Genomic DNA, 57671 nt, shown 5'->3' with positions numbered 1-57671 from the left:
CACGTTGTCAACGTACTGGATCTTGTTGCTGATCGCGATGACACCGATACTACAGTCGATTTTCCCCGCCTCCTCAGCACGCGAGAGCTTCATCAACACGCTGTCGTCGTTCATCAAGTCGATCTCATCGAGGATGATGATCACTGAATCGAATTGAGCGTCGAGCGTCTTCCAGAGGAGTTTGTAGTATTTCGACGTACTGAGACCGGTATGGGGCACGGAGATTCCAGTCGAAGGTTCATCGTTAAGCTTCGCGGCAAGTGAGGAGATCGCCTGAGTCTCCGTGTTGTCTTCAGCACAGTCGATATACGCAGTTCCAATCTCGACGCCATCCTGAGCGGCGTTTTGTGCTCGTTGACAGACGTGTTTTGAAACCAGAGATTTACCGGTTCCCGTTTTTCCGTAGATCATCACGTTCTCCGGGGAGTACCCGTGGACAGCACCGTTAAGACGTTTTGCGAGTTTCGAGATTTCCTCGTCGCGACCGACGATCCGGTCAGCCTCCGGAACGTGGCCGATTTTCAGGAGATCCTTGTTCGCGAAGAGACGATGCCCGGACTCAAAGAGTGGATCGTCGACAGAACTGGGGGAAGAGTCGGGTGTCATTGAATATCAAACGGTGTGAGCGGGAAGAGTATAAATCTGGTGGAGAACGCCACCCCACGTTTCCGACGTTTCTTGTACGATACCAGCGTGAAAAAGCCGTAATTCGGCGGAATTGGATTACTGACAAAATAGCCTCGTTTCCGACGTGAGAGAAGAAACCCGTAGACAGGAGCGTCGTATCGATATCGAACCCCGAACCCACACACCCCACGTTTCCGTCGTAATGACCGAAAAGGTATGGTGGGGACTCGAAGAAGAGGTTCACGGCGAGTTACCAGAGACGAGAGCGGTCAGCCCTCTAAGACTAGCCGTCTATAGAAGCGGCTGGGAAGGATTGTTTCATCTGAGAGGATGAAGACCTCATCCTCTCTTCGGATGAAGTATACTCAATGAGCGTTTTTCACCTATGGTACTTTAATCTATCTATCCTAAAAGTTAATTCATTTTTAGATCAGGTGTATTATTATTGGCTGCACACCACTATCGTAGCCTCTCCCTCCATTGTTGTAGAGAACGACGGAAACGCGGGGGTGTGATCCCTCCGAGATCAGCGTCCCTCCCTCCCTCACATCCAGTTACGACAGAAACGCGGGGTGGGTGTCCTCCCTCATCGAGTTTTATGCACGCTATCAATCGACGGCAGAGTCACCACACCCCTGGTCACGAGTGTATATCTCAACACTTCGAGAACGTGTTCTATTTCTATCGATGTGATCGAAATAACAGGCGTATCCCCATCATCTATGTGTAAACCGCTTCAGTATCCGATTCTCTTGATTTCTACCGTTCGAATTTTATCTCGCACACGGGGGAAGAAGACACGAATTCCTCCGTAAATTCACTTTGCACACGGGGTATGTGATCCCACGATATCCCGTACGTTGGTGGCTTACTCGTCGGAACTGACTGGGCCTTTATATTTGGATTTGACTTTGTCTCCCTCTCTCCACTGCCAGTAGTAGTAGCGGTTGTCGTTGATTTCCTTGATCGTGATTGTGGCCTTCGACGGGACATCGTCTGGGAGATTATCTGGTCGTTTTTCGATCTCGTCGTCATCCGACTCTTCTTCGAGACGGGCCTCGCGAGCTTTGTGCTCTGCTAGCTCTTCGGCGTAGCGTGCGACATGCTGGAGCTGGTCTGGGGAGTAACTGTTGAGTGTGTTGACGATATCTGTCTGGAGTTCCGCCGGTGGAGTTGGGGGTTCGTACGACATCGATTGCCCTTGTGTTAACCAACAGGGTCTGCTAGATCATAATTTTGTTGGTTAAGACGACGTGAACCGGCTTCTATTCCTCCCTGAATGTAACATTACTCGAAACTAATTTATATATGAGTTTCGTAATATGTTATACTGTGCTTCGCCGTATCGAACTCGATGTCCTCGCCACGGTCGACCGCGGCGACACGATCTCCGAACTCGCAACAAAACTCGACCACAGCGAGAGCTACTTATCTCGTGCTATCAACGACCTGACTGAGAAGGGCCTCGTCTACACCGAACGAGATGGCCGCCGAAAACGGGTCGTCCCATCTGACGCTCGCGCTGTTGAGATCTACCAGGATCTTGTCCGCCAACACTCCCACATTGGGTTCTCTGGCTGGTGACTGGAAAGTCTCTTGAGGTATTATACTATCTCGACCAGCCGCGAACCGTCGCCGAGATCGCAGACCTCAGCGACAACTACCGCAACACGGTCAACCGAGTGCTCAAGCGATTACGTGACCGGGGTCTCGTCGGGACGGCCGATGGTCACTATGAGTTCAACGCCGACTTCGACCTTCTCAACGAATTCGCATGTGAACTCGTACACCATTCACATCGCCGCAGGCTCGATTCCGTCGCCCCGAAGGGGACAATTCTTTGGGAGGACTACGACGAATTTCTTGCCCAAGCTGAGGTGGAGATCGACGAAGGAGGATTCCATGCAACCGGACTCGCTCGATTCGCAGCCTTCGACCTCCAATTCCTGCTAACTAGCCGCCGCTACTACGTCTACTCCGAGGAACTTGACGAAGTCTCGCCGGCGGAGCTCTGCTGTCATACGCTGCTGATCGACGACGGCAGTCGCCACAGATCGTACTGTCTCCTCTTGCTCAGCCACGTCGATGTTGACGAGGAGAATCTCCGAAGGCAGGCGGCGAAGTATGACCTCGAAGACGAAATCGACGCCTTGTTGAGCTATCTTAAGACGCACGGTGATATCGACGACGACCGTCTCCCGGAATGGGACGAGTTCCGGGATCTGGCGGCTGATTATGAGGTGTCACTCCCACCATGAGACCAACATTCGGACGCGAGTACATCGAGAACGAATTCAAGCGCATAGACGATGGAATATCTGAACCGCTCACAGTCTACCTGATCGGTGGTGGTGCGATGTCGCTGCGTGACCTCAAAGGGGCGACGAAAGATATCGACCTGGTCCTCGCGCATGGTGACGCATACGGGCAGCTGTGGGGTGTCCTGATGGATCTCGGGTATACGGAGATCCAGTCACTCGATCCTGATTACAGAGCGTTGGGGGCCACGAGCTGCGTTGAGAACGACGATGGGTGTCGCCTCGATATCTTCAACCAGCAGGTGGCAAACAAGCTCGTCCTCACCGAGGGCATGCAAGAGCGAAGCGAGCCGTTCCTCATGACCGAGCGATTGACTGTCCGGCTGGTCAGCAACGAGGATATCTTCCTGTTCAAACTGATCGCGGGCCGTGATGACGACATCGAGGACATGAATATGCTCGTGCAGGCCGGCCTCGATTACGACGCTGTTGGGGATGAACTCGACATCCAGATCGAACGCCTGCGTGACGACCAGTTCGTCACATTCGCGAATGAGGCCTTGATGGAATTAGAGGAGCGGTACGGGGTGACCACCCCCATTGAGGGACGCGTTCGAGAACTCACAAACAGGTACTACCGGGGGCTCGAAGTCATCCAGGTACTCGACGAGCCGATGGCAGTCTACGAACTGGCCGCAGAACTTGAACTAGATACCGACGAGGTTCACGACCGGATCGCGTATCTCTCGTCGTTCGACCGGGTCAAACGAGATGGGAACACAGTCCGTCTCGTAGAGTAGCTCAATCGCTACCCTACGAGAAAGGAAGACGGCCGTCTGGGAAGAACACCTGGAAGCGGGTACACGCATCTTGAGGTGGGACGATCTCTCACCAGTTTTCGCTGGAGCCTTAGCTATCGAACATCGGCTCATCGCTCCCGTAGCCGACGGTCGCCCCGCCGGTCGGCGTCCAGTCTGCTGGGAGCTGGTACGCCTCGTCTTCGAGCACCCGAAGAACGGCGTATTGGAGATACTCGTGGGCTTGGTTGTCTGTCATTCGATCGACCTAGCCGTGCTGCTCGGCAACGTGCTCGGCTTCCTCAAAATCCGTCGTGAGTCCTCTATTGAAAATGGAAGATTGTGTCGGAATTAGACCATAACTCACTGGCAAAACGAGGCTGAGAAGTCGACGGCGAACGCGTCTGCGTCGTAGACAGGCAGCACGACCACGTGGCAATCCTCTCGCAAACACTTACCTCAAACAGGCTTCAAAAACAGTCCAACACAGAGTTCGATGCTCCACGAACACATCCACGACGCCTTCGATGCCTTGGAAGACCGGGACGGTCAATCAAGACTCAGTACCTCACAAAGGCTGTAAGTTGAGTGGTCTGCTTGCCGAGGTGTGAACAACGAAAATCAGCAAGCAGACGGTGAAATCCATGAAGACCAACTCCTTAATTTCCTCGTTAACGCTCTCAATGGTTCGTTTGGCGTGAGTTTCGGTGAAAACGCTGACTTCGAACCCGAGGACATCCACGAGGTTCTCGTCGGCGCGACCGCCGACGGAACCTCGATCTCTACGCTCTGCGACCGGAGTAATGATAGCCCATCAGGGACGAACGTCCTTCATCACCTCAGGACAAAATTCGACCTTGAGACCGTTAGCACGGCTGGAAACACGCTTCTACAGGAACACACGCTTGAGTTGCTCCCCGAGCAGGTGGAGATCGTCATTGATCTCCACCTGCGGCCCTACTACGGTGATAGAGACGAGACTGACGGCCTCTATTACAACGAGGCAAAGGCTGGAACCACTGCATTCCATGCCTACGCCACACTGTACGCCCGAGTCCGAAACAAACGCTACACGTTGGCGGTGCGCCGTCTCACAGACGGCGACACCGCCGCCGAAGTCCTCGCAGAGTTCCTCGGACTGCTTGATGACTTCGACTTCGAAGTCAAAGCGCTCTACGTTGACAGTGAATTCTACGACGGCAAGTGCCTCACGCTGATGCAGGCGCACAACCACGCCTACGTCGTCCCGATCATCAAGTGGGGCAATGCAATCAAGAAAGAGCTCTCTGAGGGTTGGAGTCGTGAAATTGAGCACGACCTCACAACAGAATTCGACGGTCACGAATGGACCGTCGAATTCCCGGTGATGATCGACTGCACCTACCAAATGGGCCGATACGATGAACACGGGGTAGCGCGTCACGGCTACGCCGCTGACGCGCCGTTCATCGATACTCCACGGCAAGCACGAAAGCACTACAGCAAGCGGTTTGGCATCGAAGCGACCTACCGGTTGTCTGAGTCATCACTGATTTCGACGACAGCAACCGATCAGACTCGCCGGCTGTTATTCGTGGTGATCAGCCTCCTCTTACAGAATGTCTGGCGATATCTGCACTGGGAATATGTGGCGACGCCCCGCCGGGGCGGGCGTCGCCTCTGGTGGTGGCCGTTCGTAGAATTCATTCAGATGATCACCCGCGCAGCGTGGAACGCTCTGTCAGTGCGGCGGTCGATCCCAGCCAATCGGCCACCTGACGACCGATTTGAACGGTCGCTCTTGTGAAGCACATTGTTGGTGGAGAGCCGTCTTGCGATTCAGGGAGTGCTGAAAATCAGCTGTGGCTGAGTCGGATCAAGGTTGTCACCAGCTGAACGCGGGATTCTACTACCCCTACACGAGTTTCGCCAGTGCTACCAACAACGTGCTTCACATGAGCGTTGAACGGTAATCACCCTGCAAACAGGGGCTTCAGCCAGTGGCAACGCTGTCGTGTCGGCGGCTCTCCACCGCCGACTGCGACAGCTCGGTTCATCACTTGATCGGCCTGACCGTCAACTTCCAACTCCATCGACTGGTTTAGCGTGAATTGACCCGTAAGCAGCAGTTAGCTGGAGATGTTTTGTGAGGTACTGAATCTGTAGCCGATACTCGGTTGCTCAGCTATCCATCAACTAATGGATAGACTGAATCGGCCACTGCTGAATACAAGGCGTGTATCTTTGACGTTCTGAGTGTAAAATTCATATCATCCACCGAATACATCTCTGTGCGCGATATTATATGAAAGAAATCGGTGTCAGCAAGGCATTCACCTTGATAAAATCAATATCTGGTGCCACTCTTTTTGCTGCAAATTAGAGCCTTTGTTTTTTAAGCAAGAACATTAATATATAATAATGCACAAATCAGCGCGTATTCACGTCCTCTATATCGATGGTGAGCCGGAAGTCGCAAAGGAGGCAGCCGATATGCTCACACGTGAGAATGATCGGTTCACCGTCGAAACTATCCCGAGTATCAGTGAGAGTTTGGATCGGCTTGATACGGCCGACTTCGACTGCATCGTGAGTAAATATCAGATGCCCGGTCAGAATGGCATCGAATTTCTTGAAACAGTCCGTGAGGAGTATCCTGAGCTTCCATTCATTCTCTATACAGCCAACGGGACGGAAGCGATTGCAGCCGAGGCTATCTCACTGGACGTAACCGACTATCTGCAAAAGGAACTCGGGACTGACCAATACACGACACTGGCTAATCGTATCATAAATGCCGTTGAGTCATATCGATCCCAACAACTTCGTACTGAACGTAATCAAAATCTGCTTCGGTATGAGTGGATGGTTAATTCGATGCAAGAGCCCGCCTGCATCTATGATGAGGACGGCCGATTCGAACTCGTCAACGAGTATTTAGCGGAGTGGTACGGTACAACCCGCGAGGCACTGAGGGGTGAATCGAGTGATCTAATTGAATACGTTAGAGAGGAAGCTGTCGATGCAGATCCATTTCAGGAGCTCCTTGATGGTCAAAGAGACAAACTCACTGGTGAACTGTCCGCAGAGTTTCCCAGACGTGGGTATGCGGTCTTAGAGTATCAGTTGACTCCGTTGCTTGTCAAGGGGTCTGTTGAAGCTGTCGTCGGAGTAGCTCGGGATATCACTGAGCGGAAAACGCGCACACAAGAGATTCATCGGAACAAACATGCGATGGATAAAGCTCCAGTTGGTATCACTATTACCGATCCCCAACAAGCGGACAATCCTGTTATCTACGCGAACAATGGCTTTCGAACTCTCACTGGGTATACAGACGACGAGATACTTGGGCGTAATTGTCGGTTCCTCCAAGGTGAGAATACAGAATCCGAGCCGATCAACAAAATTCGAACAGCAATTGAGAAAGAAGAGCCTGTCACCGTCCATCTGCGAAACTACCGAAAAGACGGAACTGAATTCTGGAATCGCGTTTCTATTGCACCGGTTCGCGACGATACCGGTTCTGTCATCAATTACGTTGGGTTCCAACACGATATCACTGACCACAAACAGCGGGAATTAGAACTCGAACGGACCCGTGACCTGCTTGACCAGACAGAGCGTATCGCAGATGTCGGTGGCTGGGAAATCGATGCGGAGACGAATGATGTGTTCTGGACCGAGAATCTCTTTGAGTTATTGGGAGGCACATACGATGAGGAACCACCACTGGAAGAGGCACTAGATATCTATCACGAGGACGACCGACAGATTGTCGAGAACGCAGTCGAAACCGCACTTGACGCTGGAGACTCCTTCGACGTGGAAGTGCGGTTCCACCGACCAGATGGCGAACTCCGCTGGCTCCGAGTTCAAGGTACCCCAGTGACTGAGGGCGAGACTGTTGTAACGCTTCGTGGGACGGTGCAGGATATCACCGAGCAAAAGCAGATTGAACAGGAACTCGAAAAGGAGAAACGTCGCTTCCAGACGATTTTCGAACAGAGCAACGATGCGATCTTTCTCTTAGATCCGAGCAACGACGCAATCGAGAATGTCAATCCACAGGCTGAGGAACTACTCGGATACACACGCGATGAATTCGTCTCGTCGGTTGCGATTTCAGATGTTCATCCGGACAAGACAGACCAGTATCGTGACTTTCTGGACCATGTGCAAGCGAAGGGCAGCGGTCGGACAGATCGATTCGGGTGTGTGAGTAAAAGCGGCGACAACTAGAGTGTGAAATCTCAGCTTCATCACTCCACATTGATGGGGATCAATTACTGATTGCGAACGTGCGGGATGTGACCGAGCGCAAGGAGTATGAAGCCCGACTCGAAAATCAAAACGAGCGGTTAGAGGATTTTGCAAGCGTCGTTTCTCATGATCTTCGGAATCCGTTGAATGTGGCTCAGGGGCGGTTGGACTTAATTATGGAAGACCACGAGAGCGAGCATCTCGACGCCATCGAACGCTCCCATAATCGGATGGAAGCCCTCATCGAGGATTTGCTGACACTTGCTCGGGTTGGGGACGCAGTGAGTGATCTTGAGACTGTCGAGCTGTCAGAGCTGGCCTCTACGTGTTGGGCAAATGTCGAAACCGACACTGCTTCAATGACTATCGATACTACCCAGACGATTCTGGCTGATACGTCTCGTCTCAAGCAGGTATTTGAAAATCTCATGCGAAACGCAATCGAACACGGTGGTGAGGATGTGGCTGTCACCGTCGGGACACTAAACGATGGCTTCTATATTGAGGATGACGGCCCAGGAATCCCACCAAACGACCGTGATGAGGTGTTCAAATCCGGGTACTCAACGAACCCGGACGGAACTGGATTTGGACTGCATATTATAAAACAGATCATCGAGGTCATGACTGGACTATCGAGTTGACTGAAGGATCCGACGGCGGTGCCCGCTTCGAAATCACGGACTGTGAGCTTCCGACTGAATAGCACCTCTGCATCGGTCACCAATTCAAATTTATCTAAGAATACCATCACAATTCGAGTGATGAATAGACAGCGCGAATCGGTCACACGCGGGCCAGTACGAACACTCACTTAGGGCCCGAGGGAGTAACTCCATGCAATGAAACGGCGGTCCGTTATCATCGCTGCTGGGGGAATTGTTCCCCTCTCTGGATGTTCATCCTCTCCGTCCGAGAGTGCCAACATCCAAATTGCCAATCAAACTGGGCAGGAAGTCTGGAAAGAGATATCTATTCAGAGCGAAAGTGGACTGTTCTCCGACCCGCAAACCGTCTATGACAGGCGAACGAGACAACCACCGACGACCTCCTATCGTTCGACACTCACCGATGTTGCTCCCCCGGGAACTACGAGGTCACAGTCACGTTCGAATCCATTGAGACGGAGCAACAGACCGTCCCTCACACCACTCGCTGGAATCCTACAGGCGAGAAGAGTGAGTCTCTCATCATCAGTTTGGGGCCTAACTTCGATGTGGAATTCTTCACACAGTAGACGAGATAGGCTCTTGTGCTTGGGGGTACCACGATTCCACTCTCTGTCAAGGGTGATGCTGCACAGAGAGTCCGGATTGGTTCTGGAGTTCGCATACTATCTGGAATGGGAATCACACCCTTTCGTGTGCTTACGAGTGCGTTTGGTACAGTCTTGCTGAATACAACTTCTGAGCCTTGTTTAGACGCGTAATGCAAAAGATACTGAATTAAGTGGGGAGAAGGAATCTTCACTTCGGATTAACTTCGTTCCGATAGAATAGCCTCACTAATGATCCGATAATAAGGGCAATTCCAAGGGCGTATCCGGCTATTTTTACCACCGCGAATGGATCTGATACGTGTTTCGTTTCAACAGGCCGAACCAAGAGGTACCGGTCATCCTGTCTAACTACTGTTGCGTTCACACGCTTTGATGCCGTTTGCTGGCCATCGAGTACCTTCCTAATAACGGGATCTGCCTCGTCTGGTCTGACGGCCACGTGATTCGCAACAACTTCCCCTGAGACTCTCGCCGCCTGCAGCTGAAAGGTGTCGTTAGTCACAGATGCGTGGATGCGGTAATAGTGGTCGTGGACATCGTCCGCCAGATATCGGACATCAATAAGGTCGAGTACCCTTGGTTCGAGCGAAGATCTTGGCCGTGTGAGTGTCTCGTTCCTCGCCTCTCGGACGAGCTCAACTTGACTCCCGAATCCGTATGTTACATTTGATGTCCGGTACAGCTCCTCGACACTCTCTTTATCGGCGAAATCAAGCTCCGCTACTGAATACGAATACTGTGTGTCGGGACCGACCATTACCGACAACTGGATGCATAACCAGCAGTACTCCAATAAGCAAGCCAATGAGTGCTTTCGTGGAGGGCACATCCGGAAACTGTCCTCGAAGTGTCATTAACCCTGTCGGTTCAGTCACGCGGCGAGTGTTTCTCCTGAAATCGACGAAGGTAGAGAACAAGTTCGATATTCTTACAGCCGCTTTCAAGACGAGTTCTCAGAATTGACGGAATCACGTGCGTGCTCTGAGAGTGTCACCATACCGTTGCTAGAGCACAAAGAAGGCAGCTTCAACCACCGACCGTCGTCGGTAGATATTGTGTTCATGGCGAGCGTTGTGCGCTACATCCAGCGGATAGAATTCTCGGTGTGTGATTATTGGCCGAACACCAGATTCCCTAAGTTCCGCACGCAGATCGTCCCAGTCATACCCCTTTTCAGAGGGTGATGGTCTGTAGTTGGTTGATATTCTGCGTGAGTACCTGCCACCAGAAGTGGGTATCGTGAGGCTGCTTCATCCAACAGGAAGTATCCAAGACCGTACTCACGATTTGGGTAATGAATAGCGGGCGCTTATTCAGCAAACAGTTCGCTACATGAGTGGCATCGTCACGCTGTTTCGTGCCAGTAATCAACAGTGCGATAGAGGATGTAGAGGAGGGCATTGAGGAAGCCTACTATCACCAATAACTCCCCAAGCTGCGTAAAGACCCGCTCAAAAGAACTTGTGAGTTCGGTCAGACCGTAAGTGAAAAACGCAGCAAGCACGCCCCAAATAAGAATTATTGCCGCGATACGTACACCGTCTGCGACGTAGTCTGCGACAGACTGTGGTTCTGGAATAGTGGTCACAGTAAATTTCACACCCCATTTTAGTATAAATACTCTGGAATACTCAAAACCTCATTTAGCTATTAGTTCGCTGACGCTGTGGAAAACACACGGCACAGGTTCGTCGCTCAATTATTTCACTGCCCACCGGGACGCCGTGAGATCCACATCAATCAGAGTTCGTCCACACCAGTAGTGCGACTCCGGTGACTGATACTGACACCCCGAGGAGAATGAGGCCGAGATACGCCACCGCAATCGATCCAAGATCCTGTATGGCCGAATGGTACTGGTCAGTCGTATGCAAGAAAAGCAATATGGTGCCTACAACACTAACGAGGAGCCCGACAACGTTTGTCCAGAGTCCTACTTTTCTCATGGTATCATCTCTTGTATCTGAAATCAAACGGAGAATGTGTAGCATATCTTAATTGTCTTTTGTCTCTTCAATCTGTGGCCGGTAACAGCATAGCCACGCTCGTCGTGAGAGAGATTTCTGTGTTTCGTGTGGTAAATGCAATAATAAGTAAGAAACATTGCAGAAGTAACGTCCTCTAGGGTGAGTGCTATCCATCCCGGCAGCTGGTATCAAACCCAGGTTCGCCGTTCTCGACGAACTTCAGAAGGATGGACTGCGTTGTAGTGCTCTTCTTACCATGCAGTCCGGAATACTAGATCCTTCGCCTTACTCAAGTGCAAATAGCGTGATCGAACCGTGGGTTATACTTCCTCGATACCGCCATCGAGTTCATCGTCGTCCCGTGTGAGGTCCTCCAGTGCCGCTTCGAAGTGAGCCTGCGTGATGACACGGTCCTCGATCGGCGTCGACTCCCCGTCGGCTTTGGCGTGAACATACTCTCGAACGGCCGTCGTCGCAGCCTCACGACAGAGGGCGGCCAGATCGGCACCGACGTAGCCCTCAGTTTCGGCCGCGAATCCGTCGAGATCGACATCATCGGCCAGGGGTCGATCCCGCGTGTGAATCTCCAGAATCGCAAGTCTGGTCTCTTCATCGGGTTCGCCAACCTTGATTTTGCGTTCGATGCGCCCAGCTCGTGTTAATGCGTCATCGATGAGGTCGGGGCGATTCGTGGCCGCGATTACAACTACATCTTCCAGTTCCTCAAGCCCGTCGAGTTCTGTCAGGAGTTGTGAGACAACGCGTTCGCCGACCTGATTATCGTCGCCGCCACTGCCTCGCTTGCTCGCAATCGCATCTATCTCGTCGAAGAAGATCACAGTCGGAGCGTTAGACCGAGCCTTCTCGAAGATTTCCCGAACGCCTTTCTCGCTTTCACCGACATACTTGTCGAACAACTCCGGGCCTTTGACCGAGATGAAGTTGGAGTTGGCTTCGTTCGCAACGGCCTTGGCGAGCAAGGTTTTCCCCGTGCCCGGCGGGCCGTGAAGCAGGATACCCTTCGTCGACTGGAGATTGAAGTGCTTGTAGGCATCACCGTGCTCCAGTGGCCACTGGACCGCTTCCTGCAGCCGCGCTTTGGTTTCTGCGAGGCCACCAACATCGTCCCAGACGACATCCGGCGTCTCAATAAATACCTCACGGAGCGCGCTGGGTGAGATCTCTCGGAGTGCGGTTCGCATGTCCGCGTCCGTGACCTCAGGTTTTCGAGCGTCTCAGCATCGATCTCGTTGCCGTCGAGGTCGAGATCGGGTCGCACACGACGGAGGGCGTTCATCGCCGCCTCGCGGACAAGACTTTCGAGATCGGCCCCGACGAAGCCGTGGGTGTTATCGGCGTACTGATCGAGGTCGACATCCTCCCCGAGCGGCATCTCACGGGTATGAATCTGGAGGACCTCTTTTCGGCCGTCGGTATCCGGTGCGCCGATTTCGATCTCGCGGTCGAATCGGCCACCACGGCGGAGTGCGTTGTCGATGGAGTCGACGCGATTGGTCGTCCCGATAACTGTCACTTGGCCGCGCTCCTCTAAGCCATCCATCAGCGACAGCAGTTGGGCGACGACGCGGCGTTCGCCCTCGCCTTGGGCATCGTCACGCTTCGGTGCGATGGAGTCGATCTCGTCGATGAAGATGATCGACGGTTCGTTCTCGCTGGCCTCCTCGAAGACCTCACGAAGCCGTTCTTCGCTCTCGCCTTGGTACTTCGACATGATCTCCGGGCCACTGATCGTCGAAAAGCTCGCATCGATCTCGTTGGCGACGGCCTTGGCGATCAGCGTCTTGCCGGTGCCAGGCGGGCCGTGGAGCAAGACACCCTGCGGTGCCTCGATACCGAGTGCTTGAAACAGCTCCGGATGGGTCATCGGGAGTTCGATCATCTCGCGAACCTGATCCAGTTCCTCATCGAGTCCACCGACATCCTCGTAGGTGACGCCAGGCACGTCGGCGCTATCATGAGCTTCCTCACCGCGACCAGCATCGGCTGGCTCGCCGGCGTGTTCGCTGATCGTGATCTCGGTCGACTGCGTGATGACCACGGTGCCGTTCGGGTCGGTATCGACAATCTGGATGGGAATGCGGCGGTTGGATCGACCCATCAGCGAGGCGAAGCCGAGCGCGAGCGGCACTGTCTGTCCCGGCTGTACCGCACGATTAGCGAGTTTCTCACGGATGTACGAGGTGAGATCACCGCTGATGCGAAGCCGACCAGGGAGTGTGATTGTGAGTTCGGCTGCCGGTTCGACATCAGCTTGCGCAACATCGACGAGCTGATCGATTCGGGTGCCGATTACTTTGCGGATTTGCCCGTCAATACCGATCACCTGCTGTCGGCGGTCGCCCGACCGGCCGGGACGGACGCGGGCGACTGCTGTGCCCGACTCGCCCTGAATGGTGACGAAATCATCCGCGCTCACGCCCAGTTCCTCCATGACCGACCGGTCAATAGCCGCAATACCCTGCCCGGCACTTTCTCTGTTGAGTGGTTTGACGCTTAGTTTCATTCTATTTTGACCTATATTAATATATGTTTACTACTGTATAAAGGTATTCATACGAATTATAGTATTATGAAAATGAAAACTTGATCGATAGAGGCTCCAATACACTGTCCTACTGTATTGACCTCCTCCTCCGCGTGAACGCGGAGGAATCCCACCACGGGATTTCAGGCCGAGCGACGCGACCTGTTGGTTTCAAGACGAATTCGTTCCAAGCGTCGGCTGCTGGGTTTCAGCATCGGCTTGGCTGTCTTGTGGCCCGGTCAAAGAGGCCCCATCCGTAGCCGAGTCATCGGCACCGGCCTTCTGACCGGAACTCCGGTCGCTTCGGCGGTGACTCTCTCCACTACGGTAGCGATCTGCAATGTTTATCGCCCCGTTCACGTCGGCTTGATACTTACCGACCCAACAGCCGTCGTTCAAGCAGCTGAACGTCGCCTGTCGTGGCCGGGAGCCTACTTCACCGCAAGCGTGACACGTCTTCGATGTGTTTCGGGGATTCACCGTCTCGACGGGAATCCCCTGCTCGGCGGCTTTGTAGCGAATCTGGGCGTGGAGCTTCGCGAAGCCCCAGCCGTGCAACCGTCGATTCATGTACTCGCCGTAGTCCATGGTCTCGCGGATGTACGTTAGGTCTTCCAGCACCAGTACCGGGTTCTCGACAGACTCGGCGTACTCCACGACCTCGCGGGTTACACGGTGGAACACATCGTCAATCTGATCCCACAGCGAGTCGCCGTAGGACTCTGTGATTCGCTCACTGCCGCGCTACTGAAGCCGTCGCTTGGCGGTGAAGTAGGTTTTGCGGAGCCGACGAACGGCCTTGCCGTCGTTGGCCCACAGTTCGGGGCGAACAGGAGAACCGCTCTCGTCGCGGTGACACACCGTGGCGAGACTCGCTTCTCCAATGTCCACGCCTATCGGCGTCCGCTCGTCGGCGGACGCCTCAGATTCGTCCTCCACGTCGCGGGTAACGGTGATGTGGAGATACCACGTTCCATCCCGCTCGAACAGCCGACTTTCACCCATCTCGGCGTCATCTGCGTACAACGCTTCGAGCCACTCCCGCTGTTCGGGATTGGCGCGTGCTGGAATCTAGAGGTTGTAATCCTCGTGGTGCGGGACTTTGACGTACCACTCGATAGCGTTCTGTGGCTGATGGTCAAGTTGCAGTCCCTCGTTGGTGAACCGAACCGGATGGTCGTCGTGAAGCTCGGCGGCATCGTAGCTGTTCCCACAGAGTTGTGGGACGTACTTCTTGAGGGCGTTTTTCGCGTAACCGCTCAGGTCGTACTCGACAACTACGTCGTTGGCCGCTGCCTGTGTGTCACAGCCAGCGGCGAAGGCGTCCTGCAGTGCCTGCTGGTAGGCGTCCCGCGTCTCACGAAGCTTCTGTCGCTTGTGGACGTTCGGATCTACAAGCTTCAGTTCAAGGGTTTTCGTGAGTTCAGCCATCGGTGGCGTACTCCATTGTATGACTATGTTGGGTAAATTTCTCAGCCATCCAAAGTGAAAGTGGAACAGTGGGAAATCCAGCAGTGCAATAGAACGGTGGCCTGTTACACTCTGCTGTCCGCTCAACCCCCGCCTGTTCGCTCCTCGGTTCCGACCGCGGTCGGATCGCTCGTCACTCACGGAAAGACGAGGGTATGCGCTCGTATCTTTATCAACTCTATTGTAGGCGAGAATCATTGTAGTAAATCCAATTTCCTGATTTAAAACCGGGATGAGCAATATTAGATATCAACCAAACAATCTAACAATCCACCGAGCTACTTCGATACTAGTAAACACAGCACCTTCCAGCTGAGAAAACACTCTGTCCGTCCAGAGTGCACCGATGATTAGCACAGTAAGGCCCCTAACCAACCAAGCGTCAGCAATGCTGTCATATCAACAGCGAGTGGTGAGGCGACTGCGGCAACACCCATGATGCCGGTGATATTGATCACATTACTGCCGATGACATTCCCAACAGACACTCCTACGCGGCCACGCTGAAACGCGATTAACGAGACAGCAAATTCTGGTGTCGACGTGCCTGCCGCGACAATCGTGCCACCAATAACCCACTCAGAGAGACCGACGCCCCGTGCCAATCCAGTGGCAGCACTGAGCAAAAAATCGCCGCTGAGTATGACCACAGCGATACCAAGGATACAGAATACGATGTCTCGCCCACGAAACTCAACAACCTCGGTAAGGGGGCCGCAATACCACCGAGTGTCTCAGTGGGGCTCGCTGATGCCTCAGCCTGCCTCGGTCGCACCAGCGAAGCCATGTAGACACCCAACAGACTGAAGAGCAGCAGCCCTTCGATGCGTGTCACGGTCAGATCATAGAGTATCGCCCCACCGAGTGCGGTACTCCCGATCAAAGCACTTCCATCACGCCGAAGCAGTGATAGAGTGATAGGAATCGCCCCCAGCAGTGCCAATCCACCCAGAATGAATCCGATATTGAATATATTTGAACCAAGCAGATTTGCCACAGCAATATCTCCGATCCCATCAACTGCAGCTCCGATCGACACCGATAGTTCTGGCAGTGATGTTCCTAATGCAACGATCGTGAGACCGATCGTTAGATCTGAGAGTCCAAGTTGTTTGGCCAACCGCACAGCAGCATCGACAAAGAGCCGAGCCCCGACCCACAAACCTACCACCGAAGCACAGAGCACGATGAACTGGCCGACGACGCCAGATTGAACCATTATCTATACGCTGAAGATCCGTGATAGAAAGCTTATCACTTTCGTCGCAGCCGATAGTTCTTGTAATCAGCGGTGAGACCCCACTGTATGGCACCATCCGAAGAGCCCCACGATATCGGTGATGTATTTGATCAGCTTGAGTTGTTGGCTGAGACTGTTGATTCCCCCGAAGAACGCGAACAGGTTGAAGAGGTAATGCGGATGGCTGTTGAAGCCGGTAACGCTGACAGCTCGTTTGGACAGGTAATTTGGGGGTTTGATCGAGCCGATGCTGCTGAAGCACTGCTTGGGAGCCTCCTGTTTGGGATCCCAATGGCTGTCGAAGGCGGCACCGAAGAGGTCGGCCGGTTTCTTGTCGCACACCCACTCTCGCTGGTCGGGACAATGTTGTTTGCGATCGGACTCACGACTGGTGTGCTGTATATCGCAGACATACAAGACGTACGCGTCAAACACCGGCTCTTCGGAGTGATCCCACGGCGATTGGCCGGAGTGTTGTCAATCTCATTCATCACAGCAGTATTGCTGCTGACTGCATGGGGGCGAATTAACTGGGCAATGACGCCACTGGCAATTGCAAGCGTAACCGTCGCGTTTGTGCCTATGTCAATCGGTGCCGCACTGGGAGATATTCTTCCTGGGAGTTGAACTGATCGACAGCTACCGATTTCGGCTGACTGGGAAGCTTGTCACGGTGGGCTGATCGTTGAACCGGTCTAGGATGCGGTCATAGAGTTCATTTTTCACCCGTGTACCTTGTCTAGGATGCGTAATATACCGAAGTCGAAGCTCGACCCAGGACTCCCCCTGCGTTATATTAACAGTTGGTTCATCGTTCACCTCCAATTCTACTGGCGTATCCGCAAGACGATCTCGAAAGTCAGCGATAGAATCGGCCATCTCCGTGCCGACGACCGCCGTGGCCTCCTCAACCATGATATCAGAGGCGACAGCGATGTCCGTTTCATAGGACACCTGCAGCTGTATTTCATTCCACACATATTGTGAGCCACCTCCGCCGAAGTTGGTTACTTCTGAAGACAAAACCACGCTATTTGGAACAGTCACAACACGACCAGACGGTTGGTTTGTTGAGATCAACTCGCCACCAATTTCCCAGATTGTCGTGACGAGAAAATCGACCTTGATCACATCACCTTTTGTGTCGCTAATTCGGATACGATCGCCGACAGAATACGGTCGCTTCACTATGATATAGAACCAGCCGAGCAAGGAGAGCAATGGTTGTTGGAGAGCAAACGTAACCGCAAAGCCAACCACACCAAATGAGAGTAATACCCCAATCCATTGATCTGTCAGCACACCAAGAACCACGATAAGTCCGGTCGTTCCAAATGCAAGCCGGAGTATGTTACGAATATCATGCAACCGGCGTTTTGTTGCCGTTCGTTGCAGAAATTGTAAGATCAAAACATATATTCCAATAAACCCGGACAACACAGCCATGACAAGAAGCAATTTGCTAATAAGGAATTCAGACGGATACGGCCCAATCATTGTACTGCCAAGGACGCTGCTAAACTGTGAAACGAGGTCACTGAGTCCTATCAAAGCGCCCGCGACAAGAATTGTGATCCAGCCAACGGCTCGGTACATGAACATACGGTAAATTCTGGGTACATAATCATCTTCCGCCGAGCAATTCCATGTGGCCTCAGACTGAGACTCGCTAACTTATCTCTGTATCGGCCACCCGATTACCTATCAACTAATGAATAGAATGATTCGCCGAGTGAGGAATCGTCAGCGCGTATTTTGCAGAGAAGTCCTCTTATTCTATTTCCTTGGTTACTGTTGCTGGATTCCCTTGAACGACAACATCATCTGGGACATCCTCGGTAACGACAGAACCGGATGCAATAACAGAGTTATCCCCGATGGTCACCCCCGGATTGAGGATCGCTTGACCACCAATCCAGACGTTGTCACCGATTGTCACCGGTTTGCCGTACTCTAATCCGTTGGTTCTCTCGCTCGCATTGAGTGGATGCGTCGCCGTATAGATGTGGACACCCGGTGCAATCTGGCAGTTCTGGCCAATTTCTACTCGGCACACGTCCAAGATGACACAATCAAAATTGGCATAGAAATTCTCGCCGACATGGGTGTTATACCCGTAATCGCAGCGAAATGGAGGTTCTATGTCGCAGGCATCGCCGCAGGAGCCGAACAGTTCCTCCAAGATGTTCTGTCGTTCAACTCCGTCATCTCCAGTTGTCTGATTGTAGCGTCTCGTTAGCTCACGTGCACGTTCACGGTCAGCCACAAGCTCAGGAGCGGCAGCGTCGTATAACTCTCCATTCAGCATCTTTTCTTTTTCACTGGCCATGGACATCATGATCGGTCGTCCGGATTATATTCCCCGCACCAGTCTTCATGACCAATTCAACTTCTGTATCGGTCACTCTACCACACATCACCGGCCGGATAGAAATACTCGGCGAGTGCTGAATAGACAGCGCATAGGCAGCGTCGATCTATTTCGATCGGGAAACAAAACTCCTTGAAACCCACCGACTCGAAGAGTGGAGTCCGGAGACGGTCCCTAAACCTCATATCCAGTTCTGTCGCCGAAAATGAACAAGTAACATCCCAGCGAGGATCGCCATCCCGATCATCACTGCAGGATACCCATACGTCCAGTAGAGTTCGGGCATCGCAAACGGCGAGTCGGCGAAGTTCATGCCGTAGACGCCGACCACGAATGTCAACGGAATAAAAATGGTAGCGACGACGGTCAGCGTCTTCATCACGTCGTTTGTCGACTGCGAGACGGTGTTGAGATAGATGTCCCGTGAGCCACTCGTGAGATCACGGTATGTTTCGATGAGGTCGACCACCTGCACCAAGTGGTCATACACGTCGCGGAAGTATTTCTCGTTGGCGTCGGCCACCTGCGGGATGTCCCCACGCGAGAGGTAGGCAATCGCCTCCCGGGCGGGCCAGGCTGTCTTCCGGAACGCGAGGAGATCCCGCCTGACATCGTTCAAAACTTCGAGAATCTGCGGGTCTGGCTCTTCGAGTACTTGTTCTTCGACCGCCTCGATGTCGTCTTCGATCTCGTCGAGGAGATCGAAATAGTCGTCGACGATCCCGTCCATGATCCGGTAAGCGAGGAAGTCCGTGCCGCGGTCGGCAAATCGGCTGGCGTTTCGATCCCATTCGGCAGCCGTCGGATCGATGACCGCGTCAACGCCCGTCGACATAGTGACCAGCCAGTCCTCGCCGATGAAGAAGCCGACCGAACTGGTTTGAACTTCTTTATGGAACTCAATCTCATCGCGTTGGCTGAGTTGGGTCGTCTTCATCAGGACGAACGTGTGTGTCTCATACTCCTCGGTTTTTGGGCGTGTGCCCTCGTTAAGCACGTCTTCGACAGCGAGTTGGTGGATACCGAAACGATCGCTGAGCGCGTTCATCGCTGTCGGGTCGGCGGCTGAGGCGTGGATCCACGTTTCCCCTGGCGCAGAGACGGCAGCATCGAGTTCGTCGTATCGTTCGACACCATCGGGGGTGTATACGACTGCATGGACGTTCATGCAGTCCCCCGTGCTGGGTTCCGGTAGCTAATACCGACAAGTGTGATCCCGACCATGACCGCTGTCGTCGTGAACGCTCGGGCGGGATACGTGACGTAAATCCCGACCACGTAGCCAATAAGCCCGACGAAACACAGTCCAGCTCCAACGAGCGTACCCCGATTCATGATACCGTATTATCGTGTGTGAAATAATGGTTGGCGGTTGGTTTGGATGAAAAACAGCTGAGCACACAACAAATCAAATTTCTCCCGTTCAAACGGTGATTGATTTGTCAAGTGGTGATACTGCGGGCCCGTCCGATGCAATAGCCGAGCCTCGGATCTATCGATCACTGGTTATCGCCGTCAAAAAATCTGCAGTGGAGGATCGGAAGACCAATCGTGTACCCCTACCTGAAGGGTCTTTCCGAGTGCCTACTTTGGCCTTCTCGGTTTCTGGCATAAGCTTTCTATCCTCAAATGAAAGGTCACTGCTGTTTACCTCTACATCGGTCACTCAGCTGTCTATCAACTACTGGATGTTTTGAGTCGCCAACTGCTGAATAGACAGCGCGTATCTTGCATTACTCATTGCTAGTTCAGGAGGTACTCAAGAGAACTCTGTGTTGCACCAAGGATATATAATATATCAAATGTGTTTGTTAACTTTTACACGGTACGTAATCGTTATTTTCGGTAGTGCGCTCAATTGACGGTATAGCTGTACACTCACGATGACCAAACCATCCCCAACCGAAAGGACGCTTCCTGCCCAGAAAGATCCGTTTGTAGTTCACAGTGACGGCACAGTGGAATACGCCAACGAAACTTGTCTCTCGTTACTCGGCAGTGAATCTCCAGACGAGATCATTGGGAAGCCACTGCTATCTTTCGTCCGTGAGAACTATCATGAGACGCTCACTGATCACTTTCATCGAATTAGAGCGGATGAAGCTGAGGCATTGGGGGTGGTCGTCGAAATCGCTCCTCTTCATGGGTCAGCCTGTCAGATTGTTATGGTAACATCGCCCGTTGAGTGGAATGAGACAATGATGCTCCAAACCACGCTTCTCGATATTTCTCAGCAACTCGCTGTCGAACCACTCTTCGAGCGGGCAATGAATGCCGCTCCGGTCGGAATAACGATTGCGGATGCGAACAAAAGCGACGAGCCACTTGTCTACGTGAGCGAAGAGTTCGCTAAATTAACCGGCTACAGTGAAGAAGAAGTACTCGGGCAAAACTGTCGGCTTCTCCAAGGCGAGGGTACCGAGGAGGAACCAGTTGCCAAAATGCGTGCTGCTATCGATGCCAAAGAATCCGTGAGCGTTGTGCTTCGGAATTACCGGGCCGATGGTTCGATGTTTTGGAACCGTGTTACAATCATACCGATCACCGGGAAAGATGCGACCGTCACACACTTCCTTGGCTATCAAGAGGATGTCTCAGAAATGAAGCTCTATCAGCAAGAAAAAACCATTTATCAGAAACACGCCGAGGCTGCTCCGTATGCCATGTTTATTACCGACCGTGAGGGGATTATTCAGCACGTCAACCCTGCCTTTGAGCGGACAACAGGGTACACAGCCAAGGAGGCTGTCGGACGAAATCCGCGACTACTCAAATCTGACCAGCAAGATGAGGCCTTCTACGAAAAGCTCTGGGGGACGATCACGGCTGGTGATGTATGGACAAATGAGCTTACTAACCAGAAGAAATCCGGTGAGCTCTATCGCGTAAACCAGACGATTGTACCGATCCAAAATGAGTATCAGGAGATCACTCACTTTGTTGCCATTGAGCGCGACATTTCTGAGACGGAATTCAATGAACAAGTATTCGACGTGATCAATCGTGTGCTACGTCACAACCTTCGCACATCGATCAACGTCATCGAAGGTTACGTGGAAATATTAAATACCAATATCGACACGCCGACGACTGCCACTGCGGTAGAAGCGATTACTAAGCGCACCGAGGCTCTCAAGCAACTTAGTCAAAAAACAAACCAGATTCGCGAACTCATCGAGACCCGTGATCAACACCACGTTATTAATTTGAAAGGAGTAACCGACTACATCGACAATTGTCACCGCGAGTACCCCGAGTTGACGATAGATCTCAGTGTCTCGGCAGACAATGAGCTCCAAATCAAGAACGGCGAATTACTCAACCTGGCGATAAGGGAAACCATCGAGAACGCGGTCACCCACAATGATTCTGATGAGCCACTCGTCACCATCACTATCCACCAGATCGATGGGGATGACAAGATTACCATTGAGATCGCTGACAACGGGCCCGGAATCCCGAAAGAAGAGTGGGATGTCATCGTTGCCAATGAAGAAACGTCGTTACAACATGGGAGTGGGATCGGATTATGGCTGATCTACTGGGGGATTACTGGTTTAGGTGGAACAGTCGAATTGACACAGAATACCGCCTACGGAAGCACACTCACCTTTCGGATTCCGGTTATTCACAACTAGTTGTCCAACTCTGAGGAGAGTCTACTCGTTGAGCCTGTCTTAGAGAGATGAGTATGGCTCCCATCGGCTGGTATTTGCTTCTCTGATAAAAAATATAACCTCTGTATCGGTCACCAGCTTAAGTTACTCTAAGAAGACCATCATGAGTCGAATGATGGAATAAACGCGCATATTTCTCAGACGGTGAAAGGTGATTAGTCCACCGAGGCAGGATGGTTGCGTATGAAACGGCGCGCCCTCCTATCCACTGCGCTTGGAACCACCATTGTCACATCCGGCTGTCTCGGCGTCGGTAGTGGACAGGATGGAGAAGGAACGACCGTCGAAATCATCCCCCGCAACCATACTGATCAGGAGGTCTCCCTGCAGGTAGCTGTCTATGCGATAGATGGCAGCCTGCTGCTCGACCACACGTATGCATTGCCGGGAGGACAGGGCGACGAGTCAAAGGGCGTTGAAAATCGTGTTGACTACCTTGTAGTCTCCATAGATGGTGAAACCAAGAGACGACATGCATATGCCCCCGACACAGTCAACTGTTCACGAGATGGAGAAGATGTTCAAATTCTCGTTGAGTCAGACGGAATCTCATTCGCTTACTCGTGTTAGATCAATCCTCTCTGTCTTGCACTGGTCTCTGCAACTATGAGCCCCTTGAAGCGGACTGCTTGCGGTAGTAGTAAAACTCCGTCAGCGTCCGCAGTAACACTGCGGCGTAGGCCAACACAGCCAGGCCAAATCCAATAAACAGCAGTCCGATAGCCCCTGGGCCAGCGGCCTCACCACCGAGCTGAACGATAAGAGCGTAGAAGATTGCGGGGGTGCCGATTACCACTATCACCTCGGTGGCTCGAATTGCGGTATACTTGCGCCGGGCAGTGAGCTGGGCAACCGGATCCTCAGTACGTCCAAGTCGGTATCCCGCGAGCAATCCTTCAGCACCGACGATGATTGCGAGAAGGAACGGGAAGAACGTGAGGTATAGAAGTCCGTTGAGGCCTCGGCTGGGCACAATCCCAACCAGACTAGCCACCGCAAATACGAGGGCACCGATAACAGTAGTAAGCTTGAGGGCTTGAAGAGGCTTCTCTCGGATGAACGTAGCGGGCATTAGAGTAGTTCGTGTGAGGTCTCAAATAAGCCCTCTGTACCAAGCGATAGAGAATGTATTGACTCACAGATTCACGTAGGTTCGATTGGTCAACAAAGGAGTAAAAACATTGATCCGAGGTGCTTACTTGGTAGTGACGTATTCAAAACAGTGGAACAGAATCTATTCACCTATCTGAAAGGGATTGGATTGGTTCTCGCTGTGTTCTTCGCTTTTTATCCGGCGATCCTCATCGCTCAATTGCTCACGAACACAGTTACCGAGTCAATCAGCCAAATATTGATCCTGTTGGGCCTCTCTGGTGTGGCGTGGGTCTGGATAATTCGTTTGTACCGAGCGTATCGTTCCGTTGGCTTGCGTATGACAGCGGCTGAATAGTTCGTATCGGTTCTTGCAATGGCAGCGGTCGTTTTTACGTATATTCTGATGGATCTATATTTGGAGAAGATAACGCAGTTCTCAGACCAACTACAACCTCTACATCTCCCACTGCTTGATCTCTTCTATATCGAATCTATCGATTAAAGGGGTTCAAGCTAGAAGGCGCGTATCTCTCAGGCAAAAGCTTCGGACTAGACTGCCTTGCGCTCGGTTTTGATGTACTCGACGTACTTCCCTACGACCGTCTCGATGATTGTTTCTCCTGCCTCAGCAGTCGCCTTGTTTGGGTCGCCCAGAACACCGTTCTCGGTGATCGACTTGAATCCCTCACTGAGCAGACGAGCTGGGGAGATTTCTCCTTCTGGTCCGGGGTCGAGAGCATCCAACCTGACGAGGTCTTCATTGATTGCTAACACCATCGCCGTTTCGGCAGCTCCGGCGTGAATAACGTCTTGGTCGTACTCAATGCCAGCTTTACTGAGCCCCTCGTTTAGCAGCCTCATGTGCTCATCGAGGTCGGCAAGTGGAATCACAGTGGCATCAATTTCGCGGGCGATGTCTGGAGCCACAGTTTTCACCGGCCCGAAGTTCCCACCGTGCGTCGGGACGAGGGCGATATACTCGAACCCGTGCTCGTCGAGAGACTGACAGTACGACCGAATCACGTCCATGAGAGTCTCTGGAGGAACCGAAATCGTCCCTGGAAACTCCATATGATGGCCTGAACACCCAGGGCGAATTGTTGGAGCAGCGAGAGCATCACCCAGTTCCGACGCGATGCGACGTGAGAGTTCGTCACCGTCCAGCGTATCCATATTCAACGGCAGGTGAGGGCCGTGTTGTTCGATTGAACCGACGGCCACAATTGCCGTTCGATTGCCGTTATCGAGAGCAGATTCGACAGCCGGCCATACCATCTCCTCAAGGGCTATAGAGCGGCGAAAAGACATACATGTCTATGTTCACGACAAACATGAAAATCTTATGAAATTGTCGAGAACGGTGGCCGGTAGTTCAATGAATCCGCTGCTAACTGTATTCTCTGTATCGGTCACACGATCAACTGACAACTCACAAATAGAATACTTCAGAGCGTGCCAGATGGAGCGCGCGTATCTAACGTCACCATTTTGACTGGATTTCTTTTGACAATTGAAAGGCTGATTCAGAAAATTGATTGTATAGTTCGTGTGGCTCTGTCGTATCCATTCTAAACATAATTGCTCTAACTCCCTCTTCATCTATTCTCGAAATATTCTTAACATCAACTGGGTTTGGAACTCGGCTGTCTACTGTGAATACCACCTGTGTTTCACCAGAAATGTCACGAAATACTAATTCCTTAATTCGATGGTTGATGCCATCCTGACGTAAAACAGTAATATAATTAATATGATAATTTACATCATTATACTCAAATTTGAGTTCACCATTCGGAGTCTGAAATTTTTCTCTGATACGCCTTTCTGCTTCGTATTTTGATGGTATTGATTGGCGGCTTATTGCGATCAAAGATAAGACAATAGCGAAAGCTGATACAGAAAGAGAAATTACCGCTGTAGATACCATGTTTGACACTTATATCTTTACTCATTAATTAAATCTGCTGAACAGGCCCTCTATATTCAGCACTCCGTTCATACCCATATCGTACTTCAGACAGTTGTTTCATCAAATTAGGCAAGAGCGACGACCGTTTATAGAGCAGTCTACAGAGAACATAGCTCGTTTTCGTGTTGAAATCGTAGCGTAGATTGAACGATGTGCAGTACAGACGGTGAGACAGTGAAACTCGAAGCCTGTCTCCGAGTAGGACTCCGGATTCAGCTATCTAATACTCCGGAGAGTTTCTCAGCTTCCCACTCTCGCCGCTCAGTGAGCACTTCTCGGCCGGCATCGGTCAATTCGTAGCGATTCGTGCGGTCGTCGAGCTGGCTTTTTGTCACATACCCGTTGTCGATGAGCGTATCCAGATTGGGATACAGCCGCCCGTGGTTGACTTCTGTGTCGCCGTAGGCTTCCAGCTCGGCCTTGATACCGAGCCCGTAGGGTTCCTCTGCTCCGGCGATACAGTACAACAGATCACGCTGAAACCCGGTCAACTCGAACATTGCCTACTCGTATCGTCGAGCAGGCGGCCTAAAGTGATACCGATTCTGTCAGCAAAGGTGGATGTCTGAACCCAGCACTGTTAGTCGCTGGCTATTGGCCAGACAACGCGTTCGACGCTGTAGCTCTCGCAGTCCGGACAGGAGTGATGCTGGACCCTGAATCGCTGCCCACAGTGGCGACACTCGTAGGGACTGCCTGGCTCTGTGCGAGCAGTGCGAGAAAACGCAGCAGCCAGGAACCCAAACATCAGTATCGTGTGAGTCCTTGTCGAGCATGCTCAAAAACATTGGTGACCGTTCAATCGCCCGCACGCGATGGGGTTGGCTGTCGGGAGCTGGAGTCACTATGGATCAGCGTTCGACTGTGTGTGGAACGAGCGGCCCGAATTGAACTCGGTGAGTTCCTCGATTCGCGCTTCCAGCTCTTTGATCTCCTGTTGGAGGGCTTCGGCCTCCTCACCCTCGGCAGCCGCGAGTTTATCCTTCAGCCCCTGCAAGCGCGTCTCCTTCTTTTCGTCGTTGACCTCGGCCTTTCGGATGTACTCACTTTCCTCGATATCGTAGACCTCGGATTCGGCCACTTCGACCACGTCCAGTGCTTCGTCGACTTTGCTGCTGTCGACGCTGGTCACTCGCTCGCGGTCGATACCGGCGGCTTCCATTGTCTCGATGACCTCCTCCTCATCCTTGAGCGAGCGATTCCGCCGGGAGGTGCGCTGGACGGAGCCGTATTGCCCGGCGACGGGCTGATCGTGATGCAAGCGATCAAGGAGGACTGACCGCACCTCCTGTCGGAGTTCATTGGCATTGCGCTGCACGTCGGAGAGGAGGGTGTAGATGTTCACGAGCGCGGGCGTTTCCATGCCCTCCAGATACTCCACGTCGTGGCGTTCGAGTGCGTCGACCAACAGGAGAGCGTCAGCATACACGGCGAGGTCGGGCTCCGTTCGGTCGGCATCTGCCACGTCTTCCTCGGGATCCGTCTTGACGAGCTGTGAAGAGGTTGGTCGTCGCGTTCGATGATGACTCCCTGTTCTTCGTCAATCTCGAAGCGGGGATGGAGACTCCAGACGGCTGGGTAGGCGTCGGCGTCTGGCGGCAACCGATCGAGTTCGAAGCCACCGGTGGCGTCGGTAATCCGCTCGTAGAGCGTCTCGAATTGCTCACGCTGTAGTGGCTGGGTTGAATCGATATCTTTGTCCTGAAACCGGGCGATCACCCGTTGCTCTTGGATATCGGTGATGGTGAAGCGGTCGTGAGACAGTGGCGTAATTAGTGTCGCACTGTCGGAAAGTTCCTCTAATTCCCCGAGGAGCGTACTCCAGCTTGCAGTGAAGCCCATATCTGGCTGTGGGAACCCCGAGTCAAAGAGATGCGGGTCATGCCTATTCACCGATGAAGTCGCTGCTGTGGTTCGATCAGCGGCTCTCTACCTGTTCCGAATATACCCGTAATGCAGTGACGGCAAGCTGCAACATTCGTAGTGTACAGAAGGCACTTATTTGACAGCCCTATTCGTTCAACTGGCCGGAACGCAAACGGCCCACTCCACCCGCCGTCTCCCCCACCTCCCTGTCTGGTTGCATCACTACTCCCTCTCCGATCCATTTCCCTAATTTCGTACTGAAAGACGCCAACTCAAACGCCACCAGTCACCAGTAGCAGGCCGATTACGATGACACCGAGTACAACCAGTAGACTGCTTCCAGCCAACAGTGGATTCTCCATTGCTTTCTGATGGGGTCCCATGGCAGCGTACTCCTCGCGGAAAGTCCCCAGATTCTCTTCGTCATAGAAGTACTTCGTCTTCAATGCGAACTTTTCAGTCACAGCACAGCCAGTACAGACCGGCTCCCCAGTCAGTCGCTCCGTCTTGATGTGGTCTCTGCAGGCAATTGCGCCGCAGTTTTCACAATAGGTGTATGTCTCATCACCACCGGCTGTCTCACAGTGGACACACCGATGGAAGCCGTCCTCTGTCGTGACACGGGACGGCCCGGCAGCGTAGTACTCGTATGGATAGGTGTACTCGCCGAGCTCGGTTGTCTGCCGTATCTTGGGGAGATACACCGGTTCAATCGATTGGACTGAAATATCCGACCGGCTCGGCTCACATGTCTTGTTGTAGGTAACGTTGTTGTCGCCGGTGTAGGTTACTGTCGTCGTCTGGGCCTGTTGCAACTGCTCGACGGCCCAGTCTTTGTACTCGGTTTCAGTCTGGCCGAACCGCTGGTCGGTAGTCTCGTCAAACGGCTCGCGGATTGACTCGTCGTCTAAGTCCACAGTCGCATGGATGTTCTCCGAAACCAGTTCGGCCACGTCGCTGTCGGCCACCCGTGGTGAGCCACGGTCTGCGTGGATGACGAATTCCGTTCGCTCGTTGATTCGATGGATTACCCCGACAGAGGTCTCGAAGACGGCGTTCGTATTGGCTGTCACCTCGACGACTGGCTGGAACGTGACTGCTGCATGTGGTGTCGGTAAGTCGGTCGCATCGATGTTCTGGATATCGCCGATTGTCTCCTCGATAGGCGCGGTCACCGACGATGCTGGGTCGTAGGGGCGTAGCGTCTCATCACAGAGGATCTCGATCCGGCCGTTGTAGAGATCGAGCCCGACATCGTCAGCGATCTCTCTGAGATCCTCACCGTCGATCAACTCGATAGGATGGGGGTCGTTATTTTGTTCGAGATTTGTGACGTACTCGGTTGCTGGCTGGGTGAACCGCCCCGTCGTGACGACCATCCCTCGCTTGGGCCCATCGAAGTCGAAGGTGGCAATCGCCGAGTGGAGTTTCTGAACTACAGGCCGACCGACCGTATCAGTATGCTTGCATTCGACGACAATAGCCCGGCGTGTGCCGTCGACGACCTCTTCCATCAATACGTCGCGGCCCTCATCGGCGCGTCGGTCGGCCTGCCGGACGTTCTCGTAACCGAGGTTACGGAAAACATCTTCGACGACATCTTCGAATTCGAACCCGGAGAGATTGTCGAGAACCGCCATCTTATTTCCAGTCGATATTACGAATAAACGTCGTTAAATTCGCGCTCACGCCGCATTAGCTCCTCGACGCCGTGCTCAAGGATTCCTCGACCCATTGCTGTCGGCCGATAGTACGTATAGAACCCCTGGCTGTCAGCGGTTCGTCGCTGCCGTTTGTCGACGAGCCCTACATCGACCAACTCGTCGAGGTGGTAGTGGAAGTTATTGGATTCGACATCGACGGCAGCCTTGAGATCGGCGGCACTTAGTTCGTCGTTAGCGACGAGTGTGCGAAGAATCCGAAACCGCGTCATGTGGCTGATCGCTTGCTGCATCGCCAGATACTCTTCGAGCGTCAGCCCGCTATCTTCTGGCAACGGTGGTTCAGGCTGCCGAACCTCCGTTGTCGAGTGCCGATTGGTTTCGGACATCTGTGAGTGCCTCTGTTCACATCTTAGGACGCCACGTACTTAGTCATTCTCGACTCGAAGATTATTGAAAAAGCCGATATTTATATACTATCGTCCCGAACCGGTGAGTCGAATGCGGCAACGGATTATCGACTCGCTCCCTCGTGCCGCCGGTGACTCAGACGCGCTCGATCCAGTGCGACGAGAACAGTTTCTCGTCTACCTGATGGGCCCATACCGGACATTCGATGTCGACGCGCTACTCCCGGCGAACGCAGATGCCGAAACCGATGCCCCGTCGTTTGCAACGTGGGACGAGACCACCGGTGAGTATGCTGAAGACGAGGTCTTACGTCTGCTCCAGGAGACCAGAGACTGTCTCCGTGAACGTGGGTTCAATGCCTTCCTCGCAATCGATGTCGGTATTTCGCTCAATGAGATGGATGCGGCCACACAGAGTATCACCTTTGCACAGGCGAGTAATGCGACGGTTTTTATCGCCCCACAGGTTGGCGATAACCTCGGCGTCGGGATCGAGATTGGGAGTGTTCTCGAAGATCTCTTGTCGACGGATGGAATGCGGGGGCCAGCTGCCGACGCGACACCACCAACGCGCACACGACGGGTTATGGTGGCAACCGAACCATCGGTCCGGAGTGCGATGCTTGGATCCGTCAACACACGCTGGGACGCCAGTGTCCGGACATTTACTGATGCAGCGGATTGTTGTCAGCTCTGCGCACAGTTTTGCACCCACATTCAGAATGAAGAACTCTATGGCTCGCTTGATCGTCTGGACTGAGGTGACTCTTCGGCCGCTCAGGACATTCGTGGAAATTGGTTGCACTCCTCCAGAATCCAAAAATTGTACAAATTTCAACCAACAAAAATACAGATACAACCTCTATGTTGGTTAATAACTTGGGTGGAAAAACCGACTATCTTTCCGATCAAGATTCTGCAGGTGAGACCGAGCTTCTCGGCCTGTCGGATTCGCTTATCTTGGAGCAGGGTAGCCTAGGTATTCTATGCAAATATGACGTTAGCCTAAACGATAGCAATAGCAGACGAATTCTTGAGTGACGACGACATCAAAGCGGTCGAGGACATCGATAGAGTGGCACTGCGTCAAGGGACGTGAATTTCATCTTATTTATCCTCACCTCCAAGTGTCCGACATAACCGCGGTAAAGAAAGGTGTTATCGGATGGAAAAGAAGTAGTTTATCGCCGCGGAGATACCGCCGAGATCGCGGAAGAACTTCGTCAGGGTGCCAAGTCCGATCGTCCCGAGGATGCCGCCGATTAGCGGATCCATGGCCATCCCAATCCGGAGCAAAGTCCCAAACTCGAACAGTTCGACGAGTAGCAGGCCGCCGGTGAACATGGCGAAGTCGACTGGGACGGCGATTCCGTACTGGTAGAGGAACCACAGGCTGGCAATACCGCCGACTAGTATCCAGAACAGATATTTTCGGCCTCGCTGAGTAGCACTCTCGGGGTCGCTCTTCCGCCAGTTTCGAAAGTAGTTGGCCGTCTGCAGGAGGGCTTTGAGTAGTCCGGACGCCATTCTGACGTGTCAACCAACCATCGAAGCACGTATAAGCTTTATTCCGGCCTGTATCCGGTTCCAGTCAGTACATAGACGATCTGTATTGGGAGTAGATATTTAAGCAAACTTGACGTATTTAACAGAAATGACGGTATTCGGCCGTCTCGGTACCCTGCTCATGATCCTATGCGGGGCAGCCCTCCTGATCGTAGACGCTCTCCGTTCTCCCCCGGCCTCTGGTACGCGGCCATTGGTATCATAGCCGGGACAACAATGATGGCGTATACAGCGATATCTTCGCTGTTTCTTCGCAGTCCGCAGCCTGCTCTCAAATCCACATATTCGAGAGGATATAACGAGTCTAAGACAACCTCTACAACGCGGCAGACCGACTCACGGCAAGTTGAGGCACCGCAGACAGCCGGTTCCACAAAATCGGCCGATAGGGAGCCGCAGCCAGCGACCGACGAGGACACGGATCCTTCGGAGCCACCAAAATCAGACGAAAAACTGGAACCGTCGTCGACCACGTTGAAACGTCCGCAGTATTTCCCGAAAACCTCCCAAACGATGCAGCGAACAGCCTCGTACACGAATTTATCCCAGACGACGAAAACGGCGGGAAGGTCGATTCGGCAGAATAGACATGTCACTTCCAAAGCTTCACCACGGCGGAATTCATCAACCGGGATCGACAACAAGTATTTCAAGCCGGTCGACTCAAGCCGTGAGATCAAGTTCGCCCAGATCGACACCAGATTCAGCTACCTCGATATTGACTGGGAATGGAATTCATTGGTCTCGACCCGATCCCGGATCTCATTGAGATAGATATCGGTCCAAGTGCTGTGAGCAAGGAGCTGGTGCGCAGCCCGGTCGAAGTCAAGCTCTCCTCGTTCATCAAGACACTCCTCGCACCTACTCCACGTAGCTACGGTACCGCGGCCTTGAACGACAATGCGCCGCAGTCGTCGTCGGACAACCGAGCTCATCGGCAGACAGACGACCGCACAACTAGATGGAGATCGGTACCCGCCGATACCTATGAGACTGGGTACAGTGAACAAGACAGGTGTATGGATCGCCACCATAAGCCGCTGACAGGCTCTTATGGACAACAGGAATCGGTGGAGAAATGGCCAATGTCATCCGGTCTAGAACATGAGAACCACCACCCCACAACTGCTGATAAAACCGGATACGGTAGTCGCGAAGAGATAGGGGGATTTGACGATGAACGTTCCAATGAACCTCATTCCTTTCATAGGGAACCCGTCGTGGAAGAAGCTCCGATCGAACCGCGGGATATGTGTGTAGCCGACGAGCCGGCGGTCGATATGGGAATGAATTATTCATTACCGCGGTGGGGGTCGACGCAGTGGAATGCTGATCCTTTCGGATTGAGCGATATCGCTGCGGGATTCTCCGAACCAGAAGAATCAGCAATTGACCCGATTGAACAGCCAGAACTCGGGTTTGGAATGTTTGACCAGGATACCGGAATGCTGAGCGAGGAATCTGTGGTGGATACAGATGCCGGCGCGGAGGTGTTTGGCTTGGACGAGTTTTCGGAGTCGCTAGAAGGCGGGGTCGATTTTTCCGTCTCCGATGTCAAAAGCGGCTCCAACCCGCTGCTCGAAGCAGAAAGCTTCCTTCTGAGGAAGACGCGGAGGACGACTGGCTGAGGTTCTGATATCGCCCACATGGGTTAGCTGGAGCAGGTCAGTAGGCTTTGAGAATTTATTTGTCACCCTATCACCCGAGCGAAACACACCAGGCTTGCAAGTGAACGACGCTCTGGGAATGGTAGAATACATCGGAAATTCGTGCTAAGGAGACACCACGCTTCTGGTGTAATTCAGTGGTCGACTGCATCCATTCGATCTAAAATGAGTTCAGCCACTTCGATCGCAGCCTCGTATCCTTCTGCTTCAATATCATCGGGCGGCTCCAATTCATTACTATCAACAAGCCATTCGAGATAGTCGCGGTCGAGTTTATCGAAGAAGTCTGCGTTTACTTCTTCATGGATGAATGCCTCCGCGATTTCGCCAAGCTCGCTGATTTGGTCAGGATCAAATTCGAAGTCGCCGGCGTCCTCGTCAGTCCCAGCCATCGACACGATTTGCTATGGACTCATCGAATAACAATCTATTCCACATATTCAAAAGTATCAGGATAGATTGGACACTAAAGTTGACGTCTTTGCGCACGCGCTAATCTGCTGGATCAGACAAGCCACACTCTGAGCAAAGTACCGGATCAGAACCACTCATTATTACTCCAAATCAAAGACCTACTAACTAAATTGTATTACCCAGAAGAGAGCATCCAAAGCCGTGCATTGGCTACTTTTTTTGAGGTAATCTTATTATCCTCTTCCAACTCAATCAGTTTCTGATAAGCCGTACGATAGGCACAACCAACATCATCTGCGATTTCCTGCGTACTTGCCTGACCAGAGAGAGATTCTAGAGAATCTAAGAACTCTTGATGCGGGTACGTACTGGTAAATTTCCCAGTATCCTCGTCCCGTTCATCATACGGCATCGTGTATGACTCGATTTCACCCATTCATATATATGCATCGGCAGTTTGACCCATGCAGATACATGTTACCGCAAGACTTATTACGCATACAGGTAGATGTATGGGTAGAAGCGCAGTCCCTTGGGATTGCCTTGCAGTTTAGAAGGCATCCGGGTGCAGGAACACCCGGACTGGGCTTCTGAGGCCAGAAACCCATGAAAAGATCTACACCAAGATCGGAAGATAGTACCGGAATACAATTAGAACAGGCTCTCTCAGACTTCACACTACGATCACTCGTCGTAACTCGGATCAGAGGTGGACAATGAGTTCCACGTCGGATCCTGCTGGGACAGTCAAACGCACGACTGCGATTCCAGCACTCAAGACGAACTCCGTGCGGGCGATACTGGATGCCTTCGGTGATTCGATCATCCAGCTCAAAGCAAGCAGCAGCGTCGTCACAACCAACGAAACCCTCGTCGAAGAACTCCGGGAGTATGGGGTACTTCGAGCACAAGAGACAAAACAAACCCTCGATATCGATTACACGCAGCTGCAGGACTCTGACAGTTCTAACCCGGATAATCCGTGGGATGAAACCGCTATCGAGACGCTCTACGAGCATCTCGACGCTATCCTCGATGCAGAAACTCAGTCGGTCAAACCGGATCTCGCTGTCCAGTCAGTTACCCTTCGAGTGACCGATGAGGCACTCCAAGAGGTGACACCGGCGCGAACAGCTGAGTTCGATCTCCACTTCGAGGCCTCGAAGGCTGAAGAGGCCCTTCGGGAACAGACACGGCGAGCAAACGCTGGCCGTGGGCTGTACACTGAACTGGGATTCAACGTCACGAACCTGAATCTCCATTCAGTCATCGAGACGGTCACGAAATACTCCGAAACCTCAGACGGTGAGTATCTCTCATGGAACGGGCCTGAAGATGATACTCGGCCAAAGGTCAACCCGCAGCTGGCGGTTCGGATTAACGACCGCAACCTGCCGGATCAGTACGGCGTGCTCAAACCGTATCACGTCGTCGACGACGAGGTAATCGATGTGGCTGATGAGGCCCTTGAAGACGACACTGGGGACAGTGAAACTGACGGGGAACCTGCGGACTCGGAGGCTGAGAACTAATGCCGCCGGCGCAATTCAGCGTCGATCCCGCAGCTGATGAGGGATTCTACGTGACCGTCGGGACTGAACTCACGGTGTACGAGTCCTACGACGCCGCGATTGCCGAGGTGCAGGAGAAGATCGCCACCGAGACTGACAGCTTCCTCGCTGAGGTTACTATCGACAACGATGGCAGTGACGACGTGGCTATTAGTCTCGAACAGGTCGGCTGGCAGCAAATCATCCGCGACATGACGACCGCACAAAATGGAGAGGAACCGACTCCATGATAGAACGAGCTGAACTGTCAATCGAGTCGCTGGTCGTCGATCCGATGCAGTCTCGTGACCAACCGTGGACGGGTGACGATATCGACCAGCAACTGGTCGCCGCTATCGAAGCCGATGGGCTGTACAACGATCTCATCGTTCGGCCCCTCGACGCTGTCGAGATGGGGGTAACTACTGAGACCACCGACACCGTCGATGACGGTCGCGATGCTGTTACTGACGATGACAACGCTGGTTCTGATGGCAATCCATCACCGGTGACTGCAGAAGACCTGTATGCTATCGTCGCCGGGTCACGACGCTACTACGCTGCGATGGAGGCCGGCTATGAGTCGCTACCGTGTAAGATCTTGCAGGCAGATGATTTGGATGCTGCGTGGACATCGCTACTCGAAAATACAGACCGGCGCGAGCTCTCCGAACAGGAGATCGCTCAGCAACTCAATCTGATCTATCAACTGATTCGTCCGGGAACGAACGACGAGGGCATTGAACCAACTGACACACCACTCGATGTAGATCTTGAGATCGAGGAGGCGAACTTCGAGACCGACGAGGAAGCCCTCGCTTACATGGCCGAACGGTACCTTGGTCGCTCCGATCAAAGTGCGATTGATCATATTCAGGAGCACCTACAGACGGCTGCGCTTCCACCGGTGCTGCAGTCACTGTTCAAAAATCCCGAGGAGCGCACGGCCACCGAGCGGACGGCCCTTGAGAACTACGGGATCGATACCCGTGCGACACTCGGAAGTGGTGAGGGCAAATCTGGCACGTCTCGGGCGGTTGTCGCGCTCCACAACACTCTGGAGTCCGAACTGGAGGCCGACAGTCTTGATCCAGTCGATGCGGTCTTAGAGACGGTTGGCTCACTCCAGTTCGACGAGATGTCGGAACTCGAACTTCGGCAGTCGCTACGAGAGTTCCGCAAGGATGTCTCGACGGCCCTCGATTCGGAATCGCCGACCGAGCAACGAGAGGTCTTCAGTGAGACGTTACAGCGGCACACCGAGGAACTCCAAGAACTCCACGAAGAGATCGAACCGAACCGGCCGTTCAAACGGGTCGATCTGCAGGGCCCAGAGACCCAACGGCACAGTCGCTGGCACGTCCAGGCGATGCGCTCGCGGGGTGCTGACACGCATACTGAACTGGCCAGAGAGTTGTATCTGGAGCGGTTGGAGACGCTCGCTGACGAACGGGGGTGGGAGTAACCATGTCGCAGGCACCATCGAATCCAGCCACTAACCACGAGCTCCTGCCAGACACCTACGATGAGTTGTTGCCAGTTGGGCAACTCATCCACGGTGAGCACAACCCCCGTCGTGTTCGACCATCGGAGACACTGAAACAATCTATCGCCGGTTTCGGCATTAACAAGCCACTGATCGTGCGTCCGGATCCGGATGAAGACGATGTGTTTCACATCACCGATGGCTGGCAACGCTACCAGGCAGCCGTCTCCTGTGGCTGGGAGCAACTCCCGGTTCGGATCTATGAGGACACATTGGATGCGCTTGAAGCGACCGAAATGGAGAGCATCGTCCGGGAGTGGTCAACCTACCAGTGGGCGCAGTACTGCCGCTCGTTGGCCGACGAGATCGAGACCGACACGGAGTCAAAGGCAGAGCGAGCACGGCAGGTCGCCGCTCGAACCAGCCGTGAGGCCGACACTGTTCGTAGATATATCGATGTGTTGTCGCTGCCTGACGAAGTCCACGTCCTGCTGTCGGATGGCCCGGAAGGTGATGACCAGCAGTGGTCGCATTGAAGAATTTCAACGCGGATGTTCGCCAGTACGGCGATCTGCAATGGCAGGTTGCCGACAGGCTTGCTCGAAACCAATCAGGGCTCTCCGAGCAACGAGTAATCGAAATCGCAGCGACAGCTGTCGAGTTCCAGACTGTCGAACAGGGCATCGAGTTCGTCGATCTGGCAGTGGCCAACCCTGAAATGAGAGTCGATGTTCTCCACCGGAAGGTGCTATTCGGGAAAGATTACGAGCAGTATCTGGTGATCCCTCGCGTGTCGGTGAAGCTCTCAACCGCAGAGAAGCGAGCGATCATGGATTACTGCCATGAGCAGCGCAAACCGCTCAGTGAGATCGTGTCTGAATCGGTCACTTCATTAGCAGATGAGGTCACTGAGGATGACACTGAATCGGATGCAAACGAGTGACGCTATGGCGAGCGAATCGTCCCACCAACTTCGATTGCCCGTCACCGTTATCGATCCGATTGTCACCAACAGGATTGGGGAAATAGATCGATGCCCCCAGTGTGAGAGTCTGCTGAAATTTTCGTCACCTGAAGTACCGAATCAGATTTGTAGATCGTGTGGGTACGTGATCGGAACAGAGGCCCCTGTTGGTTCGATAGAAGAGATCACCGAGGAGGAAGATGTTGAAACAGACCAATCCTGGAGTGAGTTCTATGCAATAACCAACAGCACTGAAAAACAAGTCGCAGCGGCATTTGAAGAGATTGAATCCGTCGCTGAGGATCTCTATCTTACTCCTGAGCTTCGAGAACAGGCTGCCGATGTCTACGCAGAAGCCTCAGAAGAGAACCTCACAGACGGACGATTAACCACACTCGTCGTTGGTGCGGCAATCTGTATCGGAACACGAGAAGTAGAGCAACCACGGCCTACCGAACGAGTAGCTTCCGAACTGGATATCGACTCAGATCGACTCAAACAGATGATACGGCAATTCCAAGCAGAATTGACCCGAGGGTATGTTGAGCTATCACCAACGGCCTACGTTGGATATCTCTGTCAAGAGGCAGCACTTTCGGATCAGATCAAATCAGAGGCTGAACAGCTGATAGACACTATTGTTGAATCAGAGCTATTCAGCAATGCAGCAGTTCATCCAGTCGGCATCGCTGGCGCAGCGATATACATGGTGTCGTCTGGAGAGCTAACGCAACGACGAATTGCGACTCTCACCGGTGTCTCACAAGAGACGATCCGTCAACGGGTCAGTGATTTCCAGGAGGTGATGGATTCATGACTCGGCTTCCGAATAATGACCCTTCCAATCAAATCGCCACGACCGGTGTTCCAATTCAAGCTGCCGACGATCTCACTGCGGTGATCTACGCTCGAACGTCATCACCGGGTCAACAGGAAGGGTACTCCATAGATGAGCAAGTGCGACAATGTTGGCAGAGATGTTCGTCGTTAGGCTGGACGGTATCACACATCTTTCGTGACGAAGCAGTCAGCGGAAGCGATACTGACCGAGAGATGTTCCAGAAGATGCTTTCCCGAGCTGAGGCTGGTTGGTTCGATGTGATAGTTGTCTGGAAGTTGGATCGATTCTCCCGAAGCCTCATGCACGCGGTGCAGTTGGAACAGGAGTTGAGAAGTTGGGATGTCGGGCTGCATAGTGTCACCGAACATATCGACACGACTACTCCCACTGGGCGGTTCAACTTCCGGAACATCTCTTCAGCCTCAGAACTTGAACGTGATCTCATCAAACAGCGCACACAGATGGGAATGATTGGGTTAGCTGCCAACCACCAGTGGCCCAATGATAATCCCCCTCTGGGATACAGGAAGTGTGAGGATGCAACGCTGGAAATCATCCCTGCAGAGGCCGATCTCGTACGGACCATCTTTGATCGGTATCTCCGTCTTCGATCAATGCCAGATGTCGCCACAGAATTAGAAGCAGAGTCTCATCCAGAATGTCGGCAATTGGAATGGACGCCCCACCGAGTAGGTAAGATACTGAAAAATGAGATCTACATAGGCGAATACACAGTGGCAGACGTGGATGAGTACGTTGAAGAGTATCAGATAGTGGAGAAGCGTCGGTTTGAAACGGTTACTCAAGTCAGAAATCGATTCCAACGTGCAAGAAAATCAGTGCGTTCAGAGATGCCACGTAATCGGAAGGAGAGACGAGTACAGAACGTCACTAATCAGTACTCAGAGTTTCTGGAAACGCAATAATTGAAAACTCTACGTTGTTTGTGTCTTCCCTCACTATAAGTGGGTATTTATATGTAATCATCAATAGGGATTGCTCAGTCGGCTTTTAATCGAGAATGTAAATTCAAATGTTATTGATTGAATGGTTTTATTCTTAATATAACTACATCAGAATTCTCATTTTCTGCGTGGTTTTTTAGCATTTCCCACTCTTTCTCATGCGGGAATTTCATTTGATCGTGTTCCTTATCACCTCCATCAGTATCGTATTCTGGACAAATCCAGTAGTGACACTTCGAGCCGTCCTTCAAAGTTTCAGAACCATTCTTTTCCATACCTCGACCACAATGATCACAGATGGGTTTGATTCTATCAATGTCCTCTAGAACTTTCATAATCAATCCCATATCTGCTAACTTTTCAATATCAACACTGTCGGTCGTGGTAGAGTGCTTTTTTGCGATATCATCAACAGTTTCGTTGACTTCTTCAAAGAGATCTTCAGAGATCAACTGTAACTCAGAGTCTTCTTTTACAGCTTGCTCAGATTCATCTGCACTACGTGGATATACTACTCTTCCAACGTAAATTGGGTCTTCGACGATGCGCTTGATTATCGCCCCATCTGTATCGTCAATGTCGATATCTGAATAGTCGAACACTGAGACGACATCCTCAACTGGTAACTTAAGAACAGAGTACTTCTGTTCATAACCCTCATCAAGTCCCTCATTATTCACGTGAGATTTGATAAGTTTAGCAACCTGAGAGTAGTTTTCTGTTTCTATCACATCTTCCATAATCGCAGATACTACTTTTTCGCCACCCGTAACTGGTTCTGGCCAATCTTTGTCATCTGGTAGTCGATATCCAAGACGGACATTGTCAAACCATGTACTCCAGACCTTTTCTTTCTCGAATTTTCGTTTTATCGTGTCCCATGCCGCTCGGATACGATCCTCAACTGATTTGCCGGCGGTGATGGCTTCGACTACGAGAGTAATTTGATCAGAGGTAGAATCTAGATTATACAATCCATTCCGGTAGGTAATTATCTCTACCTCGTGCTCATAATGAATTACAGCTGCCACGTAGATCGTCTCAAGTGTATTTCGACCGAGACGATTTATCCGATCAAGTACAACGGGACGAGGATCCTGTTCTAAGTGCTCGTCAAGCTTTTTGAAACCTTCTCGGTCGAATGTATACCCACTTTCATCCATATCCACAAATATATTTGCTATTTCATACCCAAGCTCATCTGCTATTTCGTGTATATGTTGTTTTTGAACCTCAATACTCATAGTTTCAGAACTACTATCATCAGGAGAACTTTGACTTTGTCTTGTGTATCCGTATGCTGCTTTAGCCAGATTATCTATTAATTCAAAAGTATTTGTTGATTTATTATTTGAGTTTGACTGTTCATCAGATGAATCGGCAAACTCCGACAAAGAAGCGTTTGAATCACTTGATGTTGCAAGCATAATTAGTGGCAGCAGCAGAACCACGCTGAATCGATTGGTGAGGAAATTTGATACCCACTTTGTGAGGTATGATTTGGGAGCCGTCGATAGGTATGATTTGGGAGCCGTCGATAGGTATGATTTGAGAGCCGTCGGCAGGTATGATTTAGGAGCTGTTGGCTGACTCAGGTATACTCCCGGATCTACTACGTATATCGCGTGTGCGAGAGATTTAGAGGTTATATATAAATGCTGTACAGCATTTATGTGGTTAGCTATGATTTTTTGACGGTAGTTCGCCTATCATGGGTACATTGACCTCTATGAGCGCGCAGGGGACTGACAAATCCGGAGGGGAGGCCTACCCAACCGTAATTTTATAAGTGGGGGTGGATATTATTTCAATTATGGTACAAGTATCTGACGAGAGGGACAGAAAGATATTTTCCCTTCTCGCCAACGGTCGAAAGCAACGTGTTGAAATAATTAAGATTATGATGGAAGTTGAAGGTGTCTCAGAGAGTTCTATTCAAAATAGTTTAGAAAATTGTGTAAAATATTATGATGAAATAAAAAAGATCGAAGAAAGAGGTGATACGTACTACCAGAGGACAGATCTTGATAATCCGCCAGACGAAATAATACGTCCAAAACAATTCGCTAACCGGAGCGAGATAGAAGAAAAGATTTCCGCACTTGAAAACAGGTTGGGAATAGAAGAAATAAAAGATAATACTGGTCCTACAAATCCTGATCAGCCTTCAACGCTTATTTTGAATAACTTTCTGGAAATGAGCATGAATTATAAATTCATCCTATACTCAGAGGAAATTTCAGATAGATTTTTCACTATATTTGATTCATATCTACAACGTATAAGTGATGGTATTGCTCAAATAAAAAATAACTCAGACGAATTTCAGATTCAAAGCGATGCTATGCTTGAATATCGGTTGTTTTTCCAATTATGTCGAAACCTTCTAACAAACAGTAAAAAAGGACAAGAAGATGAGAAGTTAGGAATGAAATTCAGCAAAAGGCTTGACGAGATTGAAAATTTCTTCCCAGAGTTGCCACCAGATCTATGTTTAGAAGTTCAAAGATTTGTCAGAGAATTAAACATAAAAAAGGGTAAAGATTTCTATAAATCAATGGTGTTACGAGATGATTTTGAAGATATAACACTACAGCGGGAGGCATTTTATACATACGATATACATCATGATGCAGATGATCTTATCGCCGATCTTTCCAAGCTATCAGATAATCTTAGTAAAGAACAAGCAGATGAGGTTCGAAAGCTCATTGATTCCATTACGAAGCTATACACAAACTCATCCTCTCCATCCGAAAAGTGATTAAATAATGCTAGATATTCGACAAAAATTAAAACAACTTCGCTGGAAAATACGTTCATATCTTACCAATTCTAGTGATATTGAAGCTGTACCAGTAGGAGATTTATTCTCACCACCAGACGTCAAAGAGAGAGGGTCAGATTGGGAGCGTCGTGGTGACTATTTTAGAAGGACACTGGTTGTTACTGATCTACCTGACGTAGTTGAACCACCTTGGTTTAGCCGAATTCAATATAAATTACCACCACGTGTTATTGCAAGCACAGCTCCTATAGAACCGTACGATAACGTTGGTATCCAAGAAGATCTAGTAGAGCGAAGCTCACACCTCCTATCTCACGAAAACACTCTCAGACATCACAATCTAAGAGAAAGATTCGAAACCGAATCTCTCACTAAAAGTACTTTAGAAATATCAAAACAAAATTTAAACAAATCTTATTTTAAGCTTAGTTTATATTTCGAAATTCGTGGAGCAACAAAATATGGACTAGACGCTGCGACAGATTATGTTTATAGCATAGCAGAGTCTGAAAATTTTGAAGTGACTTCTATTAAACATCGACATACAGAGTCCTTCAATACTGCCTCACCAATAGGCACAGATGAAATTAATTATGACATTATAGTCGATTCAGAGATCTTATCTGCTGTCGCCCTACCGATTCCCTATTCCCCGGTAACCCTCAACGAAGACGAGTGACTTCCGTGACTGACTTAATATAAAAGAAAGTAAAAAAGAGAGGTATTTAGCATGCTCTGTTGAATAGCAGCCATTGAGTTGAAGGCTCTTGCCAATCTGGTACAACAACTGTCTGAAAAGTGACATGGGGTGTTTGGAGTGATGGATATAGAGCTTGAGTACAGCACAACCACACCACTTGTTTCACCCCGAGATAGGTGAACCAGCCACTAACTACACGTGTGTGTTCCTAACTCCCTACCCGAGTATTGATTCAGATATCAGTTCTCAGCCCAAACGAGATCTACTCGATCTGAATAGAGAGAAACTCGATATTCGGGCAGACCACCCGGCACAGTGTCCTCGTAGATGGTTTCCTGTGAATTGCGAACTTCGACAAAAACGTCAATTTGCGTTGCACCTCGGGACAGGTCCTCCTCCACCCGATCTTGTTCGCCAGCACCAAGTCTGAACGTCTCTTCGAATAACACAATATCGCCGTTCTCAAACCGAATGACAGCTTCCTGTTCGCTGTCGCGTTGATTTTCGATTATAAGTGTCAGTCGATCACATTGCACTAATGAGAGCTCGGAGCTGACGAGGATATCAACCGGATAGACACCGATTCAATTCGTCCACTGGACGGTTCAGAGAAACTGGTCACTTGTGTAGTCGCTGTCGGCGGCGATCTGCCGCCGACGCGACGGCGTTGCCACTGGTCAACGCTCTTTCAGCTACCGAAGTTATCGCTTGAACCGATCGTCTGGAGGTTTGTTGGCTGGGACTGCCCTTCGGACGTTGAACGCTGCCCAGACGGCTCGGGTGAGCATTTCACAGAACTCAACGAAGGGCCATTTCCAGAGGCGACGCCCGCCACGGCGGGTCGTCGCCACAAATTCCCAGTGCACGTAACGCCAGACGTTCTGTAGGAGGAGACTCGTCACAAACAACAGATAGCGAAGGCCAGCGTCCCGAGAACTAGTCAGAGCGAGGCTCTCCTGAGCAAGTCGGTAGCTGGCTTCAATCCCGAAGCGTTTGCTGTAGTGTCTGCGTGCTTCGGCAGGCGTGTCGATGAACGGCGCGTCGACGGCGTAGCCGTGACGCGCCACGCCATGCTCGTCGTATCTGCCTTGTTGGTAGACGCAGTCGATGAATATCGGAAAGGTCACGCTGTCAGCAATGCTGTGCTGGATGATTCGACTCCAGCCGTTGTTGAGTTCTTCTTTGATTTCATCGCCCCATTTTACGATTGGCATGACGTAAGCGTAGTTGTACGCTGAGAGGAGGTCAATACAGTCGCTGTTGTAGAAACCACGGTCAAGGTAGACGGCCTTGACGCCGAGGTCAAGGCCGTCAAGGAGGGTGAGGAACTCTGTGAGGATATCACTGGTCGTCTCACCGTCGGTTACTTTTCGCAGAGCGAGCGTGTACCGCTTGTTGCGGACACGTGCGTAGAGTGTTGCGTACGCGTGGAAGGTAGTTGTTCCTCGTTTGGCCTCAGAGGAGTAGAGATGGGCTGTCTCGTCTTCGTTCCCGTAGTAGGGATCGAGGTGGAGGTCGGCGACGACCTCCACCGGTCGATTCGGAAGAACCTCGATGAGCTCCCGCTGAAGGAGCGTGTTTCCCGCGAGTTCGAGTGTTTCGAGGTCAAACTGATCGGTGAAATACTCACGAACAGTGTTATCGTGCGGTGAGTCATCAGTGGTCTCGCAGATATGTGTGATTGAGGTTCCGTCGGCGCATGCGCCGACGAGAACCTTGTAAAGCTCTGCTGGCGTTACTTCTACCTCTTCACCGAGGTCAAGCGGAAGTGTATCCTCAAGCCGGTTAACGACAAAATTAATCAGATGCTGTTCTTCTAATTCACTGTCTGCTTGGGGTTGTTGCACACCTCTTCCAAGCAGACCCGACTTCTAACCCGATGTGATCGACTGAGTGTGGATTCAGTCCGGGCATTTCCTTCCGAAGGAGATAGACACCCCGCTGTGGCTCCGATCCCTACACTGACGACTGTCAGGAACTCCCGCCGGTTCACAATCCTGATATCGGTGATTTGACTGATAGTATTATCGGTGGCTATGTCGCCTGTGTTGACTGATCCGGAACAGCTGAATTCCTACGCGCTTCTGTACGAGATTCGCGCTGCCCATCTCACATATCAATCACTAATAATATTTCCAATCTGATCCATGTCTCGCTCAGCTGAGGATAGTCTCGATTATTTCAAAGTATTAGACGGTAGAAATCTCACCGTTGGGGATTCCTCCGCTACGGGGTAGAGTATTTCAAATTTGTTCGTCAGGTTTGGCTGTAAGATATGCCGTATTGAGGTGCTGACAGATACTGTCAACAAGTTCGGGATCGTCACTCCAGAAACCATAGAATTGGTTCGGAGCCTCTTCAGTCGCTAACAGTGCCGTTTTGTACATATCATCACCACCACCGTTGAAAACGACAAACCACGACCGTTCGATCTCATCAGCTTGCAGTGCGTGGTGGGTGATCCCTTCGACATCGACAGGGGCACCGGGACTAGCGAATGTGTGGATATCCAGGGATTGTTCAGCCAGCCGCTCATACCGGGTCGCCTGTGCGTTCAGTTTTGCTGGCTGTTGAAATCCGGCATAGAGTCGTCCGCCGGTGACACGGCTGGCACGGTTTTCGATTTCATGAGAGACCGTTACCATCTGTGACCTGTTATGTGAGGTGAAGGTTGTTTCTTTGAGATGTCGGAGAATCTCGTGATACTCGGTATCATCAATTCCAAGACCAGATTCTTGAAGTCCCCCGCCAGCTAAGAGTGACTCCAGTTTGGTCGTCGGCATTGAGGCCAGCACCTTCCCGTCGCGCTTGAGAACGGCAACACTGTCTGGCTCACCAACACTTGTCTGCTTGCTCCTGATAGCGACGTTTTGCGTGGCAAAATAGTCCTTGAGATCAGCGACAATCGTACTGTCGGGAGCTGGATTGAAGACTTCGAGGGTTTTCTGCCTATCACGGACGTACTCAATGTGTGCCAACAGTGTCATATGTACGAATGTTCTCTATTTGAATAAATAGATTAGTGAATTCGCATATACTTCTTCATTTGAAATGATTATTGTGTATCTGAGAGATATAATGGCTATAATGTAAAGTTCAGTCGCTGATTTGGTTCAGTAGTACGTGGAGAGACAGTATGAACTACCTTTGCGACCTCAATGCCTTGTGGAAGTTGTTCAACTGGCGTCACTATGCGGGCACGACATCCTGGTTGCACTATGACGTGATTTGTATGACAACCCGGTGCCAACGCCGCAGAATCAAGTGCCACATGAGCTTTCTCATAAGTATAGCCGTCGGTACCAATGAACGTGGTACGTTGGCTCCGCCATTGGATCGGCATGTTGCTGGTATTCTCAATATCGAACATCGCACAGAATCGGGTCTCTTCTGATTCAGCGACCACGTCGCGGTGGTGAGCATAGACAAGATCTGTTATCGAAACTTTTGGTACCCCTACCAGGGTGACAGTCAGTAGGCCGGTCTCGATAATTATCGAGGATCCTGACCGTGATTGAATACGATCAGAGACAGTGGTGCTCCCACTTTTCGATTCCATGGGGGCGGTTGCAGCCCGCTTTTCAGTGATATCGTTCCACTCAACCGATGGCGACGGTTTCTCCCTTGCTGACTCGTCTGTGGAATCACGGTGTTCCAATCTCGCTTCTGTATCCGCTGCCCGGTTGAATGACTGCTTCATAAATATAATCAATGTTTGATGGTATAATAAATATTAGGCCTCATTATTGTAGATTCCAAACACATATTTTCTCTAAGAGTTTTATCCTTGCTGATCTAATCCCACCTCTAACAGTGGCTCCGAAATAATTAAGATTTTAGCAAAGTCGGAGGGAAGATCTCCCTCCAATAACGAATGCCAGCAGGTAGCTGGAATTACGACTACTTTTGAAGGTAGCCATAGGGTAAATCCACCATAGGTACTAAAATCTTTGTATATTATGAAATAAAATGAGGATTGTAGTTAATAAAAGCGACAATTGGCGGAATTTCTTGTTTGTATTTGATTTTAAAGAGAAGAAAAAACCGATTTTATTTATCTGAGATTAGAGAACTCAAATCTAGCACCTCCTTCGGCACTTTCAGTCACACTAACATCCCAACCGTGGGCCTCAGTGATATCAGCGACGATTGCAAGCCCAAGTCCAGTTCCGTTAGTATCGGTGGTGTATCCACTTTCGAATATCACCTCATGATCGACAGATGGGATCCCGCTGCCATCATCAGCAATGTAGAATCCATCATTGTCATCTAACTCTCCGATTGTAATCTCTACGCTTGATCCACCATGCTCAATGGCGTTTCGTATCAGGTTCTCGAAAAGTTCTTGTAGACGGTTCCGGTCAGCACTGATCGTTTGATCAGTGGTAACAGTGAGTGTTGCATCCCGGGTATCAACTGTTTGCCAACACTGAGAGCTAATACTAGAGAGCGTTACGGGAGTAGTCTCGCTTACTGTCTCGCCTTGGCGAGCCAACATGAGGAGTTCATCAATTAGGGTCTCCATCCGTTCGTGTGCGTCAGCAATAGGAGCAAGTTGGTCACTCTCACATTCGTTTTGAGCGACTTGTAATCGACCCTGTGCGACATTCAGTGGATTTCGAAGGTCATGTGAAACAGTTCCTGCAAACTCCTCTAACCGCGCGTTTTGTTGTTTCAATCGCTCTCTAGATTCTTTTCGATCCGTGATATCTTCTTGTGAACTGAAATAACGGATTAGCTCTCCGTCCTCGTTGTACACCGGCTTGATCGTGAGCCGATTCCAAAACATCGTCCCATCTTTTCGATAATTACGAAGTTCGACAGTGCATTCTTCCTCAGCTGCTATCGCTTCTGTTAATTTTTCGATCTTCGCTGCATCTGTCTTCTTACCTTGCAGAAACCGACAATTCCGTCCCAGTGCGTCCGATTGTGTGTAGCCCGTGACTTTTTCGAAGGCCTTGTTGACATACGAAATAGGGTTGTCTGGTTGTGATGGATCGGTCAGCACTATCGGATTGTGTGCGTTGTCAATAGCGGTACGGAGAACCTCTAACTCATGTTGGTGGGCTTGTCTCTCAGTGATATCGGTGTAGATTGCAAATGCACGAGAGCCACCATCAAAAACGGCGTTCTGAAGGAGGAACTCCCGGGTGCCGTCTGTTGTTTCTCGTGTGACTTTCTCTGAAATTAGTTCCCCTGTTTCACAGACGTGATCGTTAATAGCTGCTGCACTATCGCGTCTGTCAGCAGGAACAATATGCGCATCGAGAGATTCTCCAACAATATCATCGCCATCATAACCAAATACCGCTTCGAACGCCGGATTAACTTGTTTAACAATCGGCGTCTTGTTACGGTATTCAATTTCGACTGTCGGTTGTGACAGTTCTGCAAACAGATTCTGGAATCGCCGTCGTTCAGCCTTCAATTTACGAGCATTCTGTTCACGGTCTGTAATATCGATGGCTACCCCAAGGACAGATTCAACGGCTCCCGTAGCATCGAAGACCGGCTGGAATGTTGTCCGATATAGGTTGGCCGCAAACTCATGTTTTGCTGTAGTCTGCTCACCGGAGAGGGCCTGCTTTGCAGCTGATTGTAGTCCTTCATGATCAGCGCACACGTCAAAGATTGATTGCCCGACGTATGGTTCTGTATCACTCTCATAAACGTCTGTACTATCACCTTCGAAGCGGGTGAAGGTACCCTGAGTATCGAAGGCAAACAGCACGACGGGAAGATTTGAGACGACGGCCTCGACACGTTTCTTTTGTCTGGTAAGGGCGTCTTCTGCATGTGTCTGAGCAACCGCATTCGTCACCCGATTCGCTAAGAGTGTGAATTCACTTGTTCCAGATCCCTTCTGAAGGTAATCAGTCACCCCTGCCGATATTGCCTCATTAGCGATGTCTTCGGGGGATTTCCCTGTAAATAAGATGAATGGGATGTTTGAATGAGTCTCACGAACAGTCTCTAGCAGCTCAAGACCATCCATTTCCGGGAGATCATAATCGCTGACGATGCAATCAACTGTGTCAGTGAGCTCGTTGAGTCCATCAGTCGGGTCACTGACATGTGTAATCTCAAAGTTCGGTTCCTCCTTCTCAAGACACGTCTTGGTCAAGGCCGCGAAGTTTTCATCGTCCTCAACGTAGAGAATCTGAAGGCTATCGGATTGTTCTCCCTGTCTCTTGTCGGTTGTTATGTGTCTCTCTATTGGGTGCATTATCGATAATAAACAGCGATTCGATTAGTAGTCGATTCGTGGCTGTCTCAGGCGGTTAGCATGTTCGGATCCAACCACAGTGTGAAGCTGTCCTCGTTATCAGGTTTCAGGAAGCCTTGAAGGAACTCACTGTCAGTGACACTCTCCGTGTCAAGAGCATCTTTCGCCACCTCACTGACCTGCCGAACCTCAGAGACAAGCCAGCCGGTCGGTGATTCCGTTCCCAGTGCGTCGGAATCAAGCACAACGATTCGGTTTCGAGTCTTCCCACCGTCGGTCAGTAATGCCTCAGTATCAACATCCAAGAGGGTACTTGGGTCAAGGATTGTCGTTGTCTCTCCACGGAGATCGGTCACTCCCTCAACGTGAGACTCGGTGTTCGGCACCGACTGTACCGTCTCGTCATCGACAATCTCGGCAACGTACTCAATCGGGATACAGTACTCTTCTTCGCCAAGTGTGAACGTGAGCACCTGTGTAGTGTCGCTCATAGATTCACCTCAGTTCCGGGAACCATCGAAGTCCACGGTTGCATCTTCGCTAAAATCCTCAACAAGGTCGGCGATCTCAGTGACCTTGCTTGTCTGTTCTTGATTGGCTGCAGCAAGTTCCGTCATCTCGTCAGCCAGTATCCTGGCGTTGTCGTTGGCGTCGTCGGTCATCGCAGCGATCTCCTCAGTGCTGGCAGCCTGCTCATCGGTTGCATCGGCAACTTCTTCGATCCCATCGTTGATTTCTCCGACCGCGGCACCGATATCATTGAGGCTGTCCAAAGCGATGTCAACTTTCCCGAGCCCATCGTCAATGCGTTCGTTGGCGCGGTCAATGCTCTCAACGGTCTCGTTGGTGTTGTTCTTGATTCGGTTCGCCATCTCTTCGATATCGACGGCTTGCTCTTGGGTCTCCTCAGCAAGGGTTTTGATCTCATCAGCAACAACCGCAAAGCCGTCACCCGCATCACCAGCGCGAGCAGCCTCAATTGAAGCGTTCAGTGCGAGTAAGTTTGTCTGCTCTGCAATCTCTTGAATGACCGTCACCACATCATCGATCTCGTCGACACGATCACGGAGGGCCGAAACATCGTCAGCGACCTCACCAGCTGCCTCGTCAACTGCATCCATCGCCTCAATTGCATCGTTCGCCGCATCCTGGCTGTCCTCAGCCAACTCACGGGCTTTCCGACTCTCTGAACGAACCTGATCCGCGCTAGAGGCAATCTCCTCAATAGTGGCTGAGAGATCTGATGCCTCGTTGGAGACCTCCGCCATGTTGTCAGCCTGCTCGGCGGCGACACCATTGATCTCCTCTGTACTCTCTGAGATCTGTGTAGCTGCCGAGGCGAGTTCTTGCGTTGACGCTTGTAATTCTTCGAGGCGGTCACGCTCGATAATAATTTTTTCAGCATCGTCAGCAGCAGCCGCCATGTCGCCAGCACCTTGCGGTGCCATCGTCCCCTGTCCATTCGTCTGTTGGGGGGCTGGCTGAGCTTCGACACCACCATCCGGTGCTACCGGTTCAGATGTCGGTGCCTGATTTGCGGATTGTGAACCGTGCCCGGTAGAAGAAGCAGTGTTTCTTCCGGATCCAGCTGCCGAAGAACTTTCTGTTGCAGTTTTGTTTTCCTTTTCTTCACTTTTCGACCCAATTGCATGCATTATCTGCTTTAGCATGAAAATACCTACTATCAGCAAGGGATATAAATGCTACTATAAAAACAACAATAGTGAAGGTTCAAACATAATAAGTTTACATATAGGTGTATTTACTCTATATCTTAGAAATAATGGCTACTCTCCCACTAAATAAACAACAATTTAACTTTTTTTATCTATAGGTTCTACAACAAACTATACGCGTGCTCCTGTGCGTGACAAAGTCAAAAACTTCATAATTTAGTCTTTTTAGTGTGTTATTGCTGTTTTTGTTTCTAATTACTTGGAGACAGTGAACAATTATTATAGAAATACGCATAAAACTTTTTACTATGGATTGAATTGTTGATTGTGACGACCAGACAAAACCCAACCTATGAGCGCAACTGTCAACACACGACGCATCAAAACCGATGCTGGTTCCCAACCGTCGCTCTCCAATCCTGAGAGTGAAACAACCCCTGAGCTATCACTTCCCGATTCAGCACCGCAGTCTGAGACAACAATTTTCCGAACGCCAGAAAGGGTTATTCGAATACAACCGATCCAGTCTAGCACAGCTGAATTTTGTCTCGTGATGTACCTCCTCGATACCGAGGTGACTGAGGATTTAACACCGGCTCATACGTCAAACTGGGACGACATAGAATACGATACTTCCCCGAATACAGTCAAGGCACTCCCAGATACAATTCACAATCAATACGGGGAGATCCTCGATAGCATCACAGAGCAGTGGGGACTCACTATTGTACGTCCAACTACTGGCGACGGAATCTGTCACCGTCGCCACGACGTTGGCACAGATGGTGTTGTCTCCTTCAAAACGCACCTCGGCTAACTCCTCTCCACTGGGGGAACTGTTCCAGTCACATCTCACCGTATGACATCACCACCAAACACGGACGCTTCCAATCGCTTCGAAACGTTGTTTGAACAGCTGAATGACCCAGTCGTCGAGTTCAAACTCGAAGATGGAGAGCCAATCATCGTTCAGACGAATGAAGCCTTCCGGGAGATGTTTTGCACTGTTGACTCTGTCGCCGGTCTCCCACTGAACGATCTTATCGTGCCCGCTGACCAGCGAGATGAAGCTATGGCTTTCGATAAGCGAACCGCTGACGACAAATCAAACAAGGAGATCATTGAACGAACAACTGCCACCGGGCGTCGAAAATTTCTCTACCGAGGGGTGCCGATTGGCAATGATCGAGGATTTGCAATTTATACTGATATCACCGACAAATATCAACAGAAACGACACCTCGATGTGCTTCAACGTGTCATCCGCCATAATCTCCGTAACGATGTGAACGTGATTAGTGGAGAGGTTGAACGAGCACTTGAGAAGGCTCAAACCGATCAAACACGTGAGGCTCTCGAAACGATCAAACGGAAGGCCAATGGGCTAACTCAACTCTGTACCGAAGCACAAACGATTCGCAAAGTCCTGGATACATCCACGAAAGTAGAACCTACACCAATTAAACCAATATTTGAGGATGTCTCTGCGGATTGCCGGCGGCGGTTCAACAATATTTCAATTACTGTTGATTGTTCAAACGACCTTACAGTGTACGGCGATCATCGTCTCCGAATCCTTATTGAGAGTCTCACAGATAATGCTATTCGACACAATACCTCTTCTTCACCACGAAAAGTGTCACTCAGCGCGGAAGTCAATCAAGAAGGATTCGTTGACCTCACTGTCGCAGACAACGGGCCAGGAATTCCCAAAACCGAACAGCAGGTGATCACCGATGAGGGCGAGATCTCACCGCTCAGTCACGGAAGTGGGCTTGGGCTCTGGCTTGTCAAATGGCTCACTGAAGAGTACAGGGGAACACTGGAGATTGAATCAGCCACCTGCGATGGGAGTATCGTGTGTATCCAACTTCCTAAGGCTGGTAACGAACAAAATAACGACTGATGATGGATATCCGAGACTAGGGATCAATCTGTGATCCAATATACGAATTCCATATCAACCTATGGGGTCTGCGTCATCTCTTGCAAGATACGCGCTGTGCATCTCGCACTGCCCATCCTGATGGAAATCCGATAAACTTGTTTCACTAACTTCGGCAAGAGCCGAGTTGAAATCAACCGACATCAATGTTGACCCCACGGGTCTGATTCTCTCACCTCCGATTCAATTGCTACCCCTCTCTGCAAGTCTCGCTACTCAATAGAGCACTTGTGAGTACTTTTGCATCACTGCCTATCTCCCCATGCAATTCTTTTGGATTCAGCGACAGCGGTCATCAATGATATATCAAGAAGTTCTCAAGAGTCGGTGTTTTTGAAGGCTTCACTGGTGTCTTCTGCAAGCTCGGTCGCATCGATGTGAGAATACATCTTCGAGGTGGTAGCCGGATCATTGTGTCGGAGGGCTCGCTGCGCGGCCGCCGCATCTAGTTCCCGATAAAGCGTCTCGCCGGCTCCTCGACGACCTCCATGCGGTTTCAGATACTCCCCGTCGATTTCGAGGTCTGCGTCCTCACAAATCCGCTTCATCACTTTTCGACCGCCGTTAGTCGACAGTGCTGGCGGTGTAGCCCCAAGGCTTCGACAATGATCTAGTAGACTCTGCTTGTCGTTTTCGGGCCGTTCCCACTTATCGGGGAGTGCAGAATGGATCGACGGGGCGTGGTTCGACGGGAATACCGGCCACTCTTCGTTGGGTGGGTCGACCACTCGCCGGAGCTGTCTAAGCGGTTGATGGGTCTGCTCAGGGAGCTGCACGGCTTCTCGCTGCTGATCCTTTCCGAGAACGGTCGCCCGGCTGGCCTCGATCTCGACATCCTTCCAGCGAAGGCCGGCGCGTCGATCATCGCGGGGATCCTGTAAAATCTCGCCGCCACGTACACCTGAATAGGCGAGCACATACGCGAGCGCGCGATCTCGAAGCGTTACAACCGCCTGCAGTCCCTTCTCGTCGACGGCATTGGCCGCCTGTTCGTCGACGTAGGCGAGCAGGTCTTCGCGATCCTCGGGAGACCAAAACTGCTGTGAGCCGCTGTCGCTCGTTGGGCGCTCCGGGAGCTCGTCTTTGACGATCCCTTTCTGAGCGGGGTTCTCGCGTATGTAGTCCCACTCGACGCACCAATCGAGGAACGCAGAAATGTAATCGAAGTAGGTCCACGCCGTCGACGCACTGATCCCGCCGTCCACGTCGGGGTTCTGACCAGCCGTGATTCGCTGCTGCAGATGTTCGGCGTATTTCGCCATTGTCCGCTTGTCGACGCCGGCGAGGTCGGTAGTCCCTCGGTCTGCAAGCCAACTGGTCCACTTCCGTAGTACGGATCGAAGGTTCGATTTGTAGTTCCCCGACTTCGTTCCCGACGATAGGAACTCGTTGACGGCGTCTTCGAGCGGCTGAGGGGTAGGGGAAGCGTCCTCGGTTCCGGGTTCCATCGTTAGTGCGTTGGGTACAGCGCGGGGGGACGTAAATCTAGTGTGTATTACGAGGCTAATATATAGTGATATTCCTCAAAGACTAAAACAACGAATCAGGCATTCTAAATTCTATTATCGGTGTTTTAGCATATATTCTTGTTTGTATAAACTTGATACCGCTATAGTAATAAATAAAAGAAAATGGCATATTCAGATCCGGATGACGATGTAGGTTTGTCAGACGATTCGCGCTACTATTTCGAGTGGAAATCACAAGAAAGCGTCGGGGTGACCGATACTCTTATTAACACCGCGTAATTATAATAGTATGCCTACGTAGCGGTGGGTGGTCTATTACTACCCACCATACTGCAACATTCAGTAGCTCTGCCTGCTGTTTTCACATAGGGTTCCACCGCTGTAAGGGTATATAAAATCTTATGGATGCGGGGTGAAAGTGAAATCGGAACCTCCCACCCCCGGTATTTATACTACTTGTCGTACATACATACATCATGTATGTGGTAAACAACAAATTTATAATGTACCACCAACAATCAACAACCGGGTTGGTTCCCACCGCTACGTAGGCCTCCTCCGAACTGCGCGCCGGGCGCAGCAGGAGGACAGCGGGAATTACCACGACCGCTGAGTGAGCTGGCTCTGCCAGCGAGGATCTCTTCGGCATGCTCGCACGCAGGCGAACCCCGACCATGGGATCAGAGTGACAAGTCTGTGTCGCCCCTTGGTCTTGCGTCCGTCAGAGCTGCGGGTGTCGCCTTGCGGTCGGCCCAACGTCGTCGGGTCAAAGACGACAGGACATCAACCATGACCGAAGAAACCGCTGACACGACCGAAGTTGCAGAGTTCGATGACCTCGCGGAATCTATCCAAGAGGCACAAGATATCATCGAGGCCCTTGAGGAGGATATTCCCGCGAGCGCGTTCGCCGACCTCGAGACCGTCGAAGACAATATCGAGGATCTCGAGGACGCCTTGGAACACGCCGAGGGCTCACTGCCCAATGGCATCGAAGGGGACGTTCAGGCTACGCAAGACGACATCAATGATCTTCAGGAAACCATCGCGACCAGCGGTGCTGACCCTGATCTCTTCCGCAAGATCGAGGATCTCGAGGACACTATCGAAACCGTCGAAGATCGCACCGTCAGCGCGCGCGATAAATACGGTGTCAAAGTCGATGGCGAGCCAGTCGAGTTCTTCAACGAGGCTTCCCCAACCGCCGAGACCATCCTCGCGCAGTTTAGCAAGAATACCGACGACGCGCTAGTCGAGGAGGGCACTGAGAATACCTACAGTGGCGAAGACGAGGTAGACCTCAGTGGCCCCGGTGTCGAACGGTTTAGCAGCGAACCTCGCACTCCGGGTAACGCCTGATATGGCCGTTGACGAAGACCAAACTCCCGCGGATGTGGCCGATGGGGACGGGCATGGGGGTAACTACAACGAATCCACCCCGACCCCGCCGGCCAAAGTCGCGGATGAGAAGCTGGATGGAGACTTCCAGGGAGCTGTACGGGCTCTCCAGCGCAAGCGAGACAGCTCGCACGGTCAACCGACCGTCGTCGACACCCACGGGAATCAGGCACTCATCTGGCTCGGTGAGTACGACCTCCACGCGTACAGCGAGCGGTGGGACGAACCTACTGCGGAGATCTACGTCCTCGTCGACCAGTCGTTCGACGAAAGTGACCCACACTGGGTAATCATGGCACCTGCCGTTACCGTCGACGGACGAGCTGACGGGGAGATCGGGTGCCGCAACGCGTTTGCTGAGCCAGATGAGGGCCATTACGACAAAGTCGAGATGGTCCTCGACGTTTCGGAAGAAGATAGCGGGATTGCGTTCAGCTGGCGTTGGTCGTCGATGAACCGCCAGCCAGAACGGATGCGAGACCTCGCAAACGCCCACAGTATCGTTCAGTACCTCCTTCGACTTGACGAGCCGGAGGATGAATCATGAGCGGCCGCGACGACGCACTTCCCGAGCTGTATTCTGTCGGGGATGCCAAGGAATTCCACCTCGCCATGACCCAAGAGGTCAAGCAGACGCTGTACGGTCACCTGCGGCCGAAGCACGCCGATCGGGAGCCAGAGGGGTCAGAGTACCAACCCGATCGCTACGAGCAAGGGGTGATTGCGACGATCACACGGAGTTCCGGTGACTCTCGGGTCACGTACATCGTCAATGATGTCATCCCGCCGGAAACTGACGACGATGTCCACATCCGAGATAGGAGCCTGAAGCTCAGTCCAGCGTACCGGGCCAGAGCGAAAAACGAAATCGAACATGATCCGCGGAAAGGCATCGCGTACTTCCACTCTCACCCAGGATGGAGCGCATATCCGTCTGGGCCCGATCTAAAGGCCGACCCGATGCGGCTCGAGTCCGACGCCGATCAGCTGGGGGCCGACCGACCGTTCGGTGCCGGAATCATTGCGAGCAAACCGCGTCGGGAAAGTGATGACCCAGAATGGAGCTTCCGTGCCTACGACTTCACTGTCGGTACGCCACCTGAGAAAACCGAGGCGACAGCAATCCGCGTCCTCGGTACCTCACCGGTCGAGAGCTTGCGAGACGGCCCATACCTCGAAAAACTCAATACTGCGTTCAGTGCTCAGGGGCCGGCCGGTTCCGGACTCGGGACAGGTACAGTTGCCCACGACAGTACACTCGAGTTGTGGGGAGAACGCGGACAAGCCCGTCTTAGCGGCATCCGCGTGGGGGTCGTCGGATGTGGCGGTGTTGGGTCGTTGCTCGCCGAACAGGTCGCCCGACTCGGTGTTGGCGGTGCCGTGTTCGTTGACTTCGACCACCTGAAAGAGGCAAACCTGAACCGAGCATACGGTGCCTCTCGCGATGACGCCAGGGCGAACGCTCGGAAGATTGAGATCGCACGCGCTGTTGCGGAAGAGGCCGCGACCGCTCCTGGCTTCCAAGCTCGAGCAATCCATGGGAGCGTCGTCGAAGGGGTAAACGATGACTACGCCGCCCTTGGAGGGCTCCTCGACTGCGACGTGATTCTGAACGCCGCCGACCCACACTGGGTGCAAAAGGTAATCGACCGACTGGCGTACGCCCACCTTATTCCCGTCATCTCAGGAGGCACCCACCTCCAAGTCGATGAGGAGACTGACGAACTTGCCTCGTCAGCCCGATCGACAGTAGAGACCGCTGGCCCAGGGTTAGCGTGCCTCAACTGCCTCGAGGCATGGAAACAGGGCGATCGAGAGGCCGGAGTCGTCCGAGACCGTCAGCCGCCGAAAGATCGAGCTGACCACGGGGGCTCTACGTCCAGCGGGAGCCCGGAGAAGCCGACGATGGGAGCGACGAGTTACGTGATCCAAGTGTCGTAACGACAAACGGGCTGGTTGCCTCACTGATGATGGAGCGATTCCAAGCTTTGGTCGTTGGAACATCTACGTCGACATTTGCGGGCCGTCAGATCTACCGGCCTGACTCGGGAGAGATGTCCTGGCTGACGGCGGACGACGATCGCCGTACCCGCTGCAAGGAGGATTGCGAGAAAGCCCAGACTGTCGGGCTTGGCGACTTCGTTGATCTCGATACGGGAGTCGATCACGACCTACGCGTCGAAAACCCAGACGCAGGCTGATCGAAACCGTCCCACCGGGAGGTATTGGAAGGCGGGGTGGGCCAACATGCAACCGCAACTCTCGAATAGGATTAATTTGTTTTAGCTTGTTTCGAACTCCTCTAAGCTATCTGAATCAGCTTCTTTGTGTTCAATGGTCGTCCGATCATCTCTTTTTCTTATCTCTGACTTACAAGATATGCGGTGGCATCGGTGCTTCACATAAAATGGCATTTGATCAGGTTTCCCCCACATATGGCGGTGGTCACTTGGTGGGATGCCCTCATCAACTAAATTGGGAGGTTCGTAGTCGTTCTCTACAGTTTCCTTATCTGCGACCAGAACTCTTTGTTCTGGATCAA

Annotated in this window: 49 protein-coding genes and 7 pseudogenes (2 of these 56 cut by a window edge); 24 read left to right on the top strand and 32 right to left on the bottom strand. The window is 51.7% G+C overall.

Annotated features, from left to right (window positions below):
• Positions 1-606, bottom strand: a pseudogene (gene orc4 / locus ACFQJB_RS14885) (DNA replication protein Orc4) (it extends 626 nt beyond the left edge of the window).
• An 889-nt stretch (positions 607-1495) separates the two neighbouring features.
• Positions 1496-1819, bottom strand: coding sequence for a hypothetical protein (locus ACFQJB_RS14880; RefSeq protein WP_379728650.1), 324 nt, complete (start codon positions 1817-1819; stop codon positions 1496-1498).
• Between the two features lie 140 nt (positions 1820-1959).
• On the opposite strand from ACFQJB_RS14880, the pseudogene ACFQJB_RS14875 reads away from it, so the two are divergent.
• Both ACFQJB_RS14875 and ACFQJB_RS14870 read left to right on the top strand, forming a co-directional pair.
• Positions 1960-2885 (top strand): annotated as a pseudogene (locus ACFQJB_RS14875) (MarR family transcriptional regulator).
• A complete protein-coding gene (locus tag ACFQJB_RS14870) occupies positions 2882-3685 on the top strand; it encodes a DUF6036 family nucleotidyltransferase (protein ID WP_379728648.1) in 804 nt (267 codons plus the stop codon). Before ACFQJB_RS14875 ends, ACFQJB_RS14870 begins: the two are co-directional and overlap by 4 nt.
• A 109-nt stretch (positions 3686-3794) precedes the next feature.
• Here the strand turns inward: ACFQJB_RS14870 and ACFQJB_RS14865 are convergent, their stop codons facing one another.
• Complete coding sequence (locus ACFQJB_RS14865; RefSeq protein ID WP_379728680.1) at positions 3795-3941, bottom strand: hypothetical protein; 147 nt, start codon at positions 3939-3941, stop codon at positions 3795-3797.
• Positions 3942-4289: 348 nt separating this feature from the next.
• On the opposite strand from ACFQJB_RS14865, the gene ACFQJB_RS14860 reads away from it, so the two are divergent.
• The 3 genes from ACFQJB_RS14860 (at position 4290) to ACFQJB_RS14850 (ending at position 8568) form a co-directional block, all read left to right on the top strand.
• Positions 4290-5468, top strand: coding sequence for an ISH3 family transposase (locus tag ACFQJB_RS14860; protein WP_379728646.1), 1179 nt, complete (start codon positions 4290-4292; stop codon positions 5466-5468).
• 614 nt (positions 5469-6082) lie between these two features.
• Positions 6083-7903 carry a PAS domain S-box protein gene (locus ACFQJB_RS14855; RefSeq protein ID WP_379728644.1) on the top strand — a complete coding sequence of 607 codons (1821 nt, stop codon included), beginning with the start codon at positions 6083-6085 and terminating at the stop codon, positions 7901-7903.
• 59 nt (positions 7904-7962) lie between these two features.
• Positions 7963-8568: a sensor histidine kinase gene (locus tag ACFQJB_RS14850; protein ID WP_379728642.1), complete on the top strand. Its 606-nt coding sequence runs from the start codon at positions 7963-7965 to the stop codon at positions 8566-8568.
• A gap of 822 nt (positions 8569-9390) precedes the next feature.
• Here the strand turns inward: ACFQJB_RS14850 and ACFQJB_RS14845 are convergent.
• From ACFQJB_RS14845 to ACFQJB_RS14820, 6 genes and pseudogenes are all read right to left on the bottom strand, one after another.
• Entirely contained in the window at positions 9391-9960 is a 570-nt protein-coding gene (locus tag ACFQJB_RS14845; protein ID WP_379728640.1) for a hypothetical protein, read from the bottom strand.
• 214 nt (positions 9961-10174) lie between these two features.
• A pseudogene (locus tag ACFQJB_RS14840) lies at positions 10175-10484 on the bottom strand (transposase); the annotation flags it as partial.
• A 64-nt stretch (positions 10485-10548) separates the two neighbouring features.
• Complete coding sequence (locus ACFQJB_RS14835; protein WP_379728638.1) at positions 10549-10791, bottom strand: hypothetical protein; 243 nt, start codon at positions 10789-10791, stop codon at positions 10549-10551.
• Between the two features lie 699 nt (positions 10792-11490).
• A pseudogene (locus ACFQJB_RS14830) lies at positions 11491-13694 on the bottom strand (CDC48 family AAA ATPase).
• Between the two features lie 192 nt (positions 13695-13886).
• Positions 13887-15146, bottom strand: a pseudogene (locus ACFQJB_RS14825) (RNA-guided endonuclease InsQ/TnpB family protein).
• 288 nt (positions 15147-15434) lie between these two features.
• Positions 15435-16404, bottom strand: a pseudogene (locus ACFQJB_RS14820) (sodium:calcium antiporter).
• A gap of 87 nt (positions 16405-16491) precedes the next feature.
• Here ACFQJB_RS14820 and ACFQJB_RS14815 point away from each other — a divergent pair.
• The gene (locus ACFQJB_RS14815) at positions 16492-17052 is read left to right on the top strand and encodes a DUF2391 domain-containing protein (RefSeq protein ID WP_379728636.1); all 561 of its coding nucleotides are present in this window, start codon (positions 16492-16494) and stop codon (positions 17050-17052) included.
• Between the two features lie 12 nt (positions 17053-17064).
• On the opposite strand, the gene ACFQJB_RS14810 is transcribed toward ACFQJB_RS14815, so the two are convergent.
• From ACFQJB_RS14810 to corA, 3 genes are all read right to left on the bottom strand, one after another.
• A complete protein-coding gene (locus ACFQJB_RS14810) occupies positions 17065-18021 on the bottom strand; it encodes a mechanosensitive ion channel family protein (protein ID WP_379728634.1) in 957 nt (318 codons plus the stop codon).
• A 175-nt stretch (positions 18022-18196) separates the two neighbouring features.
• On the bottom strand, positions 18197-18754 hold the full coding sequence (locus ACFQJB_RS14805; RefSeq protein WP_379728678.1) for a sugar O-acetyltransferase: 558 nt from the start codon (positions 18752-18754) through the stop codon (positions 18197-18199).
• A gap of 223 nt (positions 18755-18977) precedes the next feature.
• Positions 18978-19964, bottom strand: coding sequence for a magnesium/cobalt transporter CorA (gene corA / locus ACFQJB_RS14800; protein WP_379728632.1), 987 nt, complete (start codon positions 19962-19964; stop codon positions 18978-18980).
• A gap of 715 nt (positions 19965-20679) precedes the next feature.
• Between corA and ACFQJB_RS14795 the strand changes: the two genes are divergently transcribed.
• Together ACFQJB_RS14795 and ACFQJB_RS14790 are read left to right on the top strand one after the other, a co-directional pair.
• Positions 20680-22434 (top strand): PAS domain-containing protein, encoded by a 1755-nt coding sequence (locus ACFQJB_RS14795; protein WP_379728630.1) that lies wholly within the window; start codon positions 20680-20682, stop codon positions 22432-22434.
• A gap of 222 nt (positions 22435-22656) precedes the next feature.
• A complete protein-coding gene (locus ACFQJB_RS14790) occupies positions 22657-23043 on the top strand; it encodes a hypothetical protein (RefSeq protein ID WP_379728628.1) in 387 nt (128 codons plus the stop codon).
• 34 nt (positions 23044-23077) lie between these two features.
• Here ACFQJB_RS14790 and ACFQJB_RS14785 read toward each other — a convergent pair whose 3' ends face one another.
• From ACFQJB_RS14785 to ACFQJB_RS14755, 7 genes and pseudogenes are all read right to left on the bottom strand, one after another.
• Positions 23078-23545 carry a hypothetical protein gene (locus tag ACFQJB_RS14785; RefSeq protein ID WP_379728626.1) on the bottom strand — a complete coding sequence of 156 codons (468 nt, stop codon included), beginning with the start codon at positions 23543-23545 and terminating at the stop codon, positions 23078-23080.
• Between the two features lie 572 nt (positions 23546-24117).
• Positions 24118-24876: a creatininase family protein gene (locus ACFQJB_RS14780; RefSeq protein WP_379728624.1), complete on the bottom strand. Its 759-nt coding sequence runs from the start codon at positions 24874-24876 to the stop codon at positions 24118-24120.
• Between the two features lie 172 nt (positions 24877-25048).
• Entirely contained in the window at positions 25049-25495 is a 447-nt protein-coding gene (locus ACFQJB_RS14775) for a hypothetical protein (RefSeq protein ID WP_379728622.1), read from the bottom strand.
• A gap of 254 nt (positions 25496-25749) precedes the next feature.
• On the bottom strand, positions 25750-26037 hold the full coding sequence (locus tag ACFQJB_RS14770; protein WP_379728620.1) for a PadR family transcriptional regulator: 288 nt from the start codon (positions 26035-26037) through the stop codon (positions 25750-25752).
• 344 nt (positions 26038-26381) lie between these two features.
• Positions 26382-27379 (bottom strand): annotated as a pseudogene (locus ACFQJB_RS14765) (hypothetical protein).
• Positions 27380-27675: 296 nt separating this feature from the next.
• Positions 27676-29043: a restriction endonuclease gene (locus ACFQJB_RS14760; RefSeq protein WP_379728618.1), complete on the bottom strand. Its 1368-nt coding sequence runs from the start codon at positions 29041-29043 to the stop codon at positions 27676-27678.
• Between the two features lie 17 nt (positions 29044-29060).
• Positions 29061-29453 carry a winged helix-turn-helix domain-containing protein gene (locus ACFQJB_RS14755; RefSeq protein WP_120102862.1) on the bottom strand — a complete coding sequence of 131 codons (393 nt, stop codon included), beginning with the start codon at positions 29451-29453 and terminating at the stop codon, positions 29061-29063.
• A gap of 112 nt (positions 29454-29565) precedes the next feature.
• Here ACFQJB_RS14755 and ACFQJB_RS14750 point away from each other — a divergent pair, with 112 nt between their 5' ends.
• Positions 29566-30234, top strand: a complete 669-nt coding sequence (locus ACFQJB_RS14750; RefSeq protein ID WP_379728616.1) for a DUF7509 family protein — start codon at positions 29566-29568, stop codon at positions 30232-30234.
• A gap of 398 nt (positions 30235-30632) precedes the next feature.
• On the opposite strand, the gene ACFQJB_RS14745 is transcribed toward ACFQJB_RS14750, so the two are convergent.
• Positions 30633-31001: a hypothetical protein gene (locus ACFQJB_RS14745; RefSeq protein ID WP_379728614.1), complete on the bottom strand. Its 369-nt coding sequence runs from the start codon at positions 30999-31001 to the stop codon at positions 30633-30635.
• A 767-nt stretch (positions 31002-31768) separates the two neighbouring features.
• On the opposite strand from ACFQJB_RS14745, the gene ACFQJB_RS14740 reads away from it, so the two are divergent.
• The gene (locus tag ACFQJB_RS14740; RefSeq protein ID WP_379728612.1) at positions 31769-32668 is read left to right on the top strand and encodes a hypothetical protein; all 900 of its coding nucleotides are present in this window, start codon (positions 31769-31771) and stop codon (positions 32666-32668) included.
• Between the two features lie 173 nt (positions 32669-32841).
• Here the strand turns inward: ACFQJB_RS14740 and ACFQJB_RS14735 are convergent, their stop codons facing one another.
• Together ACFQJB_RS14735 and ACFQJB_RS14730 are read right to left on the bottom strand one after the other, a co-directional pair.
• Positions 32842-33099, bottom strand: coding sequence for a hypothetical protein (locus ACFQJB_RS14735; RefSeq protein WP_379728610.1), 258 nt, complete (start codon positions 33097-33099; stop codon positions 32842-32844).
• 197 nt (positions 33100-33296) lie between these two features.
• Positions 33297-33557 (bottom strand): ArsR family transcriptional regulator, encoded by a 261-nt coding sequence (locus ACFQJB_RS14730; protein ID WP_379728608.1) that lies wholly within the window; start codon positions 33555-33557, stop codon positions 33297-33299.
• A 280-nt stretch (positions 33558-33837) separates the two neighbouring features.
• On the opposite strand from ACFQJB_RS14730, the gene ACFQJB_RS14725 reads away from it, so the two are divergent.
• The 7 genes from ACFQJB_RS14725 to ACFQJB_RS14695 all read left to right on the top strand — a co-directional run bounded on the left by ACFQJB_RS14725 (position 33838) and on the right by ACFQJB_RS14695 (position 38888).
• The gene (locus ACFQJB_RS14725) at positions 33838-34653 is read left to right on the top strand and encodes a hypothetical protein (RefSeq protein ID WP_379728606.1); all 816 of its coding nucleotides are present in this window, start codon (positions 33838-33840) and stop codon (positions 34651-34653) included.
• Positions 34653-34922, top strand: a complete 270-nt coding sequence (locus ACFQJB_RS14720; RefSeq protein WP_120102866.1) for a hypothetical protein — start codon at positions 34653-34655, stop codon at positions 34920-34922. The genes ACFQJB_RS14725 and ACFQJB_RS14720 overlap by 1 nt, the downstream gene beginning before the upstream one ends.
• Positions 34919-36136 (top strand): ParB/RepB/Spo0J family partition protein, encoded by a 1218-nt coding sequence (locus ACFQJB_RS14715; protein ID WP_379728604.1) that lies wholly within the window; start codon positions 34919-34921, stop codon positions 36134-36136. Before ACFQJB_RS14720 ends, ACFQJB_RS14715 begins: the two co-directional genes overlap by 4 nt.
• 2 nt (positions 36137-36138) lie before the next feature.
• Positions 36139-36693, top strand: a complete 555-nt coding sequence (locus ACFQJB_RS14710; RefSeq protein ID WP_379728602.1) for a ParB/RepB/Spo0J family partition protein — start codon at positions 36139-36141, stop codon at positions 36691-36693.
• Entirely contained in the window at positions 36681-37100 is a 420-nt protein-coding gene (locus ACFQJB_RS14705) for a hypothetical protein (protein ID WP_379728600.1), read from the top strand. The genes ACFQJB_RS14710 and ACFQJB_RS14705 overlap by 13 nt, the downstream gene beginning before the upstream one ends.
• A 166-nt stretch (positions 37101-37266) precedes the next feature.
• Complete coding sequence (locus tag ACFQJB_RS14700) at positions 37267-37938, top strand: hypothetical protein (protein ID WP_379728598.1); 672 nt, start codon at positions 37267-37269, stop codon at positions 37936-37938.
• Positions 37935-38888: a recombinase family protein gene (locus ACFQJB_RS14695; protein WP_379728596.1), complete on the top strand. Its 954-nt coding sequence runs from the start codon at positions 37935-37937 to the stop codon at positions 38886-38888. Before ACFQJB_RS14700 ends, ACFQJB_RS14695 begins: the two co-directional genes overlap by 4 nt.
• A 110-nt stretch (positions 38889-38998) precedes the next feature.
• Here the strand turns inward: ACFQJB_RS14695 and ACFQJB_RS14690 are convergent, their stop codons facing one another.
• Positions 38999-40354 (bottom strand): recombinase family protein, encoded by a 1356-nt coding sequence (locus tag ACFQJB_RS14690; protein ID WP_379728594.1) that lies wholly within the window; start codon positions 40352-40354, stop codon positions 38999-39001.
• 386 nt (positions 40355-40740) lie between these two features.
• On the opposite strand from ACFQJB_RS14690, the gene ACFQJB_RS14685 reads away from it, so the two are divergent.
• Positions 40741-41691, top strand: a complete 951-nt coding sequence (locus tag ACFQJB_RS14685; RefSeq protein WP_379728592.1) for a hypothetical protein — start codon at positions 40741-40743, stop codon at positions 41689-41691.
• A 7-nt stretch (positions 41692-41698) separates the two neighbouring features.
• Positions 41699-42394 (top strand): hypothetical protein, encoded by a 696-nt coding sequence (locus tag ACFQJB_RS14680; protein ID WP_379728590.1) that lies wholly within the window; start codon positions 41699-41701, stop codon positions 42392-42394.
• 260 nt (positions 42395-42654) lie between these two features.
• On the opposite strand, the gene ACFQJB_RS14675 is transcribed toward ACFQJB_RS14680, so the two are convergent.
• The 7 genes from ACFQJB_RS14675 to ACFQJB_RS14645 form a co-directional block, all read right to left on the bottom strand.
• Positions 42655-42951, bottom strand: a complete 297-nt coding sequence (locus tag ACFQJB_RS14675) for a hypothetical protein (protein WP_379728588.1) — start codon at positions 42949-42951, stop codon at positions 42655-42657.
• A 165-nt stretch (positions 42952-43116) separates the two neighbouring features.
• Complete coding sequence (locus tag ACFQJB_RS14670; RefSeq protein WP_379726828.1) at positions 43117-44262, bottom strand: ISH3 family transposase; 1146 nt, start codon at positions 44260-44262, stop codon at positions 43117-43119.
• A 396-nt stretch (positions 44263-44658) separates the two neighbouring features.
• Positions 44659-45402 (bottom strand): DICT sensory domain-containing protein, encoded by a 744-nt coding sequence (locus ACFQJB_RS14665; protein ID WP_379728586.1) that lies wholly within the window; start codon positions 45400-45402, stop codon positions 44659-44661.
• A gap of 95 nt (positions 45403-45497) precedes the next feature.
• Positions 45498-46115 (bottom strand): hypothetical protein, encoded by a 618-nt coding sequence (locus ACFQJB_RS14660; RefSeq protein ID WP_379728584.1) that lies wholly within the window; start codon positions 46113-46115, stop codon positions 45498-45500.
• Between the two features lie 354 nt (positions 46116-46469).
• A complete protein-coding gene (locus ACFQJB_RS14655; protein ID WP_379728582.1) occupies positions 46470-48641 on the bottom strand; it encodes a PAS domain S-box protein in 2172 nt (723 codons plus the stop codon).
• Positions 48642-48688: 47 nt separating this feature from the next.
• On the bottom strand, positions 48689-49132 hold the full coding sequence (locus tag ACFQJB_RS14650; protein ID WP_379728580.1) for a chemotaxis protein CheW: 444 nt from the start codon (positions 49130-49132) through the stop codon (positions 48689-48691).
• Between the two features lie 9 nt (positions 49133-49141).
• Positions 49142-50089, bottom strand: a complete 948-nt coding sequence (locus tag ACFQJB_RS14645; RefSeq protein ID WP_379728578.1) for a methyl-accepting chemotaxis protein — start codon at positions 50087-50089, stop codon at positions 49142-49144.
• A 1087-nt stretch (positions 50090-51176) separates the two neighbouring features.
• On the opposite strand from ACFQJB_RS14645, the gene ACFQJB_RS14640 reads away from it, so the two are divergent.
• Positions 51177-52223 (top strand): PAS domain-containing sensor histidine kinase, encoded by a 1047-nt coding sequence (locus tag ACFQJB_RS14640; RefSeq protein ID WP_379728576.1) that lies wholly within the window; start codon positions 51177-51179, stop codon positions 52221-52223.
• A gap of 356 nt (positions 52224-52579) precedes the next feature.
• On the opposite strand, the gene ACFQJB_RS14635 is transcribed toward ACFQJB_RS14640, so the two are convergent.
• Entirely contained in the window at positions 52580-53710 is a 1131-nt protein-coding gene (locus tag ACFQJB_RS14635; RefSeq protein ID WP_379728574.1) for a tyrosine-type recombinase/integrase, read from the bottom strand.
• An 810-nt stretch (positions 53711-54520) separates the two neighbouring features.
• Between ACFQJB_RS14635 and ACFQJB_RS14630 the strand changes: the two genes are divergently transcribed.
• The 4 genes from ACFQJB_RS14630 (at position 54521) to ACFQJB_RS14615 (ending at position 57330) form a co-directional block, all read left to right on the top strand.
• Positions 54521-55090 carry a hypothetical protein gene (locus ACFQJB_RS14630; protein WP_379728572.1) on the top strand — a complete coding sequence of 190 codons (570 nt, stop codon included), beginning with the start codon at positions 54521-54523 and terminating at the stop codon, positions 55088-55090.
• A gap of 1 nt (position 55091) precedes the next feature.
• Positions 55092-55676: a hypothetical protein gene (locus ACFQJB_RS14625; RefSeq protein WP_379728570.1), complete on the top strand. Its 585-nt coding sequence runs from the start codon at positions 55092-55094 to the stop codon at positions 55674-55676.
• Positions 55673-57070 (top strand): ThiF family adenylyltransferase, encoded by a 1398-nt coding sequence (locus tag ACFQJB_RS14620; protein WP_379728568.1) that lies wholly within the window; start codon positions 55673-55675, stop codon positions 57068-57070. Before ACFQJB_RS14625 ends, ACFQJB_RS14620 begins: the two co-directional genes overlap by 4 nt.
• 113 nt (positions 57071-57183) lie before the next feature.
• Positions 57184-57330 (top strand): hypothetical protein, encoded by a 147-nt coding sequence (locus ACFQJB_RS14615; RefSeq protein WP_379728566.1) that lies wholly within the window; start codon positions 57184-57186, stop codon positions 57328-57330.
• 81 nt (positions 57331-57411) lie between these two features.
• Here ACFQJB_RS14615 and ACFQJB_RS14610 read toward each other — a convergent pair whose 3' ends face one another.
• Positions 57412-57671, bottom strand: partial view of a hypothetical protein gene (locus tag ACFQJB_RS14610; protein WP_379728564.1) — the 3' portion only. 523 nt of this gene lie beyond the right edge of the window; only the last 260 of its 783 coding nucleotides appear in the window; the start codon falls outside the window, past its right edge — the gene reads right to left on this strand; its stop codon occupies positions 57412-57414.

Source organism: Halonotius sp. GCM10025705 (assembly GCF_042662885.1).
Classification (GTDB): domain Archaea; phylum Halobacteriota; class Halobacteria; order Halobacteriales; family Haloferacaceae; genus Halonotius; species Halonotius aquaticus.
Note: the sequence above shows the minus strand (reverse complement) of the source record. Positions and strands in the feature narration are given on the sequence as shown.

Excerpts from the sequence above, each read along its gene's own strand:
- ACFQJB_RS14725 (WP_379728606.1), top strand. The coding sequence starts at position 33,838 with ATGAGTTCCACGTCGGATCCTGCTGGGACAGTCAAACGCACGACTGCG.
- ACFQJB_RS14665 (WP_379728586.1), bottom strand. The coding sequence starts at position 45,402 with ATGACACTGTTGGCACACATTGAGTACGTCCGTGATAGGCAGAAAACC.
- ACFQJB_RS14720 (WP_120102866.1), top strand. The coding sequence starts at position 34,653 with ATGCCGCCGGCGCAATTCAGCGTCGATCCCGCAGCTGATGAGGGATTC.
- ACFQJB_RS14620 (WP_379728568.1), top strand. The coding sequence starts at position 55,673 with ATGAGCGGCCGCGACGACGCACTTCCCGAGCTGTATTCTGTCGGGGAT.
- ACFQJB_RS14695 (WP_379728596.1), top strand. The coding sequence starts at position 37,935 with ATGACTCGGCTTCCGAATAATGACCCTTCCAATCAAATCGCCACGACC.
- ACFQJB_RS14745 (WP_379728614.1), bottom strand. The coding sequence starts at position 31,001 with ATGGCGTCCGGACTACTCAAAGCCCTCCTGCAGACGGCCAACTACTTT.
- ACFQJB_RS14710 (WP_379728602.1), top strand. The coding sequence starts at position 36,139 with ATGTCGCAGGCACCATCGAATCCAGCCACTAACCACGAGCTCCTGCCA.
- ACFQJB_RS14845 (WP_379728640.1), bottom strand. The coding sequence starts at position 9,960 with ATGGTCGGTCCCGACACACAGTATTCGTATTCAGTAGCGGAGCTTGAT.
- ACFQJB_RS14650 (WP_379728580.1), bottom strand. The coding sequence starts at position 49,132 with ATGAGCGACACTACACAGGTGCTCACGTTCACACTTGGCGAAGAAGAG.
- ACFQJB_RS14685 (WP_379728592.1), top strand. The coding sequence starts at position 40,741 with ATGGTACAAGTATCTGACGAGAGGGACAGAAAGATATTTTCCCTTCTC.
- ACFQJB_RS14760 (WP_379728618.1), bottom strand. The coding sequence starts at position 29,043 with ATGGCGGTTCTCGACAATCTCTCCGGGTTCGAATTCGAAGATGTCGTC.
- ACFQJB_RS14790 (WP_379728628.1), top strand. The coding sequence starts at position 22,657 with ATGAAACGGCGCGCCCTCCTATCCACTGCGCTTGGAACCACCATTGTC.
- ACFQJB_RS14880 (WP_379728650.1), bottom strand. The coding sequence starts at position 1,819 with ATGTCGTACGAACCCCCAACTCCACCGGCGGAACTCCAGACAGATATC.
- ACFQJB_RS14810 (WP_379728634.1), bottom strand. The coding sequence starts at position 18,021 with ATGTACCGAGCCGTTGGCTGGATCACAATTCTTGTCGCGGGCGCTTTG.
- ACFQJB_RS14715 (WP_379728604.1), top strand. The coding sequence starts at position 34,919 with ATGATAGAACGAGCTGAACTGTCAATCGAGTCGCTGGTCGTCGATCCG.
- ACFQJB_RS14635 (WP_379728574.1), bottom strand. The coding sequence starts at position 53,710 with ATGGAACCCGGAACCGAGGACGCTTCCCCTACCCCTCAGCCGCTCGAA.
- ACFQJB_RS14785 (WP_379728626.1), bottom strand. The coding sequence starts at position 23,545 with ATGCCCGCTACGTTCATCCGAGAGAAGCCTCTTCAAGCCCTCAAGCTT.
- ACFQJB_RS14660 (WP_379728584.1), bottom strand. The coding sequence starts at position 46,115 with ATGAAGCAGTCATTCAACCGGGCAGCGGATACAGAAGCGAGATTGGAA.
- ACFQJB_RS14795 (WP_379728630.1), top strand. The coding sequence starts at position 20,680 with ATGACCAAACCATCCCCAACCGAAAGGACGCTTCCTGCCCAGAAAGAT.
- ACFQJB_RS14615 (WP_379728566.1), top strand. The coding sequence starts at position 57,184 with ATGTCCTGGCTGACGGCGGACGACGATCGCCGTACCCGCTGCAAGGAG.
- ACFQJB_RS14735 (WP_379728610.1), bottom strand. The coding sequence starts at position 33,099 with ATGGCTGGGACTGACGAGGACGCCGGCGACTTCGAATTTGATCCTGAC.
- ACFQJB_RS14870 (WP_379728648.1), top strand. The coding sequence starts at position 2,882 with ATGAGACCAACATTCGGACGCGAGTACATCGAGAACGAATTCAAGCGC.
- ACFQJB_RS14680 (WP_379728590.1), top strand. The coding sequence starts at position 41,699 with ATGCTAGATATTCGACAAAAATTAAAACAACTTCGCTGGAAAATACGT.
- ACFQJB_RS14855 (WP_379728644.1), top strand. The coding sequence starts at position 6,083 with ATGCACAAATCAGCGCGTATTCACGTCCTCTATATCGATGGTGAGCCG.
- ACFQJB_RS14625 (WP_379728570.1), top strand. The coding sequence starts at position 55,092 with ATGGCCGTTGACGAAGACCAAACTCCCGCGGATGTGGCCGATGGGGAC.
- ACFQJB_RS14750 (WP_379728616.1), top strand. The coding sequence starts at position 29,566 with ATGCGGCAACGGATTATCGACTCGCTCCCTCGTGCCGCCGGTGACTCA.
- ACFQJB_RS14740 (WP_379728612.1), top strand. The coding sequence starts at position 31,769 with ATGGAATTCATTGGTCTCGACCCGATCCCGGATCTCATTGAGATAGAT.
- ACFQJB_RS14730 (WP_379728608.1), bottom strand. The coding sequence starts at position 33,557 with ATGGGTGAAATCGAGTCATACACGATGCCGTATGATGAACGGGACGAG.
- corA (WP_379728632.1), bottom strand. The coding sequence starts at position 19,964 with ATGAACGTCCATGCAGTCGTATACACCCCCGATGGTGTCGAACGATAC.
- ACFQJB_RS14630 (WP_379728572.1), top strand. The coding sequence starts at position 54,521 with ATGACCGAAGAAACCGCTGACACGACCGAAGTTGCAGAGTTCGATGAC.
- ACFQJB_RS14775 (WP_379728622.1), bottom strand. The coding sequence starts at position 25,495 with ATGGTATCTACAGCGGTAATTTCTCTTTCTGTATCAGCTTTCGCTATT.
- ACFQJB_RS14865 (WP_379728680.1), bottom strand. The coding sequence starts at position 3,941 with ATGACAGACAACCAAGCCCACGAGTATCTCCAATACGCCGTTCTTCGG.
- ACFQJB_RS14780 (WP_379728624.1), bottom strand. The coding sequence starts at position 24,876 with ATGTCTTTTCGCCGCTCTATAGCCCTTGAGGAGATGGTATGGCCGGCT.
- ACFQJB_RS14655 (WP_379728582.1), bottom strand. The coding sequence starts at position 48,641 with ATGCACCCAATAGAGAGACACATAACAACCGACAAGAGACAGGGAGAA.
- ACFQJB_RS14640 (WP_379728576.1), top strand. The coding sequence starts at position 51,177 with ATGACATCACCACCAAACACGGACGCTTCCAATCGCTTCGAAACGTTG.
- ACFQJB_RS14690 (WP_379728594.1), bottom strand. The coding sequence starts at position 40,354 with ATGCTTGCAACATCAAGTGATTCAAACGCTTCTTTGTCGGAGTTTGCC.
- ACFQJB_RS14645 (WP_379728578.1), bottom strand. The coding sequence starts at position 50,089 with ATGGCACCGCAAGGTGCTGGCGACATGGCGGCTGCTGCTGACGATGCT.
- ACFQJB_RS14805 (WP_379728678.1), bottom strand. The coding sequence starts at position 18,754 with ATGGCCAGTGAAAAAGAAAAGATGCTGAATGGAGAGTTATACGACGCT.
- ACFQJB_RS14755 (WP_120102862.1), bottom strand. The coding sequence starts at position 29,453 with ATGTCCGAAACCAATCGGCACTCGACAACGGAGGTTCGGCAGCCTGAA.
- ACFQJB_RS14770 (WP_379728620.1), bottom strand. The coding sequence starts at position 26,037 with ATGTTCGAGTTGACCGGGTTTCAGCGTGATCTGTTGTACTGTATCGCC.
- ACFQJB_RS14815 (WP_379728636.1), top strand. The coding sequence starts at position 16,492 with ATGGCACCATCCGAAGAGCCCCACGATATCGGTGATGTATTTGATCAG.